Below are 57,343 nucleotides of genomic sequence, written 5' to 3' on the forward strand. Positions count from 1 at the left end.
TCGCCCCCTCAAGGAACCATCAGAAGGCAAAGCAGGAGCAGCCCAGTGCCCCCCAGAAGCCCTGGAAGTCGCTCACCGGCACGCTCGACTGCCGTGCCCGCTCGTGGCTGTGGGCGTGCACCGTGCAGGCGCCGACGCACTGGTGCACCTGGGCGGCGAGCGGCGCGGCGGGCTTCCAGTGGCCGGGGACCTTGGCCACCGGCGACCACTCCGGCAGCACCGGCAGCTGCGGCGGACCGAGCTTGTCGAACTCGCCGGCGGCGTAGACCACCTTGCCGTCGACCACGGTCAGCACCGACTCGATCCACTTGATGGCCTCGTCCTCGACGCTGAAGAAGTCCGCCGACAAGGCGGCGAGGTCGGCCAGTTGGCCCACCTTGATCTGCCCCTTCTTGCCCTGCTCGCTGGAGAACCAGGCGCTGCCGTGGGTGAAGAGTTGCAGCGCGGTGTCGCGCGACAGGCCCTGGGGATAAAGCTCCAGGCCGCCGACGGTGCGGCCGCTGACCAGCCAGTACAGCGAGGTCCAGGGGTTGTAGCTGGAGACGCGGGTGGCGTCGGTGCCGGCGCCCACCGGCACGCCTTCGGCCAACATGCGCTGGATCGGCGGAGTCTGCTCGGCCGCCTTGGCGCCGTAGCGGTCGACGAAGTACTCGCCCTGGAAGGCCATGCGGTCCTGGATGGCGATGCCGCCGCCCAAGGCACGCACTCGCTCGATGTTCTTCGGCGAGATGGTTTCGGCGTGGTCGAAGAACCACGGCAGGCCGTTGAACGGAATGTCGCGGTTGACCTTCTCAAACACATCCAGCATGCGCGAGATGGATTCGTCGTAGGTGGCGTGCAGGCGGAACGGCCAGCGCTGCTCCACCAGGTGGCGCACCACCGGCTCCAGCTCCTGCTCCATGGTCTGCGGCAGGTCCGGGCGCGGTTCGAGGAAGTCCTCGAAGTCGGCCGCGGAGAACACCAGCATCTCGCCGGCGCCGTTGTGGCGCAGGAAGTCATTGCCCTGGCCGGGCTTGACCACCTTGCTCCAGTTCTGGAAGTCGGTGAGCTCTTCCTTGGGTTTCTGGGTGAACAGGTTGTAGGCGATGCGCACGCTGAGCTGGCCCTGCCTGGCCAGTTCCTCGATCACCTGGTAGTCGTCCGGGTAGTTCTGGTAGCCGCCGCCGGCGTCGATGGCGCTGGTCAGGCCGAGGCGGTTGAGCTCGCGCATGAACTGGCGGGTGGAGTTGACCTGGTACTCCAGCGGCAACTTCGGCCCCTTGGCCAGGGTGGCGTAGAGGATGGTGGCGTTGGGCCGGGCGATCAGCATGCCGGTGGGGTTGCCGCTGCCGTCGCGCTGGATTTCGCCACCCGGCGGGTTGGGCGTGTCCTTGGTGTAGCCGACCGCCTTCAGCGCGGCGCGGTTGAGCAGCGCGCGGTCGTAGAGGTGGAGGAGGAACACCGGGGTGTCCGGCGCTGCGCGGTTGATTTCCTCCAGGGTCGGCATGCGTTTTTCGGCGAACTGGAACTCGTTCCAGCCACCGACCACGCGTACCCACTGCGGAGAGGGGGTTCGGTCGGCCTGGTCCTTGAGCATGCGCAGCGCGTCGGCCACCGAGGGCACGCCTTCCCAGCGCAGTTCCAGGTTGTAGTTGAGGCCGCCGCGGATCAGGTGCAGGTGCGAGTCGTTGAGGCCGGGGATCACCGTGCGCTGCTTGAGGTCGATGACCTGGGTGGCGTCGCCGCGATGGGCCATGGCCTCGGCATCGCTGCCGACGGCGAGAAAGCGCCCGTCCTTGATGGCCACGGCGCTGGCGGTGGGCTTTTCGCGGTCGACCGTGTGCAGGCGGCCATTGAACAGGATCAGGTCGGCGGACATGGAACCCCCTGAAGTAGCGGCATGGGCGACGCCTGCGGCGCCGGTGAAGGGTAGTGCGGACCAGAGTGCGCCAGCAGCACCGAGCACGGAGCTGGCGGCGAGGAACTGGCGGCGGCTATTGCTGGATGGGTCTTCGCTCATGGAGCCCTCCCTGGATCAGTGTTGGTTCAGCCAGCCGGAGAAGAAACGCGTTACCGGAGGCATGAAAAGATAGACAACCAGCAGCACTATGCTGGCGGTAATCACCACGTTGCTGGCCACGTAGCCGCCAAGCCAGGGCTGCAGCCTGAACAGCGGCTGCCAGAGCAGCGGCACCAGCAGGGCCAGCGGCAGGATCACCAGGAAGGTGACGCAGGCCTGTTTCCAGCGCGGCGGTTGTGGCGCGTCGGCGCTTGCCGGGGTGAACCAGAATTCGCGTTCGGGGTTGATCTCCACCTGGTCGCCATCGGCCAGCAGGTGACTGACTTCCTCTACCAGTTGGCGACGGTCGGTGGATTCGAGCCAGGCCTGGAGCTGGGTGGTATTGGCGAAGCGCAGGACGCAGGTGAACAGGTGCAGGCCATCCTTGCGATCCCGCACCACATCGATGCCGAGGTGGCCGGGATAACCCTTGGCGATGCCGATGATGCGGCGCAGCCAGTTTTCGTACTCCTGTTCCCGGCCTTCCTTGACCTGATGGCGGATCAGCAGGGTGACGATGTCGTCAGTGGTCATGGCGGGGTGCTCCGTGCAAGGCGTGGAAGAAGGCCGGGGGCGTTACCCGCCGCCGGCCTTGCGGTTTACTTCACCTGGCGCTGGGGCGCCTTGTGCACCAGGGTGTAGGCGTAGTCCACGCCCATGCCGTAGGCGCCGCTGTGCTCCTGCACGAGGCCGATGACGGCGTCGTAGGTTTCCTTCTTCGACCAGTCGCGCTGGTACTCGAGCAGGACCTGCTGCCAGGTCACCGGGATGGCGCCGGCCTGGATCATGCGTTGCACCGACATGTCATGGGCTTCCTTGGAGGTGCCGCCGGAAGCGTCGGTGACGATGTACACCTCGTAGCCGGCTTCGATGGCTTCCAGTGCGGGGAAGGTCAGGCAGACCTCGGTCCAGAGTGCGGCCATGATCAGTTTCTTGCGGCCGGTGGCTTTCACGGCTGCAACGAATTTCTCGTCTTCCCAGGAGTTCATCGAGGTGCGCTCGATGGGTTGCTGGCCCGGGAACACACCGAGCAGTTCCGGCCAGATGTAGCCGCTGAAGCTTTCGGTCTCGACGCTGGTGAGGATGGTCGGAACGTTGAAGATCTTGGCGCTCTTGGCAAGGGCCACGGTGTTGTTCTTCAGTTGCTGGCGGTCGATGGACTGCACGCCAAAGGCCATTTGCGGCTGGTGGTCGATCAGGATCAGGGCGGAGTTGGTCGGGTTCAGCAGTTCGCGGATGGACATGGCATTTCTCCTGAAGCGTGAGTTGTGTGATTTCTTCCTGGCCGGTGCCTCTGTCTGTGAGGCTGTTTGGTTCCGACTTGGGATAAATTCTGATCGCGCCCATAAAGAGAAACAATTAGGCATAATTGAACTTCATTGATTCTGAATTGGAGACATTGATGGACAGGGTCGAGTGCATGCGCGCCTTTATCGAAACCGTGCGCAGCAATGGTTTCGCGGCGGCGGCGCGGGCGCTGGACTTGCCACGCTCGACGGTGAGCAAGCAGGTGCAGGCGCTGGAGGAAGCCATCGGCGTGCAATTGCTGGTGCGCACGACGCGCAGCCTGCACCTGACGGAGGCGGGGACGGAGTACTTCGAATCAGCGCGGGACCTGCTGGCGGCCCTGGACGAGGCCGAGCAGCGGGCGCGAGATGGGGTGGGGGAGTTGCGTGGGGTGTTGCGGGTGAATGCGCCCATGTCCTTCGGGCTGCGCAAACTGGGGCCGCTGATCCCGCTGTTCCATGAGCGGAATCCGCAGATCGAACTGCAACTGGTGCTCAGCGACCAGCAGGTGGACCCGGTGCGTGGTGGCTTCGACGTGACCATCCGGATTGCCAGCCTGGCGGACTCGTCCATGGTTGCCCGCACCATCGCACCGGCGCCACGCCTGCTGGTGGCTTCACCGACCTATCTGGAAAAGGCCGGGATACCGCATTCGCCGGAAGACCTCGCCAGCCACGCCTTCCTCGGCTACGGCTACCTGCAGAGCGGTGTCAGCCTGGCCCTCAGCAATGGCGAGGAAACCCGCCGCGTGCAACTGAAGGGACCACTCCAGGCCAACAACGGCGACTTCCTCGCCCAGGTGGCCGAGGCCGGCATGGGCATTGCCCTGCTGCCGAGCTTCATCGTCGACGAAGCCCTGGCCGCCGGCCGGCTGGTGACGCTGCTCTGCGAATGGCAGGCACCCCCCATCAGCATCAACGCGGTATATCCCTCGGCCCGACGCATGCCGCAGAAGACCCGCGCCTTCATCGATTTCCTGGTGGAAGAGATGGGCAAGGTGAATGAGCGAGTGGCGTGTTGATGACCTGTCACAACCGTTGCGGCTGATTTCGCACGTCAGGGGGAGGGGCCTTCGAGCATCTCGTCGACCAGGTGCTCGGGGTCTTCTTCGAAGTCGAGGTAACCCTGTTCGGCCAGCAGGCTGAAGAAGGCGGCGGGTGAACCGTTGACCAGCGCTTCGGCGTCCAGCGGCGGCTCTTCGGTGATGGCGCGGTCGCGATTGAGCTCGGCGATCACTTCGCGTACCAGGCTGGCGGCGGTGGGGTAGCTGCTGATGGGGCGGGCGTGGGAGGCGATCAGGGTGTCGAAATCCTCGCCTTCGATCACGCTGCTGAAGTACAGGCCGAGGGCGATGGTGTCGGCGCGCGCTCCGGCGGGCATGTGGCTGAGGTTCCAGTTGGACACTTCCAGCAAGGTTTCGGCATAGAGGACAGGGCGCACCAGGATTGCTGTGGCCAGGCCGCTGACGATGCCGCCAAGGCTTTCCATGCCTTCAGCCACGGCTACGAGGCCTGCCGCCATCTGGTCGGCCAGGTCGCGCATCAACAAGGCGTAGCTGCGGACCGAGCAGTAGGCGCCACAACCCGCGGCGATGGCCACTTCGATGGCAATGGCGATGCGGCGCACCAGTTGTTCGGCAGCGATCACGCCCGCCTCGGTGGCGCCTCGAGCAATCAGGAAACGCAACAGCGCCTGCTGTGCCGCACGACCCGACGCCGTGCGGATCGGGATGAAACCAACGCGTCCATGGACGACGAAACCGAGGATGGTCTTGACCGAGTTCAGGACGGAGTAGCTCCGGAAAGCATTCTGGAAGGTACGGAATCGTGCGTTCCCCCGCGCCCGGCCGTAGCTTTCCCGGTACTCCTCCCAGACAGCGCCGAGGAACATCTCGGTGATGTCCCGCCAGATGGCCGGCGGCACGCCGAGTTCGCACAGGGCGAAGCAAAGCAGCAGGCCGGGCTCCTGGCCGACGATCTCGGGCGTGAGCTCCTCGTCGCCGGGATCGCGACGCAGGACCGCGCCAGCGGTACCGCGCTGTTGCACCACATGGGTCAGCTCATGGGCCAGCAAGTGCTGGCCTTCGCGTGATGCCGGGGCGAATTGTCCGGCATCGAAAACGATGTCCTGGCCGACCGTATAGGCATGGGCATTGACCTCTCGCGCCGAACGTTGAGCGGCCATGTCGGTATGCACGCGGACGCCGGAGAAGTCGCGCCCGAAGCGCGGCTCGAAGTAGGCGCGGGTGGTGCGGTCGAGTGGCTGCCCGGAGGCGTTCAGCACTGCATCCACGCTGGCCGGGGCCGGGAGCTCGGCCCCACCGCCCAAGGCCGACGGCTGCAGGCGCACCCTGGGGCGGTCGTCGCCCTGCGGCGCGGTGCTGACCGTGCCGCTGGGCGTTCCCATCACCTGATCGGCCATGGCGTCGGCCTCGCGCTCGGCGGCATCTTCGCGTGCGCCGATCTTCAGGCGGGACTTGGGCTGACAGCGCGGACAACCACCCCCGCAGGCGCAGGAGGACCGCCCCGGCGCGAGGGGGGACCTGGACAACACCGGTGCCGGAGCGTGGCTGCCTGTGCCCGGTTGGCGTGGCCTGGCCTGGAGAAGGCTGGCTGGGCTCCTCATCACGGTGACCGCCTAGAAGCACGATCTGCCGGTGTCGGTATCGCGCCAGATGTGCGCGGCAAAGAAGGCGTAGGCATCCGGATTATCCATGCGGCCCGCGGTGGTCTGGCCGGCCGGGGCGGCCGTGTTGCCCGTGGGGTACTGCGCGCTCCCACGGTTTGGCGGGTGCGCCCCGGCCACGCCGATACCGACATCGTGGGCGCCTTCGTGGATGAGGATGATGGCGCGGCAGGTCGGCGACAGTTCCCAGAACGGCCGGCACACATGGACCAGGTCGTCGGCCTCGATCCAGAACGCCTGTTCGCCTTCGCAGATGTTCTGGCTGTTGCAGATGTAGTTGGACACCACCAGTGTGCCGAGAATCTGCCGGTAGTTGTCTTCGATGGTGGCGCGTTGGGCGGCACTGGGTGCGATGAAATGGCGACCGAGTGCGGTCTCGTAGGTGGTGCCGGCGGCCGGGGCGGCGCCCAGGGCACGGCGGGCGGCACCGACGAATTCGCGGGCGCGCTGGCGGGCGGTTTCCAAGCGCTCGTTGGCGTCGGTGATTCCGGTGATGCGCTCGCTGCAGTCGCGATAAGCAGGAGTGGCCGCTGGTTCGGCAAGGGCTTCGGCCTGGTCGGCGACCGGTGCCTGGTCACCGTCGCGGGCCTGGCGGGGGCCGGCGGGGCGTTTTTCCTCACTGCATTTTGGGCAACTGCCGCCACAGGCGCAGTTCGAGCGCGCGAAGCGGCGTGAGCGCGCAGCGGGCGGTGCGAGGCTCGCCTGGGGTGGTGGTGGGCCTTTGCGCCCGCGCAGCGCGGCCTCTTCCTGCAAGGTATTGAACATGTCGATTGCCCTCCTTCGCGGACAGGCGGTGGGACGGTGCTTCGCTCAGGGGCACTTGGTCGAATCGCAAGGGTTGGTGTCCCAGTTGGGGTTGCCGGTCTTCTTGCGGTGGCAGCACAGGTCGGACAGTACGGAGCTGTCGTAGCTCACCGTGACGGTGGTGACACCTATCCGGGTGTGGTAGTTGAGGTCGCGCATCGAGGTGCCGTTGCCGACATGCACGCACGCGTGCGACCCGGTATTGAGCAAGCCTTCGTGGATCGCCTGGATGCCCTTGAAGAAAATCGCGTAATTCATGGTGCCGGCCCCGCTCTTCGAATAGCGGGCGCCCTTGCCGGTCTTCGCCACCGGATCGGTGAGGTTGCCGAGGCGGACGTTCTCCGAGTCGGTGTAGCCCAGGCCCTCCAGACGCTTGACCTTGGCATTCTTGACACGGTCGGTGAGACCGATGCCGAGCATGGTGGAGCCGCCGACGATGGACAGCTTCACATCCGGCAGGACCTTGCTCGACTTGCTGCTGTACTTGGCCACCAGGTTGCCACTGGGCATTCGCGGTTCCGGTTGCCCGGCTGCCTTGGCGTCGGCCTTGTGGCCGGTGTCCACCACCGCCTTGTCGAAGTGGATGCTGATGCTCTCGATCCAGGGCTGCTTCTTCGAATCGGTGAGGGTTTCGTTCGCCGCGTCGAAGGCGATGGTGTCCGGTCCCTTGCTGCGGTAGCGGGACAGGCTTCGCGCAGCGCCGGAGGAGGGTGCGCCACGTTGCTGGATGACATGGGTGAGCTCATGGGCGATCAGGTGCTGTCCGGACCAGGTATCGGGGGTGTACCGGCCTGCGCCAAAGACGATATCGCGGCCCACCGCGTAGGCATCGGCCCCCACCTCGTGGGCCGAACGCTCGGCCTGGCTTCCCCGGTGTACCCGGACATCCGCAAAGGGATGGCCGAAGCGCTGCTCCATATTGGCACGCAATCCCGGCTCAAGTGCCTGGCCCGGGCTGGCGAGGGTCTGCTCGACGCTTTCTGGCGCGGTCTGCGTCTCGCCTCCGGATGTGCCGCCATGACGCTGGATCTGCATGGGTGCTGCGCCAACGCCATTTGATGCTGTGTGTGCCATAACGGTGGCCGCGACCCGGTCAGCCTCCTGTTCGTGACTGTCCCCGGGTTCGCTGATGGTGAGCTTTCCAGCGCCACTGCAGCGCGGGCAACCACCGCCACAGGCACAGGACGAGCCTGACGGCTGCCGTGCAACGACTGGCTGCGGCGCGGCAGCGGCGACGGCTGCCGGCACGCGCTGAGGCCGGAGATTTTCGTGCTGGGTCCTGTACATGGCCGGAGTCACTTGGGTTTGCGTGGCGCAGGTTTCTTCGCCGAGGTGCTCTTGGCCGTGGCCTTCTTCACGGCGGCCGTGCGGGAGGTGGTTTCCTTGGCTGCCAGCGTACGGCCCTTGTCGGTGGGGGTATTGGCGAGCAGTGCCTTGGCTCGCTCGCGCAAGCGGCTGGCTGCCGTGCGGTCGCCGAGTACTTCGATCAATCGAGCGTTGCTGGCTTCGACGATGCCTTCGACGTCGATGATGTCGCTCTTGGCCAGTTGCTTGCGTGTCGCATCGTCCAGTTCGAGTTTGTCCAGCGGGGTACGCACGGTTGGCCGCGGCGGTTGTTCCGGTTCCGGCTTGGGTTCGGGCGAAGGCGTGGTCGGGCGGGTACCGAAAATCACGGTGCCTTCGCTGATCACCGACCTGGGCACCACCTGCACGGGCACCGCGAGGGTGCTCTGCAGTCGGGCGCCGGGATCGAAGCGCAGCTCGCTGCTGTCGCGCAGCACTTCCCTGCCGGCGGCATCGGCGACGCGGGCGACCAGCTTGCCTTCTTTGGCCAGCCTGGCGGTCTGTGTCGAGTCGAAGGTGGCGCTGAAATAGCCGTTGGCGTCGGTTACGCCCACGGTTTCCGTCGCCGTGCCGCTGCTGCGCAACAGTTCGACCCGGTAGCCGGCCAGGCCCTGGCCGCGATCGTTGACCAGTCGCCCGCTGTAGCTGGAGCCGCCTTCTGGCTGCTCGACCTCTTTGAACGCCAGGGTTTCCGCCCCCGTGGCCAGTAGGCGGCTGGCGAGTGCGCCGTTTTGTGCCCGGGCCTCCAGGGTCTCGCTGGTTGGGTTGTCGGCGCCATGCTTGGCGCGCATCCGCGCCGCTTCGAACTGGTAGGCCTTTGCGGTCGCTACCTGGGTGGTGTTGATGTGTTGCAGGGCGCTGGCGGTGCTCTGCTGTGACAGGCTGGAAGCTTCGGCCGAGGTAAAGGCGTCCGAAGATACCGTGCCTCCCAACTGACCCGCATCGGCGGCCAGCACCGTAACGAGGAACTGCCAGACGGCCGAGGGCTGGGAGAACAGCTTGCGGCACACGTCTATGTCGAGCACCTGGTTTGGCTGGTCAAGGGTGGGCAACGACGTGGTACCGGCCGGTGGCAGGGCAACGATGCAATGGTCCGCCTGGTTCATGGTGGTGAGGTTCATGCGAATGCCAATGCTCAGCAGGGACAGCGTCCTCGTGGCGTCTTCGCGCAGGCGTGACGAGGTGGCCCGCACGGTATCGGCCATCAACAGGGCGTTGGCGAAGAAGGGATTGCCCCGGTACACGGCCGACGTATTGGAGGCATAGCCCAGATCATCCACCGACAGCAGCATCTGCGAGGTGATGGAGCGGTTGGGCAGCCCCAGACGAATGTAGTTGTCGTCGAACAGCGTTTCGCCACCAGGCAGCGATTGTTCGGCGGCGACGGCGAAACGCCGATTGCCGGCACCGGTGGGCTCGAAGGCCATGTAGGCCCCCATGACCCGCGCCAGCAGGCGATGAATGCCGCCCAGGTTGAGAATCAACACAGCACCCACGGCCGTATCGAGGAAGCCGAACAGGCCGGTGAACTCACTGTTGAAATGGTTGTTGGCCACCGAGACCGGGCCGAAGGCGAAGGCGGTCAGGGCGCGTCCGGCCGGTTGGTCGACGCGGTTGTCATGCACCCGCAGAGCGGGTTTGGCGCCGCTGGAGGTGGACAGCTCGCGGGTCAAGGAACCGGCGAAACGCACATAGATCCCGCCCCGGATTCCGGCCTTGCGGGCGCGCTCGTAGTCTTCGGTACTGGCGCCGTTGACGTTCAGGGCATTGCCCGTGATGTCGAGATTGTCGCCGTAGCCGACAAACACCCCGCAGACCGGGTCGGCGGCGCGCGGGCCGTTGTCGTGGATCTGGTTGTCACTGATCCGCACGCCTTCCGCCACCGCCAGGGAGATGCCGCCGCGGCCAATGCCCTGGGCATCCGCCAGCATTGCCTCGGTGAACGGGTTGCGCAGGTTGTGGTGCAGGCGGTTGCCGAGAATCGCCAGTTCGCGCACGGGGTCGGTGCCGCGCAGCAGCGGCGTCAGCGCGAGATTGAGCAGAGCGGCGTCGAGGTAGGCGAGCAAGGCGGCTTTCGGGTCGTTGGTCGGGATGGGGCGGTCCGAACCCTTGAGATTGGCTCCCCGGCGCGCTGCGAAACCAATGCCTGAAAGGCCCATCATCGAGATGTCGTTGCCTTCGATGCTCAGTTCATGGAGGAAGCCGCGTGCGCTGCCGGAGGTGCGGGCAGCGAGGGTCACCACAGTGAGCGGGCGGCCGTTGTCGCGGGCTTCGGCAATGCGCAGTACCTGGTATCGCGGCGACACGTCCAGGCCATAGCGGCCGGGTGCGGTCTTGATGCTGGCCATGCCTTGCTCGTCGCTACGGTCGCTGGCGAGGGTGGCAGACTCCAGATAAAGGTCGACATCGGCCAGGGGCTTGCCCTGTTCGTCCTGAACCAGGGCGAGGAAGGGACCGTCGCTGGTGACATTGACGCTGGGCGCCGGGGCGGGTTCGGTTGGCTCGCCGGGGGTGGAGGACTCGTCGGGGTCGAGGTCACCGCCCAGGGTGATGCCGTTGCCGCCACCGCCGACGATCCGGTTTTCCAGGATGCGCACTCGCTCGGAGCCGGCGCGTACATGGATGCCGCCAAGGGCGCGATAGGGCTGAACCGGCAGCAGTTGCACCGGCAGGAAGGTCCACACGGCGAAGGCGTACTGCAGCACCAGTAGCGGGTACAGGTAGAGGATCTCCGGCTTGGCGCAAGGGTCGGCCGGGTCGCGGTTCGGGTCGTCGTCAGGCTCTTGCGGGTCTTCAGGCGTTCGTTCGGTAAAGGGCAGCAGCACCAGGGTGTTACGTTCCACCAGCACGTCATCGGCGGCCAGGGACAAAGTTGCGCGGCCATCGGCGGTGTCCAGCAGGTGCAGGCGGTTGTCGGCGATCACCAGGCCACTGGCATTGCCGGCGCGAATGGCGTTGTGTCGTGCGATCACCCGGTTGCCGTGTACACGTACGTCCCGGCAGCCGTCTTCGCGACTGCCATCGATGCGCAGGGCGATACCGTCGTAGGTCACCAGGTCGAGGTCGCAGATCTCCACGCCTATGCAGTCGATCAGATGCAGCAGTGGTTGGCTGCGGGTTTCCAGGCGCGGCAGGACAAGGGTGCGCCAGCGGCAACCATGGATCTTCACGTTGCGCCGGCCTTCCAGCCGCAGGTTGGTGTGGTGCACGCCGGGGAGCAGGCAGAGTTCTCCGCCGGCCGCTGGTAGGTGGATTGCCGCTTCTTCGAGTGAATTGAAGTCACCAAAACTTCTGACACCATCGCCCACCAGGAAGGTGCAGCAGATCTTCTGGTTGGTCAGAGGGCGGAAGCGCTTGCGACAGTCTTCGATGCTGCCGGAAATTTCGGTATTGCGACGACCGGTCCAGTTTATCTCCGCCAGGGGCACGCGGTGATAGACGATGCCGACGGGCGCGGCGTGATCGAGCAGCACCGGCGGATTGCCGAGTTCGCCCGCGCGCACGTTGAAGGTCCAGTAGTCACCCGGTCGGTAGTGGCCGGCGGTACCGAACGCCAGGCGAATGCCGTCGCGGAGCTCTTTCGGGTTGGCGACTTCCGGGTAGTCCTGGATTTCCCCCAGACCGTTCCACAGGCGGAAGAACACCGGCGCGGTGGTGCCTGGCAGGGTGCCGAAGGCGGCCGGGGCTTCGAGTTCCAGGTCGTGGTCGGTGTTCAGGCGCGCCATGCTGCCGTAGACCACAACCCAGGTGCCTGCCAGCTCGTCGTACTGCAGTGCCTCCAGGTAGAACTCGGTCAGGCCCGAGTTGACGATGGCCGCGCGGCCGGCATCGATGATCACCCGGTCAGGATCGCTACTGGCATCGAAGCGGCCACGCCCGGCGAGTCCGCCGTTCCATTGGCTCCACTTGAAGCGCACCGGAACCCCCTCCGGGGCATCGGCGATTTCGATGCGATACAGGCAATGCTCGAAGCCGGTGTAGCCGCCACCGCCGACCACCGGACACTCACCCACCAGGTTGAGCACAGGTGCCAGGGTGGCACTCAACCGCCCTTTGCTGGCGGGAGAATCGCGCAGGCGGGCAAGGATGCTGCTGCAGTCTTCCCCCTGGGCCAGGCGCAGCAAGCGCAGGCGGAAGTTGACGAAGGCGCGCTCGGAGGTGTCCGGCCCACCCAGCGCGGGCTCGAGCAGCCGCTGCGGATACTGGAACGCGTGCAGGGCCTCTTCCGAGACTTCGAGGATCACCGCATCGCGGATGCCGTCGGTGATCTGGCCGGTCGTTGGCATGGGCGTGGCCAGGGGCGGGCCGATGTAGGTGGCTTGGCGAGTCACCAGCGCCAGAGGATCTGGTGCGAGCCCCGGCAAGCGCGTGAGGATGCCGTCGACCCAGGCACGGCCGGGGTGCAGGCGCAGATGCACCGTGCCGTCCGTTACCGCCGCGGCTTCCACGCGGAATCCCTCAGGTTCGCTGGCCGGAACCGCACAGATGCCGGCACCGAGGATGTCGCGTCCGGCCTGGCCATTCCACGCCAGTTCCAGCAGCTCGCCTTCGGTGAAGTCGGCGTCCAGGCTCACGCGGCCTTGCTGGTGCAGCACGCCGCTGAGGTTTCGCAGCACGCCCTGGGCCGGCGGATTTACGCCGTTTTCGTGCTGGTGGGGGTCGAAGTTCAGTACCGAGAAATCGCCTTGCATGGCTCCCCCTTCGTCAGGTGACGGGTACAACCAGCGGCCTCACGCCTACCGGCATGAATTCACGCAGCCGCACGTGCAGGTTGGTCCATTTGTGTGTCTCCAGCAGGAAGCCGAAGGCACCCATCGCATCGTCGTCCGGCCCGAGTTCGCGCACGCGCCGGTCGGTTTCCCGCTGGAGCTGCGCGTAGCCCGGGTCGTTGAAGCGTTCCGAGGTGAAGTACACCCGCGCATCCGGCGCGTGTACGCAGAAATGGTTGGCTGGCAAACGGTCGGCGGCGCTGCTGAAAGCGCTCCACTTGATGCAGCCGTGCTGGTTGTCCAGTACTTCGAAGCGCTGACTGAAGATGCCGCCCAGGCCACCCACTGCGGTGACACGCACCGGGCCGAAACAGGTCAGGCCCTGGAAGTCGAGGGCGGCGCCCCATGCATTGGTCGGGTCGGTGGCGGCCGCGATGGCAAATTGGCCTGTGGGGGCGTCGTCGAAGCCAAGTCCGGCGTCTACCACGCTGTCCTGGATATCCAGTCGGTAGCGCGAGTCGATGGCGATCGAGCCGACGATGGAGCGCTGGATCAGGATGTCCGGCGTGGGCGTGAAGGCATCCTGGTCGGCTGCATCAAAACCGTAGCCATCCTCCAGGCGCAGTGCCGGTTGCATGGGCGCGCGCTGACCGTTGCGCAGGCTATGTCCGCCAGGCGCCAGGGTGCAGCCGACCAATTCCAGGCGTGCCACCGCGGCGCGGTCGATCAGGGCCTGGCCGATGGGGAAGGGGGCCGCCGGGTCGGCGGCCAGGTAAAGCCCTTCCAGGCGAACCTGGGGGGTGAACGGCGTTGCGTTGGCGGCGTCCAGCACCCGCAGTGACAAAGGCTGCGCCAGGAGCAGGAGTGGCCGATGGCCGCCGGCCGCACGGACGGTCAACGAGTGAGCCAGGCGCAGTGAGTGGGTGCCATCGACGGCCGTGCCGGTCATGGCGGCAAGGTCGAGAGGATGCACAAGGCTGTCGTGGATCTCGACGATCACCGGTCCTGTTGCGCTCTCCAGGCCATCCAGGGCTTGCTGCAGGCTGATGCCTCCGGATACCTCGCCGACGCGGCGTACTTCCGCATCCGCCGGTATGACCGGGACCTGCCGCGACAGCGGGTGCGCGCCCACCGGACCCGCGGCGCCGTAGGTGTAGCTGGCCTGCAATTGCGAGACCAGTGCGCCGTTGTCCGTCGTCACCAGCAGGTCGGCCTGAGCGGCGGTTGCCACCCCGACCAGCACCCGGCCGATGTCCGGGTCTATGACGATCTCGCCGATGGCGGTGGGGCGTCGCAAACCCTCTTCCCAGGCGCAGAGGTTGTCGCCACGGAACCGCCAGCGCCATTCGGTCTGGGGTGGCGGCGGTACCAGTAGCGGTTCCAGGGCGCGGGGCAGGAACAGGTGCAGGCCGGCATCTCCCAGGTCGAAACCGCTCGGGGGTGTCGTTGCCGGATCGTAGTAGTCCACCCGTACGTAGGCGTCGGCATGGCTGGCCAGTCGTGCATCGAGCATCGGGCCGGGTACGGCGTCGGCTTCGGTCAGGGGTGCAACTACACCGCCTGAGGTGGCTGCCCGGAGGAAACCGGGGCGGCTGGTGTTGAACAGGTGTACCGGGATGTCCAGCGGGTGCAGGTCGAAGCGCAGGACAAAGCGTGCCACTCCGGCCGGCTGGACTCCCAGGTTGATGCGGCCCTTGGCCAGAGGGCGGACACGGGGAAGCCGGTAGGCCGACAGGCGCCAGAGGAAGATCGCCAGGTTCGGCAGGTTGATGTGGCGCTGGTCGTCCACCGCGGGCTTCAGGTCGGCGCTGTAGGCGAAGGGATCGAAGGGCGTGCCGAGCAGCGCCAGGGTAGCCGGCTCACGGATCGGTGCGGTGCCGCCGCGGGGTACCTCGAAACGGGTGAGCGTTGCGGTGCCGTAAGGGGGCTGGCCGCCGGCGTCGGGGCGCTGGTGGTTGAGGTGCTGGGTCCAGCCGAGGTTTTCGCGCAACTCGACGCCACGGCAGGCCCAGCCAGTGAGGTTGACCGCAAGACGCTCGATGGCGCCCAGGGTGCCCTTGCGCCGGCGCAGCGCGATGGTGTCGGCGACGTCGGCACGCAACGTACGTGGATCGCCCTTGAGGTGCGTGGTGCCCAGCAGGTCGGCCAGGTAGGGGATGACCCAGTCGTCGCAGGTGTCGATGAACAGGTCTTCATAAAGCTGGGCGATGTTCTGGTGCAGCGCGTCAAAGGGGCCTTCGATGGCGCGAAGGTAGGCGCGCAACTGATTGGCCGGCGTGACCTCGGCATCGCGAGTGCGATAGATATCCGGCAGGCGCTCGAACAGGGGGACTCGGTTCATGGGCATTCCCCCGCGGCGGGTTCGGCGATCGGGGTCAGGGTCAGGTGCGCCGGCGCCAGTTGCAGCAGTTCATGGGGGCTGCAAGAGAGCACCTGGGCCTGGGGCCGGGGAGCAGAGGGCAAGGCGGCGTTGCTGTCGTTGCCGGGGGCGAGCAGGCCCAGGGCGCTGACCCGGCACCAGAGCACCCCCGTTACATTCTGCGCCCGGCCTTCGATGCGGCTGGCGTATTCGGGCTCGCCCAGTTGTCGCGCCTGGAGGCCGAACAGGCCGCTGCGCTCGTCGGCGACCACCCCGGTCAGGCCCAGGGAAGCGCGCAGGGCGTTCTCCACATCCTCCTGGCGATAACGCGGATCGCGGGCGTAGCTGAGGTCGACGAATACATGGCGCAGACGGGCCTGTTGCACCACCAGCGGAAAACGATCCGGCCCCCTGCAGCGCTGCGCATGGGCCAGGGTGGCCTGTATCGCGGTGAACTCGGCCTCGCGCCCTGCGGCCAGCAGCACCCGCAGGATTACCGCCGGTACACCCTCATGCAGGTCCCAGGCTGCGGCTGCGCGGACCACGCCGGGAAGGGCCAGGGTTTCGCTCTCGTAGTCACGGATGCTGACCAGCCTTCCCAGGCTCTGCACTTTGCCAGGTGCCGCCTCGCGCGCCTTGTAGCCCGGTTCAGGGTCGGCGCCACCGGAGACGATGCCGGCCAGGGAAACCTTGTCGAATCCTGCCGGTCGCTCGCCTGCGGTCGGCGTGGCGCCCGGCTTGATCGGCCCGCGTGCGCCGACGCCGCTGCGGTAGCGCGCCACCACGTTCTTCAGACCGGAGGGCAGCCGGGCGCCGGACTCACCATCGCCGAACTGTACAAAGCTGCGGTCCTCGGCGTCTTCGCGGACGATGTAGATCGGCTCCGCCGCCGCGCGACCATGGAAGCTGTCCACCCGGTTCCACAGACGCCCTTCGACCCAGATTTCCAGCTCCGGGGTGTGGGGTGGCACCGCCCCGGCGGAAAGGAAGTAGGTGAGTGGCGCCTTGGGCAACGGGAAGGTCTGCCATGGTTGGCGATGGTCGCCGTTACCCAGCACGGCCTCGTGTTCTGCCTTGCCCTGGGAGGCATCGACAAGGTTGCCATGGACCGTTACCCGTGGTTCGGCTTCATCGAAGTCGGCGCGGGTGAAGGGCGTGGGTGGACGGTCGAAGTTCAGCAACCAGGGGCGCGCCACATCCGGTGTCGGCGTGGGGAAGCTGGCGGGGCTGCTGGTACAGGTCAGCTCGACGCTGCGTCCATCGGGATGGCTGAGGTACAGCCTGCGTCCGGCCAGCGCCCGTGCGTGGTTGGCGGTGCCGTAGAAGAACAGGGCGCCGGTGCCGTTGGCATAGCCGCTGGAGGCGGGCGTGGAAACCGGCTTGAGGGCGAGGGCCGGGCTGGTGACTTCGCGGATCAGGAAGTCGCGGACATCGCTCCAGGGCGAGCCACTCATGGCATGGCGAATCAGTGGCTGGTCCAGAGTCAGCAGGCTGCTGGGGCCGTTGAGATTGCCGAAGCCGAGGGTGGCTGAACGCACCGCCAGCACTTTGCGCACCAGCGACAGCGGTACCTGGCCGGTGACGCCGCTTTTTGCCACGCGCACCTGCACCACGAGATGCATGCCAGGGCGCAGGTCGCTGACTTCGGCATCCAGCGCAAGGAGGTCGGCCGGAAGTGCGATGGATGCACTGGTGTTGGTGCAATCGTGGGGGTAGAGGTGGCGTTGGAAGCCTGTATCGGATTCAAGGGAGCCGACGATTTCGCTGCCGCTCTTGCGGCTGGTGATGGTCTTGGCCGGCGCATTGTGGCCGAAGTGACGGAAGCTGCGGCCGATCCGGAAGGCCGCCACCGGCTGGCTCCAGCTGTGTTGCAACGGAGCGTCGATTTCCACGATCACCCGGCCGAGCAGGCGGGTGACGGTCTTGACCTTGACCTGTTGCGGCGCCTGCTGCGTGGTGAGGGTTGAGCCGCTGGAGGTCCAGCCCGGCTCCGGCGGCATCAGCAGCAATGAATCGCCGGGTTTGAGCTCGAAGGCGACGAGGCTGGCGCTATCGCTGGCATTGCCGACACTGTGCAGCTCGAAACGGGTGGCGCCGGCGGCAAGGCTGGCGGCATAGGAGCGTGGGCGGTAGAGGTTGAAACGGCCCAGGTGCGGCCAGGCGAGCAGTTCGACGTCGGTCTGGAAGTCCGCTGGCGTGGCCAGGCCCTGCAATTCGGCCTTGACCGGGAATCCCGCACGCAAGGTCAGGGGCCGTTCACCGCGTACCTCGAAAGCCAGCGTGGCGCGACCGCCGATTCCCGGTGCCAGGCGATAGCCGGTCAGGCGTACCAGTTCGGCGATGCTTTCACGCCAGGCCGCGGTACGCAGGTAGGCCTCATTGGCGTAGTGCTCCTGGTAGAAGCTGAGGATGTCACCGAGGATCGCCGCACCCTGGAGCAGGGCAATGCCGGGGTCGTCAGCTTCGCGATGAGTCCAGGCGGCCAGCTCCGGCGCGGCGTCCAGGGAGCGGGTCATGGCTTCCAGGAAGTCGGCGTAGCGTCCGATGCGGTAAGCGATACGCGGCAGGCCCGGCCGATTGTCGGCGTGTCGGGGGAACACGAAGGGATCAGTGATCAGCGGATTGCAGGGCATCAGCGTCTCCCTCCCTGGATCTCGAAGCGGATCAGCCCGCGTTCGAGGTGGTCCGGGTCATTGGCCAGCAACAGGGTCTCGTCGAAGCCGATCTCCAGTACCGGCGCTCCGGGCAGACCGGGCAGTGGTGCGGAGAAGCGCTTCATGCTCAGGCTGACCAGGTGGCGGATGCCGGCGATGCGCTGCAGGCGGCCTTCGATCATGCTGCGGTGCAGGGACTGCCCGAAGGTCCATTGGTCCGGGTGGAAGAATCCGGGACGGCCGTCGGCGGTCCAGCCGTCGGAGAACTCCTGCTCCAGCTCGTAGCGCAGGTCTTCGCGCCAGTAGGCATCGCCGGCGCAGACCACCACGCGGATATCCAGCGGCACATAGCGCGGAGGCCGCAGTTCGATGTCCTCGCCTATCAGGCGCACCGCTTCCAAGTGGTCAGCCACGCGTGAGCGCAGTTCATTCCACAGAGTCTCCGAGCGCTCGTCGCCCAGAGCGGTGAAACCGGCGGGGTCCATGGCGATGCGCACGGTACGCCAGCTCCCGGTCCAGGCGTAGCGCGCCACGGCACGAGACACACCGGAAACTTCCTCGGCGCGCCTGACGTAATCGGCAAGGGTTACTGCCCGCAACTGGCGTGCGCGGAAAGCCTCCGGGGCGTTGCGGCGGATTCGTTCGACCGGTTCCGGATCGCGTCCGTCGCCGACGTCGAAGGGATTGGTGGCCGCCACTAGCGCCCCATTCAGGGCACCGGTGAGGGGCTGCAGGTTGACCAGCTGATCGGCACCGATGTTGCCGGGGTGACCGCCGCCGACCTGGTACTCGGCATGCACCACCGCACCGGCTGGCAACAATCGGCCGTTGGCTCCATTACCGAAGCGCAGCTGGCTGCGCCGGTGCTCGTCGGTCTCGACCATGAAATGGTCGCCGTTCTCCGCCGAGTCGTCGCTGTGCACCAGGCTCTCTACCTCGTCCCAGTCTTCCCGGGCGCCGCCCGGGCTTTCCACCTGCAGCCAGAGCGTCGAGCGGGCCGGTTCCTCTCCCGTTGGAGCGCCACCCCGGGGCGGCGGCAGGTAGGCCAGCGGGCCCTCGTCCGGCAGTTCGGCCAGCACCCAGTCACGGCCGTCGCCATGGCGGTCGAGACGCTGGTAGTGGCGATGACGCAGGCCGGGGATATCGCTGGGCAACAGGCTACCGGGTTCGCGGAATTGCACCCGCAGTGGCTGCCCTTCGTATACCGGCAGCAGGTTGCCACGGAACACCGAGATGTCCTCCACTGCGACGGGCGGAGGGCCGGGGCAGAACGTGGTGAAAGCGAAGTCGTGGCGCAGGGCATCTTCCTCGCGCCAGCTCACCCTCAGCATCCAGGTGCCAGTCAGCGGATCGAAGCGGCTTTCGGCGGCGCCGCCATCGAGGTCGTTGCCCGGCAGCAGGCGCAGCAGTTGCCGTTTCGCGGGGTTGCGTCCGGGTACCTGGCCGGTCAGCGGGTTCAACCGTTCCTCGATCAGCAACTCACGCCAGCGGCCCTGGCGCACCAGATCACGCAGGGCCTCGGCCTCGGCCTGGGAAGCCAGGGGCGGCTCGGGCACCAGGTCGGCGGCGGTGCTGCCGGCGGCGAGAGCAGGTTGGGCGTTGCCCCAGGTGTAGAGGCGCAGACGGTTCAGGCGTGGGTCCAGGTACTGGCGACGCGACGGCTCCAGGCGGCGCTGGCGGCTGGCGAAGAACACCGCGTCGGCGTTGGGTGGAGTATCGCCGGTCCAGGTCACCAGCTCCTGGTCGTCCAGGCTGAAGGGGGACTGGCCGGCGACCACTTCCAGGGCCAGCCAGGTACTGGCCTGGTTACCTTCGTGGAGGTGGTAATCCATAAGGCGTGCATGGCGGGCCAGGGTCACGCGCTTGCGGCTGGTAGCCAGGTAGGCCTCGGCCATCACCCGGTCCTGGAAGTCGCTGAGTTCGTCGGCGGCGGCGGCGAACAGGCCGATCAGCACCTGATCCAGGTCGGCTTCGCTGGTGCTGGCCCAGCCCGGTACACGCTCGGCCATGGCGACCATCAGGGTATGGCGGAAGGAGTCGTAGTCCTTGGCCAGATAGTCAATCGCCGGATTGGGTGCCGGCGGCCGCCCGCCCTGTGGCGGGGCGCAGTCGTTGGTGAAGCAGCCAGGACGAAAGCGGAAGCCGATGGCACTGAAGAACGGGTCGATCAATGCGGCGTCCCAGACCAGCTCCAGTCGGTACGTGGAGTAATCGCCCACGGGCGCTATGCGCAGGGACAGGCGCGTGGCATCGAGCGGTGTTACGGCGATGACCTGCACCTGGCCGCTGGCATTGCCGGCCACCACCCGACTACCGCCGCGAACGCGGAATACCTGGCGGGCGCGTGCCGGATCGCCGCCGATGTCGGCGACGATCGCGGCCAGGTGCAGGCCGTTGAAGAAGTGCAGCTCCAGGTCCGCGTGGCCAGGGGCGGGACCTGGCTGGAGGCTCACCAGCGCCAGTTTCAGACCGTCGAGACCGTGGCTCTGCAACTGGTCGGCGCGCTCGTCGACCAGGTCGGGGAACTTGATAGCGGCCATGCTGGGCTATCCCTAGCGCGAGCTGCGCTGGAACTTGATGACGCGCGAGTCCGGGCTGCCCGCGGGTCGGTACTTGAGGGTCACTTCCAGAGTGGCGGCGGCGTCATCCCAGATCACGTCGACCATTTCCACCGTCAGCCGGTGTCCCAGCCAGCGGGTCAGGCCGTTGGTGATGCGCGCCTTGACCACCCCGCGAAGTGCCTCGGAGGAAGGTTCGAATACCAGCTTGCGCACGCCGCCGCCGAATTCCGGCAGGAACAGGCGCTCGGCCGGGCTGGTCAGCAGCAGTTGCAGCAGCTCGTCATGCACATGGGCGTCGTCGTTCGCCGGGGCGACGCTGCGGCCGTCGTCTCCGATGCGGAAGGGGAAGGCCAGGTGCCGTCCATTGGAAAGTGCCATGCTCATATCCCTTTGGCTTTCTGTTGGGTCTGCACCACCAGGGCGGTGCCCTGGGGCGCCTGCGCGGCATTGAGGCAGAGGCCGGCGCTGTTCTGCAGCAGCACCGGCACATTGCGGATCGAGGTCTGGGTCGCCGCGCTCACCCAGCGAATCGAGACACAGGGTGAGTAGGCGCCGGGCGTGAAGGGGCAGCCGATGATGGGATGGATGTCGGTCTGCAACAGCATGGGCGCGCCATCCACCAGCGCCTCGGTGTTGCTGGTGATCAACTGGGCCGTTCCACCGTGGGGGCACATTACTGTGCTGCTGGTGGTGAGGATCGGGATCATGTCGGCGGCACCCCGAAACTCATGGCGCCATTGACCAGGCTGACTCCGGCCAGGCCGACCTTGATCAGGCCGTTGTTCAGCGAAATGGTCTCGTTGCTCAGGCGGATCTCGCAGGCGCCGCAGGTGATGATGATTTCGCTGGCGGTGAGTGTGATGGTCTTGGCGATCATCTCGTCGCCATGGCTGATGCGGACCTCGTTGGCCTCGTCATCCAGTACCACCTTGTGGCCCTGCTCGGAGACGATGACGCGCACACCGGCGCCCTTGGGCTCGGGGCGTTGGCCCTGGGCCCACCAGGCGCCCGACCAGATGGGGTTGTCCAGGTTGCCTGCCTCGAACTCGATCCAGACGCCCGAGCCCACCTTTGGCAGCAGCACCATGCCGTGGCCGTCTCCGGCGAATGGCGCGGCCGGCAAGGCCCAGCCGCACGGGTGTTCGCCGAGCACGGCGGGTACCGTGGCGCGGATGCGGCACTGGTCGTTGGGGTCGTCGATGTCGGTGACCGTGCCCCGATACTTGCCGAAGTAGCGGCTGCCGGCGTGCTCGACCAGGCGCTCGACCGTGTGTTCCAGCAGTTCGTCCATTCAGAAGATCCCCACGCTTGCCGAAACTGAGAGTTGCAGGCCGCCGCCGAGGCTCTCTGCCACCGCTGCCCCCGAGACTTCGGACAGTGAGTCGGCCTTGGCTTCGATCTCCTGGGTGTAGAGCGACGGCGTGATGCGATGGACCACCTTGGTGAGCAGGTAGTCGCCGCTGTAGGGGGTGGCGCCCGCGTCCAGGCGCACCTTGCGATAAGGGCTCAGCACGGCGCCGTAGCAGCCCGGTATCACCTGGCTGACCAGGTGGAAGACGTATCCGCTGCGCCGTGCGTGCGAGGTCACGGCGGCAGTCGGGTCCTCGCCCGTGGCTTCGGCCGGAGGCAGCATGCGCCGGGGAGTGAGGTCCGCAGGCAGGGCCGGCAGGCCGCGCATCAGGCCGAGGTCGGCGGCGCTGGTCTCGAAGTGGGTCACGCCCTGGTCATCCACCCGTAACACCTGGGCAATGGTGCGCTCACCACCTTCTGGGTCCTGGGTGACGCTGGCGTTGGCCAGGTTGCGGCCGTTGCCGATCATGACCAGTGGCGGCAGGTCCGCCGCGTCGGTCGGGTCGGCGAGGAAGCAGCCGATGCTGGCACCGCGTGTGTCGCCGGGCAGGACATAGGCGTGGCGATCGTTGGCCGTCGCCAATTCGCGCAGGAACTGCAGCACGGTACCGCGTCGGGTCGTGGTTTCGGGCGTTGCCTCGGTGCTGTCAATGCGCGTATCGGCAAGCTGGGTGAAGCGGCCGAACAGCTCTTGGGCAATGTCACTGGCACTGCGATGTTCGAATGGCGGTTCGGTTTCCTCGTCGCGGTTGAGGAAGGCGCTGTCGTCCCGCACCACCAGCGTTGCGGTACTGCGGCCCGGTTGCGAATCGAGCGCGGCATCGATGCTCGTCAGTGGCCCGTCGATCAGGGGCGCGAAGCGTCCATTGCCGATGTCCAGTTCGACCCGCACGCGGGAGAAGGGCTCGCTGGTTTCTCCCGGCCAGTGCAGCCAGGCGCCGTTGGCGTCCAGGCATAGGACCATGCGCAGACGGGCTTCCCAGAACGCGTCCATCTCCTGGGTGACCTCGATCTCCTCGATCCGGCGCAATTGGTCTTCGTCGGCGGCGGTGTCGCCAAACCAGACGCGGAAGCGTTGCTCGGCCATGCTCAGCTCCTGGGCACCTGCAGGGTGTCGCCGGGGTTCTCTACCAGGCTGCGGCTGTCCAGGGCGCTGTTGGCATCGGCCACGTGCCAGAACTGCGTGGCATCGCCGCCGCCAGCGTGGGCCAGCAGGTCGAGGCGATCACCGGCCTCGACCATCCGGGGCTCACCGCCGACGGGTGTCAGTCGGCGCAGTTTGAGGGCGAGTACTTTCTCGCCGGTTGATGTGCTGGTTTCCACCGTGGCGACGCGGGCGTAGCGGGAGTTGGGCAGGAACATGACGGGCTCCTTCGATACCGCGACCAGGGGGCGGCAGGCACTAGATGGGGATCAGCTCGACGATCTGTTCAGCGGTGTTGGCCAGGTTGGCGATGGCCTGGGCTTCCTTGGCAAGGGTCGAGTACTCCAGGGCGCCCTTGGCCAGCACGTCGTCCGAGCAGTCGTCGACGGCGATGACGCTGAGGGTGATATCCACCTCGGCACGGGTCGGGTTGAGCAGCGCGTCGTACTCCAGTTCGGTGATGCCCATGGAGTCGATGGTCACCGGAAGCACGCGGGTCAGGCCCCAGATGAACAGGATGCGCGGATACTTCTCGCGCGGAATCGGCTGGGCCGGGGCGTCGTCGCCACCACCGCCGAGGGCATCGCCGATGGCGTCCAGGGCGGCGCCGATCAGGCCGGCCAGCTTGGCGCTGGGCAATACCATCTTCTCCAGTGCCGCCAGTTGTGGACCGATGCCGAACAGTTCCGCCAGTACCTTGCCTTCATCGAGCATGTTGGCGGCGCTGAAGTGCGCCTTGAAGGTGATCTTCTCGAAGGTCTTCTCCCCGGCCTGGGCGGTTTCGCGCTGGGTAGCGCCGGTGGGGCGCGGTGGAATCTCCAGGGTGCGGGTGAGGGACTCGGGATTGAACTGGAAGATCACCACATTGGGGATTGGGCCGATCAGGTCGGTGCCGTATTCGATCAGTGCGCCGCGAAGAAGGCTCATGGACGCTCTCCAGTGAGGCTCTGGGCTATCTGTCTGGCGATGCCGGTAGCCAGGTCACTCGCTTGGGCCGTGGCGCTGCTGGCGAGGTGTCCGGCATCCAGCTGCCGATGATTGCCGGTGTGCAGATGGCGCCCGGCCAGGGCTTCGGCCAGGGCCGGGCCCAGCGCGTGGGCAGCCGCTTCGGCAATCTCCGGCGGGATGCCGCGCAGGTCGAGTTCGAGGGACTCTATTCGCAGCTGTCTGCTCATGGCGCTCTCCGGAGACCTAGCGACGGGTTCGGTGGGTGGCGGCCAGGGCGGCATAAGGGCCGAACTGGTCGAGGCTGTTGGCGCGGTCCAGCTTGTCGTACTCGCGCTGCAGCGCACGTACGACGGCGGGCATGTCCAGACGCCTGGGCGCCCCCTCGGCGGCGCTTTGCAGGCAGGCGTTGAACACCACGCCGCGAATGTGGCCGCCGGCCAGGGCGAAGCGCTGGGCGAGGAAGTCGAAGTCCAGGCTGCTGGCGTCGACGCTCGCTGGAATGACGCTGCGCCAGATGCGCAAGCGTTCTTCGACGCCGGGGAGGGGGAACTCGATCACGATGCGAAGGCGGCGAAGGAAGGCTTCGTCCAGGTCCTTGCGCCGGTTGGTGGCGAGTATCGCCAGACCCTTGAAGCGTTCCATGCGCTCCAGCAGGTAGCTGATCTCCAGGTTGGCGTAGCGGTCATGGGCGTCCTTGACCTCGGTGCGCTTGCCGAACAGTGCGTCGGCCTCGTCGAAGAACAGGATCAGGTCGGCCGAGTCAGCGGCATCGAACAGCCGGCGCAGGTTTTTCTCGGTCTCGCCGATGTACTTGTTGACCACCTGGGACAGGTCGATGCGATACAGCGGCAAGCTCAGTTCGGCGGCAATGGCTTCCGCTGCCATGGTCTTGCCGGTGCCCGGTGGTCCGGCGAAAAGGGCGCTGAGGCCTCCTTCGTTCCAGGCGCGTGCGGTACCCCAGTCGAAATGCACACGGGTCAGGTTGTGCATGGCCGTGACCAGTTCATCGACCTGCGCCGCCTGGGCGGCCGGGAGCATCAGTTCGTCCCGGCTGAAGCGCGGCACGACCGGCTGGGCCAGAGCGCCGAGGTCGAGGTCGGCCCGTGCGGCGGTGAAGAGCTCGCTGGCGCTGGGGAGGCGGCCAAGGCTGGCAAGCTCGCCGGCGACCCGCTCGATGGCGGTGCGCTCGTAGCGGAAGCGCCGCGCGAGCTCGGGCAGCAACGGCGCCAACCCGGTATCCGGAAACAGTCCACGCCAGTAGTCGAGCCGCTGCCCATAGTCCGCTGGCGGCACCTCCAGCGCCGGTAGCGTTTCACCGAGGCCGTGCAGGGCACTGCGCTCATGGGCACCGATGAATACCAGCAGTGGCAGGCCGGGCAGCGGCGGCGGTTCAAGGCCACCATCGTGGGCCGTCGGGTCGACCAGCAGTTTCGCCGGCAGATACAGCGCACTTCCGCGCAGCCACGCGCAGCTCATTGCCGAGGCCAGGTGCTCGCGGGGCAGGCAGGTGCTGGGGTGAAGGGTTTCAACACCCGCCAGGGCCGTGCAGGCGGCGGCGGTTTCCGCCAGCGGTGCTCCGGCGGCGCCAAGTAGCGGCAGTAACTGCACGCCGCGGTTGGCGGTGAGCGCGGCGCGGACGCGGGCGGCAGCTGGCTCCATGGCTGCCGCCAGACGCACGGCGGCTACCGGTTGCAGTGACGCCGGTGGGGCACTGGCGGGGAACAGCAGTTCGCGGGCCACCAGCGCCGGCACGAACAGGGGACTGTTCCAGTCGTGGGGTTGTGCCGTGGCCAGCAGGCCATGGCGCAGCAACGGGTGCGATGGGTCGAAGCAGCGCAACAGCTCATCCGGCTCGTCCCACAGACGTTGAGCCAGGGCGAGATTGGGGCTGGTGCGCGAGAGGTCATTGAGGCAGCTGGCGATCACCGGGCCGGCGGCGCTATCGACGCCCGGGAGCAGGGCGAGGGCGAGCACGAAGCGCTCCACCGGGGCCAGTTCCAGTTGCTGTGCAACCCAGCCGAAGGAGCCGCGCGGCGGGGCGGTTTCATCCGCTGGGGCCAGCGTGGCGATGCGCTCGTCGAGGTACCGAGCGGTGACGTCCTCGGCGAAGAACCTGCGCTTGTCGTGCTCGTAGCGCAACAGGTCGAGGGCTGCCAGCGCGGCGTCCACCGGGGCTGGCAGAACACCTTCGGCAGCACCCTGCTGGGCGCGCTCGCGCCACAGCCAGCAGACTTCCCGGCGCAGGCGCAGAGTGACCTGGGACAGCCAGTGGCGGGCCTGGATGTCCGTGCCATGGACGCCAGGAAGGAAGGCCACCGGCTCGGCCAGTGTCCGGGCGGTGAAAGGATTGTTCATGGCACCACCACCCTGGGGCTGGCCTTGGCCTGCTGGTTGTTCACCCGCAGGATCACCCGGTAGCTGCCGGTCGGGACAGCGGCAGCGGCGCCGGCAATCACCAGGCTTTGCTGGTCGACGGCGGTGGTGACCTCGTCGAACAGGTGCACGGTCACGCCGTCGCTCTCGCGGTAGAAGAGGACCATCAGGTCATCACTGTCGGTACCCAGCAGGGTGCCTTGCAGGTGCAGGTCGCCGGCCACCAGCGCGGCGCTGTCCAGTGTTGGCAACAGGCGTGCCGCGAGCAGGTTGCTGGAACGGGCGCGGGTAGGTGACAGGCGCCGGCGTACGATCAGCGGCATTTCCCCAGCCGACAGGGTGGTACCCGAGGCGATGGGCGTGCCCGGGCTGCCTTCGGCGCTCACCAGCAGCCGCTGCGGTTCGCGTTCAAGCACGTTGAGCTGGACGTCGCCCAGCAGCACTTCGAGATTGCTCGGGTTGAGGTCTTCACCGTACAGGGTGAGGGTGGCGCCGGCTTCGAAGCGCGCGGGTTCGACCCGGTCCAGGCGTGCGCCCAGGGATGGCATCACGGCCACTTGTACGCCTTCGAGTCCGATCAGCGTCTCGGGCGTGGTGCTGTAGTCCACGCCCACCAGGAGGGCCGCGCGCGGCAGACTGGCGGGCACGATCATCACCGGCCGCACCTGGAACGCGACGGAAAGGCGGTAGCGCTCTTCGGCACCTTGCATGGTCTTGGCCAGCAGGTCGGCACCGGATTCGTCGAAGCTCAACTTGAGTGGTTCCGGGTTATGTTCCAGTGCCTGGCGAACGTCCAGCGCTACAAGCGAATCAAGGGGCAGGAACGCGAGTTCGTGCAGGGCCGCCATACCGCGTCCGAGCAGGTCATGGGCAGCGGCGGTATCGCTGCTTTCACCAATGTCGAACGCAGTGAGCAGGAACTTCAGCACCAACCACAGCGGCGGTGGTTCGCCATCGCGCAGGGACAGGTTGCGCAGCTGTGGGTCGAAGGCGGTTTCGTAGAGGAAGAGATTGAGCTTCTCGTTGGAATCGTTTTTCGCCGCGTCTTCGGGCTTGCCGATGGACACGTCGAATCCGCGCCGGATCAGGTGATCCTGCAGCAGGCGCGTGACGGCGCCGATGGCTTTGCCGGAGTCCGCGAGGGCCATGGTCAGAGTCTCCGCAGGGCGCGGCGCGACAGGCCACTTCGGCCGGGGGCCGCGGGTGTGACCGATGGCTGGTTACGCACAGGCTGCGTGGCAGGGCGCGCCACGGTCTGCGGGGCTGGTGCCTCGACTCGCAAGTGAATCGCGCCGATAGAAATTTCCACGGACTCTTCCATGGAGCGTCCGGGCGCCTCGGGCTGGATTTCTGGTATCGCCGGTTCGGCTGCGGAGATGGGGGCGCCAAAGGCGCTGGACGAGGGGACTATCGTGGCGGCATTGGCCACCGGCGCGGGCATGGAGCCCGGCTGGGCCCGTGTGGTGGCGTGTTCCGGATGCGGGGGCGAAGGTTGGCCCTCCGATTTCTGCGGCGGCCGGGCACCGTGTCGGGAAGGCTGCTCCAGGGGCGCGGCCAATTGCGGATCGGCCGCTATCCAGCGCAGGGCGGCCTGCACCGGGTCATTGACAGAAGACGGGCGCCCCTGATGTTCGTGCTCTTCGATGTTCTGTGGCAGGGGCGATTCGGGCGTGTGCTGGCGCAGTGCAAGGTCGTGAAGCTGCGCCGTGTTGCCCGGCCGGGGTGTTTCATCCGGTCGACCAGGCTCACGGGCAAGGTCTACCCGCATGGGCTGTGACGCCGGGGCCTCGGGGGTGGGTACCCGTGTGTCCGGGATCGCTGTGCGCAAAGCCTGCGAGGTGAAGGGCCGGGAGACCGGTGTGCTCGGCGCAGCCGGCACCGTCGCGTCTGCACCCAGCTCCAGAGGTGCTTCGAAAGTGGGTGTGCCCGCCGGGGAGAACAGGCCGCTGGCGCGCATCAGGGCGGCGAAGTAATCGCTCATCTCGAAGCCTCGATCAGGGCCAGGTACTGGGCACGGCGCGCCGGGGTCAGCGCCAGGACCTGGGCTTCGCTCCAGCCGTAACGGGAAGCGAGGTCATGCACGTCGCGCAGCAGGGCCCGTTGGCGTGCGTTGAGACGGGCCAGGGCGGCGTCATCGAGGTCGATGGGCACTTCGCTGTCCGCACCGCATGCCGGGCAGTTGCAACCCACGGCCAGGGCCACCAGCGGGTCTGCCTCGGCAATGGCCGCGGATAGTTGCGCTTCGTCCTCAGGGCGCACCTGTCCTGCCAGCAACAGGCTGTCGAGCATCAGCCGTCGCGCCACGTCCGGCGTGCCGGGTCGCGCTTGCCGCCAGTTGCGCAGGTCTTCGCCTGTGGGACGACGCAAGGTGACCTGGCTGTTCGGGCCCAGGCTCACCTGGATCGGCCCTTCGGCCTCGGCAGTGCCCAGCAATGGCGCCAGCTGGAGTTCGAACTCGAACACCTCGTTGCAGGCCGGGCACCGGGCGCTGAAGGGCAGGCTATGCACGCCGTCGGTGGCGGCCACCAGGCGCAGCAGCGCGGCGCTGCGCCGGCTTACCGGCTGCGCCCACCAGAACCCGATGTCGGTTCCACTGGCGCACTGGGTCAGCAGCGCTGTGACCAGACCTGGACGGTCGCGGTCGGCGAAATCGAGGTCCAGGTCCGCGAGTTCGCCGAAGGGCCGCATCGAGATGCGCGAGGGGAGTTGATGCATGGCTCAGGTCACCCCGCCAGGACAGGTTCCGTAGGTTCGGAGACCTCAGGGTCACGCTCCCAACCTTCGTTCTCCAGCTTCAGGGTCTGGATCGCGATGGCGTTGGCGTTGGCGTCGAGGTCAGGCAGCGCCTGGAACTCCGAAACCCAGCAGCGATAGATCTTGTAGGCCAGCACTACCTGCCCGGCTTCGTTGTAGACCTCCAGGATCAGGTCCTTGCGAAAGTCTTTCAGGCTGACCTCTGCGCCGAGCCCGGTGCCGACGTGCCAGACCTTGTTGGCCCATGCCTCGAACTCCAGGTCATGGGTGACGCCGCGCTCCAGGGTGATGGCTTCGTACTTGGTTCGCCCCGGGGATTTGCGCGAGGTGGACGGGTCACCGCCTTCACGGTGCTCGACCACTTCGGTGGTGCGCTTGAGCGCACCGACCTTGCTGACGCCCGCGACGTATCGGCCATCCCATTTGATGCGGAATTTGAAGTTCTTGTAGGGATCGAAACGATGGGTGTTGACGGCGAACTGGGCCATGATCCGACTCCCTTTATTGCAGATCGCCGGCGATCTGCTGGATGGTGAGGACGACGAACTCCGCCGGTTTCAGAGGGGCGAAGCCGACCTGGATGTTGACGATGCCGAGGTTGCGGTCGGCCTGGGTGGTGGTTTCCTTGTCGCATTTGACGAAGAAGGCTTCCTGGGGCGTCTTGCCCTGGAAGGCGCCCTGGCGGAACAGACCGTTCATGAAGGCGCCCAGGTTCAGGCGGATCTGCGCCCACAGCGGTTCGTCGTTCGGTTCGAAGACTACCCACTGGGTACCGCGATAAAGGCTTTCTTCGAGGAACAGGGCGAGGCGGCGAATGGGGATGTACTTGTATTCGTCCGCCTGGGCGTCGGCGCCCTTCATGGTGCGTGCTCCCCAGGAAACCCGTCCGTAGGCGGGGAAGCTGCGCAGCACATTGACCCCGAGCGGGTTGATCTGGCCGTTCTCCAGGTCGTTGACCGGCAGGGCCAGGTCGAGCACGCCATTGAGTACGGCATCGGTGCCGGCGGGAGCTTTCCAGACGCCACGGGTGGCATCGGTACGCGCATAGACTCCGGCCAGGGTGCCGGAGGGGGCCATCGCTCGTGGCCGCAGGCCGTCCAGTGGGTCGACAAGGCGCACGGCGGGGAAGTAGGTGGCGGCGTTGCGCGACTGCGAAGCGGCGTTGGTCCAGGTGCCGATGTTGGCCAGCGTGCGATTGGACGGTGCGTCGACGATGTAGAAGGCGCGCCGCGCTTCGCACAGGGCGGTGGCCGCAGGTATTACCCCGGCCTCCTGGCCAGCTGTCATGTCGAAGGTTTCCGGGATGGCCAGGATGTTGAAGAGGTCCACGTCCAACAGGGCATAGATCCCGGTCTTGGCCGACTCGTTGCCCACAAGCTCGAGTGCTCCGCCGCGAGCGCCATCGGTCCCGGTTGCGGCGGGCGCGAGGTTGCTGACCACGGCCGGACGATGCTCGGCGGCGCCGGTGAACTCACGGCCGAGGTTGGCGAGCCCCAGGTGGAGGGTCGCGGTAAGGCCTCCGAAGGCACCTCCCGCAATGGTCACACTGGAGGATTCGCCGGCGGTCAGGGACTCCAGGCTCAGGTGGTCGTTGCCGGTTTCGCCGTCTGCGCCGGTCTCGGACGCCTGGAGCTCGGCGGCCAGGCCAGCGGCAACGATGGCGTCATTGGTGGAAGTCACCAGGTCGCCGATGTTGGCCCAGGGTGCATCTTGCAGGGTCAGCAGGAAGGGAGTGGTGCCATTGAGCGTTCCGCCGATGGTGGAATTCGCCGGATCGAGAGGGAAGGTGGTGAGTTCGGCGCTGACCGCGCGACCGGCTTCGGCGAAGGTCAGGCCGCCCGTACGGGCGACGCGGATCAGTGCGGACGCGTTGTTGATTACCGAAATGGCGTATTGCGCGGAGTTGGAGTCGAGACTGAGGTTGCGATGGGTCTCTACCGGCACCAGGGTGGCGCCGTCCGCCTGCAACTGCGAGACCACCAGATTGAAGTCGCTGTCCGGGTTGCGCACGCCGGTGTGCACCACGCTGAGCCGCAGGCCGTTGCCCCAGGCACCGGGGCTGGCGGCGCTGACTTCCAGAACAGGGTCGCCGGCGCTGTTCTCCAGTACCCAGGAACTGGTGGCGTGACCGACCGCCACACGCACGATCAAGGCCTGGGTGCCTCCGTTGAGGAAGAATTGGCGGACGCCGTAGGACAGTGGGCTATCGCGGTCGAGGCCGCCATAGCCGCGCTCGAAATCGGCGAAGCTGGTGATAGCCACGGCCTTGTCGGGCACGCCCTTGCGCGTATAGCCGACGAAGGCGGCGATGGAGGTCGCAACACCCGTGATGGTGCGTACCCCGCTGGCCTTTTCGACGATGTAGACACCGGGATAGCTGACTTGGACCATGACGCCGACTCCTTTTGCGCTGTGCAGGGGACCCAGCCAGGGAGGCGCCTGGCGGCGTCCCTGGTGGACTCTTGGGTGACTCGGTTCGACTGCGCGGGGCAGGGGGTGATGCTGCCGTTGGCAGGGCTGCTGGGCAGCGAAGCACGGAAGGGCAAAGGGAGGGGGCCGCTACCTGTTCGAGCGTGCTCGATAATCCAGGCACAAGGCTACCGCCACTCGCCTTCAACAAGTTGGGCGAAAGTTTGTGTGTTGGAACTTGTGTACTAACTTGGGATCACAATTCCATGTGCATTAATTGATGGCAGAGTGCCTTCAATGAGTGCTGTCCAATGACAGGAAGTCAGGATAGTTCGCCGTCTAACGCGCACAATCTCTGCGCGCGTCCAGCTAATACTTTCCGACAAGCGGAGAGGGCGGCGGCATGACCATTAGTCGGCCGGCGGTTTTGTCTTGCGGCAGGAATTTGCGCGTGGAACTAGCGTCATGGTGAGGTTCATTCACGCCAGGGACAGCCATGAGCAAGGACGCACTTCTCCCCGAAATTGCCTGGTATCTCCTGCAGTGCAAATCGCGTCAGGATGAGCGTGCGCGGGAGCATCTGTTACGTCAGGGATTCGACTGCTTCTGCCCGGTCCTCGAGGTGGAAAGTCTCAAGGGTGGCAGGCTGCGGCGGCTCACCCAACCGATGTTTCCCGGTTATCTGTTCGTCCATCTCCGTGCCCAGGACAATTGGGTCGCACTGCGCTGTACGCGAGGAGTGGCACGGGTCGTGAGCTTTTCAAGCAGCCCTGCGCGGGTGCCTGACAGCATCATCGAACACCTCCGGCAACGCTGCGCCAACGCGGGAGGAATTACGGCCCTGCATGCTGGCGACAGCGTCCAGGTTCGGGTCGGGCCCTACGCGGAGATGGATGCGATATTCCTGGCCATGGATGGGGATAAACGCGTGAGGCTCTTGTTGAACATCCTGAATCGCAAGCAACAAGTCAGTATTCCGATATCCCATCTCGTGGCTTGATAAATACATTTGTATTCATGTTTTTTAATGTTGTTGGTCTGGTTCTTTGAAGGTTCTTTAAATGTTTATGAATTTTTAAAGTTTCGATTTACAAGTTTTTCCGAATGCTGGTGATGTTCGTAACATGTTGTGGGTTCTGGCGGAATTCTCAATTCTTCACAGAACTTGATGGGGTGTTGAGGTTCTGCTTCGGAATCGGTGTGTGAAAGTCCAGCCGAACAAGTCCATTTGGTTCGCTAGCGTTATTCCTGCCGTTGTTCTTCGTCACCGATGTATTGAAACAGAGCCTGGATATCCTGTTCGCCCAATTGCAGGTTGGGCATGGCGACCTGGTTGTATTGGCGGAAGAGTTCGACCGCCAGCGGGTCCTTTTCGGCGAGCATGCGGTCTGGCTCCTTGAGCCAGCGGGCCAGCCATTGAGCGTCGCGCTGGTGAGTCACGCCGAGCAGGTCCGGGCCGACGCTGCGCAAGGCACCCAGTTCGCCGTCCTGCGGGCCGAGGTGTGACAGGCGCTGCATCGGGTGCGGAACAGTTGCTCGCCGTTGGAGGGTCAAGGAGTTGGATGAGGCCGACAGGAAGGCCGACCAGGGATAGGGCCCGTGCAGGAGTGAATTGATTCGCGAAGTCGTTTGTAGCGGCACTCGACCTGGTCCGAAAGCCGGTGCGCGTGGCGTACCCCAGGGTTAGAAGGCCTTTGGGCTGCTTCGCGAGTGAATTCGCTTACAGGCTTCGCAGCTCCATGCGCTTCAGTGCGCCCCGTCACCTTTGAGCAGGTCGCTTTCGTTCCACTCGGTGTAGACGCAAGCATTCGCCGCGGCCCAGCGCAGCAGCACCGGCGCGCCGGGTTGCAGCGCAGCGGTGGCGCCGGAAAGCTCACAACGCCCCGTTCTGCCTCGCAGGATGGGGCGTTTCGCTTGTGGACCAGCAAGATGCCAGAGCTCAGCTAGCTTTTACTGATCGGGTCCCACAACAGCGGAGCAGGTCATGGCGAAGGGCAAGAAAAAGGCGGCCGCCAACGCGGCGGAGCAGGACAGTCTGGGGCGCAAGGAGTACGACAAGGAGCTCAAGCGCCTGCACGTGGAACTGGTGAAACTCCAGCAATGGGTGGTGGACCAGGGGTTGAAGGTCTGCATCGTCTTCGAAGGGCGCGACGGCGCAGGCAAGGGCGGGACCATCAAGGCCATTACCGAGCGGGTCAGCCCTCGAGTGTTCCGTGTAGTAGCGCTACCGGCACCCACCGAGCGGGAAAAGTCCCAGATGTACATACAGCGCTATCTGGCGCATATGCCGGCGGCCGGTGAAATCGTGATATTCGACCGCAGCTGGTACAACCGCGCCGGTGTCGAGCGAGTCATGGGCTTCTGTTCCGAGGAGCAATCTCACAAGTTCCTCACGGTCACGCCACTGTTCGAGAAGATGATGGTCGAGTCCGGGATCGTCCTGGTCAAATACTGGCTCGAGGTAAGTGCCGAGGAGCAGACCCGCCGGCTCAAGGACCGTATCGACGACGGGCGCAAGATCTGGAAGCTGTCGCCCATGGACCTCAAGTCATACGCTCGCTGGGATGACTACACCCGCGCCCGCGACGAAATGTTCGCTGCCACCGACTCTTCCTGGGCGCCTTGGTACATGGCCAATTCGGAAGACAAGCGTCGCGTGCGACTGAACATCATCAGCCACCTGCTCAAGCAGATTCCCTACAAGGACCTGACCCGCGATCAGAAGGTCGAGCTGCCCAAGCGCGGCAAGCTGGGCAAGTACAAGGCGGCGCCTTATCCATTCCGGTTGGTCGACGAGGTGTTCTGATTCCGTCGCCTTGGGCGGCGAAGGCGGTGTCTCATGAGGAGGAGTTGAAGCGCTTCGCCGCGCTGGTCGGCATTTTCGAGAAGCACGCCGGGACCTACGACTTCGACTACCTGATGCTGATGGCCTAGGGGTACCAGGAGTCCCAGCTCAACCAGAGTGCTCGCAGCCATCGCGGTGCGGTTGGTGTGATGCAGTTGCTGCCCAGCACCGCAGCCGACCCCAGCGTGGGCATCGCTGATATCGACAAGGACGTTGACCGCAATATCGAGGCGGGCAGCAAGTACATGCGGCTGCTGGCCGACAAGTACCTGAACGACCCCGAACTGACGCCGGTGAACCGCACCCTGATGGCCTTCGCCGCCGACAACGCCGGGCCGGGAAACCTGCGCAAGTTCCGCCGGCTGGCAGAGAAGTCGGGGTTGGACAAGAACGTCTGGTTCGGCAACGTCGAGCACGCCGCCGCGCGCCTGGTGGGGCGCGAGACGGTGGATTACGTCGGCAATATCTACAAGTACTACGTGGCCTACAAGCTCGCCCGAGACAAGCAGATGGCGAAGGCCCGGAAGTCCTGACTCAGATGGTCACGGCAGTGCCGCTGATGCTCACCATCAGCATGCTGCCGTTCTGTCCGACTACCTCGTAGTCGATATCGATGCCGACCACCGCGTTGGCTCCGAGCTTTTCGGCGCGCTCGGACAATTCCTCGAAGGCGATTTCACGGGCCTTGGCCAGTTCCTTTTCATAGGCGCCGGAGCGGCCGCCGATGATGTCGCGGATGCCGGCGAACAGGTCGCGGAACACGTTGGCGCCGAGAATGGCTTCACCGACCACGATGCCCTTGTATTCGCGGATGGTTCGGCCTTCGAGGGTGGGGGTGGTGGAGAGGATCATGTTGCACTCCTTGGCGGTGGGGATAGAGGGCAATTGTAGGGGCGATTTCGATCGTCAAGGGCTGCGTAGCAGACCTCTGGGCATTGAACGGCAGACCTTCGACCTGCTTGGCGAATGAATGCGCCCCTGCAGTCGAGGTTCTCTGCGGCTTCCTTGCGGGAGCCAAATTGAAATCGCTCCCACACAAAAAAGAACGGGCACCCCTCTCGGGATGCCCGCCCTTGTTCCTTGTGCGACTCAGACCAGGGTCAGGGTCACGTCGATATTGCCGCGAGTGGCGTTGGAGTAAGGGCACACGATGTGCGCCTTGTCCACGATGGCGCGAGCTTCCTCGCGGTCCAGGCCGGGGATGTCGATACGCAACTCCACCTCGATGCCGAAGCCGGTGGGAATGGCGCCGATGCCCACGATGCCTTCGATGGAGGTATCAGCCGGCAGCTTGTGCTTGTCGCGGGCTGCGACGAACTTGAGTGCGCCCAGGAAGCAGGCCGAGTAGCCGGCTGCGAACAACTGCTCGGGGTTGGTGCCTTCGCCGCCGGCGCCGCCCAGCTCACGCGGGGTGGTCAGGCTGACGTCGAGTACGCCGTCGGAGGAGATGGCGCGGCCTTCACGGCCGCCGGTGGCTTCAGCGTAGGCGCGGTAGAGAACGTTTTCGATGCTCATGATGGTTTCCTTTTCAGTCAGGTTTGGATTGCGTGGTGTGCGTGAGTGGTCGGGGTTGTCTGGATCAGCCGTCGTGGTTGATCAGCCATTCCGGGTACTGGGCTCCGCTGCCGTTGCCGCTGCTTTTCTGCTCGCTGCTCCCGGTATCGGCGAAGCTGGCGGAGGAAAGCGCGAGGATGGCGGTGAAGGTGATCAAGGCTTTCATGGTGATTCTCCGATGTAGTTTGTTCGTTAATATTTTGGGCGTTAAGTAATTCGGTGAGGTGAAAATTACTGCTGAGTTATTTTGCGCACAAGATATTTTTTAGAGCATTTCGCTCTAGCGCCCACTCAGAAAAGACATAAGCCTCTGGAATGCGCCATGAGCGGAATAGGTGGCGGAGCGGGGCGGGCGTTATGCTGCGCGACCCGCCCGAGTCGGTGGTCTATATGAATGAGAGTGAGTCTTTCTGGTTTTGTTGTTTTAATAACAAAATATTTTGAATTTACTAGTGAATTTCCAATCGTATTGGCAGTATTGTAGTTTGTATAAAAACAAATCTACCCGCTACCTGGAGTCGAATCCATGCATCCCCGCGTACTTGAGGTAACCGAACGCCTGGTGGAGCGCAGCCGCGCAACCCGCGAGCGCTACCTGGCGATGATTCACAAGGCGGTCAGCGATGGGCCGCAGCGCGGCAAGCTGCAATGTGCCAACTTCGCCCATGGAGTGGCCGGTTGCGGTAGTGGCGACAAGCAGCGCCTGCGCCTGATGGATTCGGCCAACGTGGCCATCGTCACCGCTTACAACGACATGCTCTCGGCGCACCAACCTTACGAGGTCTACCCGGAAAAAATCCGCCAGGCACTGCGCGACATCGGTTCGGTGGGCCAGGTCGCCGGCGGTGTGCCGGCCATGTGCGACGGCGTCACCCAGGGGGAGCCGGGTATGGAGCTGGGTATCGCCAGCCGCGAAGTGATCGCCATGTCCACCGCGGTGGCGCTGTCGCACAACATGTTCGATGCCGCGCTCTTCCTCGGTATCTGCGACAAGATTGTCCCCGGGTTGATGATGGGCGCCCTGCGCTTCGGCCACCTGCCCTCGATCTTCGTGCCCGCCGGACCCATGCCGTCGGGTCTGTCGAACAAGGAAAAGGCCGAAGTGCGCCAGCGTTACGCCGAAGGCAAGGCCAGCCGCGATGAGCTGTTGGAGTCGGAAATGAAGGCTTACCACAGCCCCGGCACCTGCACCTTCTACGGCACCGCCAACACCAATCAGATGCTCATGGAGATCATGGGCTTGCACTTGCCAGGCGCCTCCTTCGTCAACCCGAATACCCCGCTACGCGAGGCGCTGACCGTGGAGACAGCGCGCCAGGTAACGCGCCTGACGAAGCAGTCCGGGCAGTTCCTGCCGCTCGGCGAACTCGTCGATGAACGCGTGCTGGTCAACTCCATCGTCGCCCTGCACGCCACCGGTGGCTCCACCAACCACACTCTGCACATGCCTGCCATTGCCCAGGCGGCGGGCATCCAGCTCACCTGGCAGGACATGGCGGACCTCTCCGAGGTGGTGCCGACCCTGGCTCACGTCTATCCCAACGGCAAGGCCGACATCAACCACTTCCACGCCGCTGGCGGTGTGGCCTTCCTGGTACGCGAGCTGCTCGATGCCGGCCTGCTCCATGAAGACGTCAACACTGTCATGGGGCGCGGCCTGCGCCAGTACACCCAGGAGCCGTTCCTGGAAGACGGCAAGCTGGTGTGGCGCGAAGGTTCGAGCAAGAGTCTGGACGAATCCATCCTGCGCCCGGTTTCGATGCCCTTCTCGCCGGAGGGTGGTCTGCGTGTGATGGTGGGCAATCTTGGCCGTGGCGTGATGAAGGTGTCCGCCGTGGCACCGGAGCACCAGGTGGTCGAGGCCCCGGTGCGGGTCTTCCACGACCAGCAGGCGCTGGCCGATGCCTTCAAGGCCGGTGAACTGGACCGTGACCTGGTGGCGGTGATGCGCTTCCAGGGCCCGCGCAGCAATGGCATGCCCGAACTGCACAAGATGACCCCCTTCCTCGGTGTGCTGCAGGACCGTGGCTTCAAGGTGGCCCTGGTCACCGACGGGCGTATGTCCGGCGCTTCGGGCAAGATTCCCGCCGCCATCCATGTCTGCCCGGAAGCCTTCGACGGCGGGCCGCTGGCCCGGCTGCGCGACGGCGATAGGGTACGTGTGGACGGCAACACCGGCACCCTGGAGGTTCTGGTGGATGCCGCCGAGTTCGCCGCCCGCGCGCCGGCACCCTGGGACCTCGAAGCGAACGTGGGAACGGGGCGCGAACTCTTTGCCTTCATGCGCGAATCCTTCAGCAGTGCCGAGCAGGGCGCCAGTGCCTTCACCCGCAACCTGGAGAGCCTGAAGTGACGTTGGCGCTGGTCGGAGACATTGGCGGTACCAATGCGCGATTCGCCCTCTGGCGAGACGAGGAACTGGAGTCGGTGCGCGTGCTGGCCACCGCCGACTTTGCCGGGCCGGAACAGGCCATCAGTCACTACCTCGCCGGCCTCGGCCTGGCGCTGGGTAGCCTGGGTGCCGTCTGCCTGGCCGTGGCCGGGCCCGTGAGTGGCGAGCACTTCCGCTTCACCAACAATCACTGGCGCCTGAGCCGCTCGGCCTTCTGCCGCACCTTGCAGGTGGAGGAGTTGCTGCTGATCAACGACTTCTCCGCAATGGCCTTGGGCATGACCCGTCTGCGCGAGCACGAAAAGCTGCAGATCTGTCCCGGCGTTGCCGACCCGGACAGTCCGGCGGTGGTGATCGGCCCTGGCACCGGCCTTGGCGTCGGCACCCTGTTGCCGCTGGGCGAAGGGCGCTGGAAGGCGTTGCCGGGGGAGGGCGGACATGTCGACCTGCCGGTGGGCAACCTGCGCGAGGCAACCCTCTGGCAGCAACTGCACGGCCAGCTTGGTCATGTCAGCGCCGAGAACGTGCTCAGCGGCAATGGGTTGCTACAGCTCTATCGCGCGGCCTGTGCCGTGGACGGTCATGCACCGCGCCTGGCTTCACCTGCGGAAGTGAGTGCGGCGGCGCTGGCGGGCGACCCGCTGGCCGAGGACGTGCTGGACCTGTTCTGCGGCTGGCTTGGGCGAGTGGCCGGCAACAATGTGCTGACCCTTGGCGGCCGTGGCGGTGTGTATATAGTCGGCGGCGTGGTGCCGCGCTTCGCTGCCTTCTTCCAGAAGAGCGGCTTCGCCCGCGCCTTCGCCAGCAAGGGCTGCATGAGCGGTTATTTCGAAGGCATCCCCGTGTGGCTGGTGACAGCTGAATACCCCGGCCTGGAAGGCGCCGGAGTCGCCCTGCAGCAGGCGCTATTCCGTAGGATGGGTTGAGCGTAGCGGAACGCCGCCCGGCTCATCCTACCGGCACCTCGTATCACCAGTGTTTGATCAGAACAACAAAGGACGGCCACTGTGAGCCAATCCGGAAAATCCATTCTCCTGGTGGATGACGACCAGGAGATTCGCGAACTGCTGGAAACCTACCTGAGCCGCGCCGGCTTCCAGGTGCGCAGCGTGGCCGATGGCGACGGCTTCCGTCGTGCCATGGGTGAAGAGGCGGCGGACCTGGTGATACTCGACGTGATGCTGCCCGACGAAGACGGCTTCAGCCTGTGTCGTTGGGTACGCGCCCATCAGCGCCTCGCGCAGGTGCCGATCATCATGCTCACTGCCAGCTCCGACGAAGCCGACCGCGTGATCGGCCTTGAGCTGGGCGCCGACGACTACCTGGGCAAGCCCTTCAGCCCACGTGAGCTGCTGGCGCGGATCAAGGCCCTGTTGCGTCGCGTCGGTTTCGGTCAGGAGCGAGCGGTGGTCGAGGTGCTGGCCTTCGATGAATGGCGCCTGGATATGATCAGCCATCGCCTGTTTCACCTGGACGGCGAGGAGGTGATCCTTTCCGGTGCCGACTTTGCCCTGCTGAAGCTCTTCCTCGACCACCCGCAGCAGATCCTCGATCGCGACACCATCGCCAACGCCACCCGTGGCCGTGAGGTGATGCCCCTGGAGCGCATCGTCGACATGGCAGTCAGCCGCCTGCGCCAACGCCTGCGTGACACGGGCAAGGCACCACGGCTGATCCGCACCGTGCGCGGCGCGGGCTACCTGCTGGCGGCGCAGGTGACGCCGCACCACCATGCTTAGGCTGATGCCGCGCTCGCTGCTCGGGCGCATGCTGTTTCTCACCCTGCTGGTGGTGCTGCTGGCGCAGGCGTTATCCAGCGTCATCTGGGTCTCGCAGCTGCGCGCCAGCCAGATGGAGGGCCTGCTGACCAGCGCCCGCAGCTTGGCGCAATCCATGGTCGCCAGCGTCAGCTACATCCGCTCGCTGCCCATCGGCTACCGCCCCATGGTGCTGGATCAGTTGCGCTCAATGGGCGGCACGCGCTTCTTCGTGTCCCTCAACGACAAGCCGCTGGAGATGCGCGTGCTGCCGGAAACCCCGCGCAAGCGCGCGGTGCTCGACGAGGTGGAAACGGTGCTGCGTGAACGGCTGGGCAAGCAGGTGGACCTGTCCCTGCACTTCGTCAATCCGGATGATCTGCGCATCTTCAACAGTGGCTTGAAACTCGACGAACTGCCGCGCTCCTGGGCTCACTACGCGCTGACCCTGGAACCGGTGAATCCGCCCATCCTGGTCACCCAGATCCAGATCGGGCCCAGCGAATGGCTGTACCTCGCATCTTTGATGCCCGAGCCGTACGCCACACTGGAAGACCAGGGCCTGCCCACCCAGCAGCTCTGGTTCATCATCCTCACCAGCTCGTTCCTACTGTTGTTCATCGGCCTGCTGGTTCACTGGCAGAGCCGCCCGCTGAAGCGTCTGGCCAGGGCCGCGCGGGAAATGTCCCTGGGGGCGGAAGTGGAACCCCTGCAGGAAGCCGGTGGCAGCGAAGTGGCCGACGTGAGCCGCGCCTTCAACAGCATGCGCGAACGCATCAGTCGCTACCTCAGCGAACGCAGCCAGTTGTTCAGTGCCATCTCCCACGACCTGCGTACCCCCATCACCCGACTGCGCCTGCGGGTGGAGTTGCTGGAGGACGAGACACTGCAGGCCAAGTTCAGCCGTGACCTGGATGAACTGGAACTGCTGGTGAAGGGCGCGCTGCAGTGCGTGAAGGACACCGACATCCACGAGAACATCGAGCCGGTGGATCTCAATCACCTGCTGCATGGGCTGATCGAGCCCTACCTCGGCTCCGGCCAGGTGACGCTCGAAGGGGAGGCGAGTGCGTCCTATCCCGGCAAGCCCCTGGCCCTGCGTCGCTGCATCGGCAACCTGGTGGACAACGCCTTGAAATACGGTGAGCGCGCGCACCTGCAGATCGAAGACAGCGATGACGCCTTCGTGCTGCATGTCGACGACGAAGGCCCCGGCGTGCCGGAGCAGAAGTTGGAACAGGTGTTCGAGCCGCACTTTCGCCTGGCCGGCCATACGCAGGGCTACGGGCTGGGGCTGGGCATCGCGCGGAATCTGGCGCACAGCCATGGCGGAGAACTGAGCCTGCGCAATCTGCGTGAAGGCGGCTTGCGGGTGACGCTGTGGTTGCCCAGGCAGGCCTGATTTTCTCCCTCTCCCAGAGGGAGAGGGAGTCAGCCCGAGTTTTGTAACCACCCCGTGACCATCCACTATCCCTTTGTTACCCGCGGGCTTGAAGGCCGTGGTTAGACTGCAGGCAAGCGCAAGCACCGACTTGCACAGTCATAAAAACAAGAAGGTATCCCCGTCCATGAATGCCATCTCCCGCCTGGCCGCTGTCGTTTCCCTCGCCTCCCTGTTCCCCCTGTCCGCCCTCGCCGGCGAAGTGGAAGTCCTGCATTGGTGGACGTCCGGTGGCGAGAAGCGTGCCGCCGATACCCTGCAGAAACTCGTCGAAGAGAAAGGCCACACCTGGAAGGATTTCGCCGTTGCCGGTGGTGGTGGCGAGGCTGCCATGACCGTGCTGAAGACCCGCGCCGTCTCCGGCAACCCACCGTCTGCCGCGCAGATCAAGGGGCCGGATATCCAGGAGTGGGGCGAGCTGGGTCTGCTGGCCGAACTGGATGAGGTCTCCAGCGAAGGCAAGTGGGATTCCCTGCTGCCCAAGCAGGTGGCGGACATCATGAAGTACGACGGCCATTACGTGGCCGTGCCGGTCAACGTGCACCGGGTCAACTGGCTGTGGATAAACCCCGAGGTCTTCCAGAAGGCCGGCGCGACGCCGCCCACTACGCTCGACGAATTCTTCGTGGCCGCCGACAAGCTCAAGGCTGCCGGCTTCATCCCGCTCGCCCACGGTGGCCAGCCCTGGCAGGACGGCACGGTGTTCGAGGATCTGGTGTTCAGCATTCTCGGCCCGCAGGGCTACCACAAGGCCTTCGTCCTGCAGGACAAGGCGACCCTCACCAGCGACAAGATGGTGGAAGTCTTCGCCGCCCTGAAGAAGCTGCGCGGCTACGTCGACCCCGACGCCGCCGGTCGTGACTGGAACAGCGCCACCGGCCTGGTCATCAACGGCAAGGCCGGCATGCAGATCATGGGCGACTGGGCCAAGAGCGAGTGGAGCGCCGCCGGCAAGGTGGCGGGCAAGGACTACCAGTGCCTGCCATTCCCCGGCACCCAGGGCAGCTTCGCCTACAACATCGACTCCCTGGCCATGTTCAAGCTCAAGGATGAAGCGAACATCCAGGCGCAGAACGACCTGGCGCGCACGGTGCTCGAGTCGCAGTTCCAGCAGTTCTTCAACCAGAACAAGGGTTCCATCCCTGTTCGCCTCGATCAGGACATGTCGAGCTTCGACGCCTGCGCCCAGCAGTCCATGAAGGACTTCAAGGAAGCGGCGGCCGGCGATGGCTTGCAGCCCAGCCTGGCGCACGGCATGGCCGCCTCCAGCTACGTGCAGGGCGCGGTGTTCGACGTGGTGACCAACTTCTTCAACGACCCCGCCGCCGACCCGAAGAAGGCCGCGCAACAACTGGCCGCCGCGATCGAAGCGGTGCAGTAAGCGCGCACCCGGGCGGGTCTTGCCCCGCCGGATTCCAAGTCTGAATTCAGGCACATGCCCAGGTGTGTGCCTCGGGATCGGTCGCGCCTGAACTACCTGTAGGAGCCAGCTTGCTGGCGATGCGGAGTTGGTCGGCAACCTCAATGCCGGTCGGCTGCCTCTGTTCGCCAGCAAGCTGGCTCCTACGAGGTCCGTGCCACCGCTCTTTCCTTGCGAGGAGTTATCCATGTCTTCAACCGCAGTCTTCGCCAAGGCCTCACCGCTGGACGCGCTGCAACGCTGGCTACCCAGGCTGGTGCTGGCGCCCAGTGTGCTGATCGTGCTGGTCGGGTTCTACGGCTACATCCTCTGGACCTTCCTGCTGTCCTTCACCAACTCGCGCTTCATGCCCAGCTACACGTTCGTCGGGCTGCAGCAGTACGAGCGCCTGCTGGGCAACGACCGCTGGTGGGTAGCGAGCCAGAACCTGCTGGTCTACGGCGGGATGTTCATCGGCATCAGCCTGGTGATCGGCGTGTTCCTGGCGGTACTGCTGGACCAGCGCATCCGCCGCGAGGGCTTCATCCGCACCGTCTACCTCTACCCCATGGCACTGTCGATGATCGTTACGGGCACCGCCTGGAAGTGGTTGCTCAACCCCGGCCTCGGCCTGGACAAGCTGCTGCGCGACTGGGGCTGGGAGGGCTTGCGCCTGGACTGGCTGGTGGACCCTGATCGCGTCGTCTATTGCCTGGTGATCGCTGCCGTGTGGCAGTCCTCGGGCTTCGTCATGGCGCTGTTCCTCGCCGGCCTGCGCGGGGTGGATCAGTCGATCATCCGCGCCGCCCAGGTGGATGGGGCGAGCCTGCCGACCATCTATCTGCGCATCGTCCTGCCGAGCCTGCGTCCGGTGTTCTTCAGCGCGCTGATGATCCTCGCTCACATCGCCATCAAGAGCTTCGACCTGGTGGCGGCGATGACCGCCGGCGGCCCCGGCTATGCGTCCGACCTGCCGGCGATGTTCATGTACGCCCACACCTTCACCCGCGGCCAGATGGGCCTCGGCGCCGCCAGCGCGATGCTCATGCTCGGCGCGGTGCTGGCGATCCTGGTGCCCTACCTGTACTCCGAACTGAGGAACAAGCGCCATGACTAGCCTGGCCGGAAAACCCGCCTTCAGTTTCAGCCGCCTGGCCATCCACGCCACGCTGTTCGTTGCCTGCGCCGTCTACCTGGTGCCGCTGGTGGTGATGCTGCTCACCAGCTTCAAGACGCCGGACGACATCCGCATCGGCAACCTGCTGTCGCTGCCCGACGTCTTCACCCTGGTGGGCTGGGCCAAGGCCTGGGCCAGCGTCGGTGGCTACTTCTGGAACTCGGTGAAGATCACCGTGCCGGCGGTGATCATCTCGACCCTGCTCGGCGCGCTGAACGGCTACGTGCTGTCCATGTGGCGCTTCCGCGGATCGCAGCTGTTCTTCGGGCTGCTGCTGTTCGGCTGCTTCCTGCCGTTCCAGGTGGTGCTGCTGCCGGCGTCGTTCACCCTCGGCCAATTCGGCCTGGCCAACACCACCGGTGGCCTGGTGCTGGTGCATGTGGTCTACGGCCTGGCCTTCACCACGCTGTTCTTCCGCAACTTCTACGTGAGCATCCCGAACGCCCTGGTGAGCGCGGCGCGGCTCGACGGGGCGGGCTTCTTCACCATCTTCGGGCGCATCCTGCTGCCCATGTCGGTGCCGACCATCATGGTCTGCCTGATCTGGCAGTTCACCCAGATCTGGAACGACTTCCTCTTCGGCGTGGTGTTCGCCAGCGGCGACACCCAGCCCATCACCGTGGCCCTGAACAACCTGGTGAATACCAGCACCGGAGCCAAGGAATACAACGTCGACATGGCCGCCGCGATGATCGCCGGCCTGCCCACCCTGCTGGTCTACGTGCTGGCCGGCAAATACTTCCTGCGCGGGCTCACTGCCGGCGCTGTAAAAGGCTAGGAGTCGCACCCATGGCAACCCTCGAACTGCGCAACGTCAACAAGTCCTACGGCAGCGGTCTGGCGGACACCCTGAAGAACATCGAGCTGTCCATCGACTCCGGCGAGTTCCTGATCCTCGTCGGCCCCTCGGGCTGCGGCAAATCCACCCTGATGAACTGCATCGCCGGGCTGGAGAGCATCAGCGGTGGCGCGATCATGGTCGACGGCCAGGACATCAGCGGCATGAGCCCCAAGGATCGGGACATCGCCATGGTGTTCCAGTCCTACGCCCTGTACCCGACCATGAACGTGCGCGAGAACATCGCCTTCGGCCTGAAGATCCGCAAGATGCCGGCGGCCGATATCGACGCCGAGGTAGCGCGCGTGGCCAAGCTGCTGCAGATCGAGCACCTGTTGCAGCGCAAGCCGGGTCAGCTCTCCGGTGGCCAGCAACAGCGCGTGGCCATGGGCCGGGCGCTGGCGCGGCGGCCGAAGATCTATCTGTTCGACGAGCCGCTGTCGAACCTCGACGCCAAGCTGCGGGTGGAGATGCGCACCGAGATCAAGCTGATGCACCAGCGGCTCAATACCACCACCGTCTATGTCACCCATGACCAGATCGAGGCCATGACCCTGGGCGACAAGGTGGCGGTGATGAAGGACGGCATCATCCAGCAGTTCGGCACCCCGCAGCAGATCTACAACGACCCGGCCAACCTCTTCGTCGCCGGCTTCATGGGCTCGCCGCCGATGAACTTCATCCCCCTGCGCCTGCAGCGCCGTGACGGCCGCCTGGTGGGCCTGCTGGACAGCGCCGACGGCCACTGCGAGCTGCCCCTGGGCGACGCCGATGGCGATCTGGAAGGGCGTGAACTGATCCTCGGCGTTCGGCCTGAGCAGATCCTGGTCGGCGCCAGCGACCTGCCCGCCATTCGTGCCGAAGTGCAGGTCCTGGAGCCAACCGGCCCGGACACGCTGGCCTTCGTAGAGATCAACCAGACCAAGGTCTGCTGCCGCCTGGCCCCCGATGCCCCGGTGCGCGTGGGCGACACCCTCGACCTGCAGTTCGCGCCCGACAAGGTGCTGCTGTTCGACGCGCAAAGCGGCGAGCGGCTGCGTGCACCGGGAAAGGCGGCATGCCCTGAGCGCGCCAAGGTGGCACGCCTGAAGGGCATGTAGGAGCGAGCTTGCTCGCGAGGGGCTGGCACGGAGCCGGGTTGTTCGCGAGCAAGCTCGCTCCTACCAGCGCACCGCGTAATCGATCCATCGCAACACAACAATAAAAATCTGGAGTGGACATGAGCACGACGATCAAAGGTTTGTGGGTACTGCCCTGCGCGCTTTTCGCGGTTTCCGGTATGGCGCAGGCGGTGGAGTTCACCGGCTACATGCGCAGCGGCGCCGGCGGTTCCAGCGAGGGCGGCACACAATCCTGCTTCCAGTTGCCGGGGGCGCAATCGAAGTACCGTCTGGGGAACGAATGCGAGCAGTACATCGAACTGGACCTGCGCCAGGACCTGCTCAAACTCGATGACGGTTCGGTGGTCAGCGTCGAAGGCATGGCGCAGCTCTACAACGAATACGGCCATACGCCCGAGTTCACCGGTGATCATGGCTTCGCGCGGATGAACCAGATGTACGCCGAGTGGAGCAACATGCCGGCGCTGGGCGGCGGCTCCTTCTGGGCGGGGCGCCGCTTCTACAAGCGGAACGACATCCACATCTCCGACTTCTACTACTGGAACCAGAGCGCCACCGGCTTCGGCTTCGACGAAGTGGCCATCGGCGACCTCAGGTACAGCTACGTATTCTCGCGCAAGGACAACTACGACCAGGACCCTTACATCAATCGTCATGATTTCAACGTCGCGGGCTTCCAGACCAACCCCGGCGGCGAAGTGGAGCTGGGTGTCAGCTACCTCTCCAAGCCCGACAGCACGGACGCCCACAGTGGCTGGTCGGTGGCGGCCCAGCACAAGCAGAAGGAATTCCTCGGCGGGGTGAACACCTTCGCCCTGCAATACGGGCGTGGTCCGGGCACTGCGCTGGGCTACACCGGCGATCCGACCCTGGACAACGCCAACCAGAGCTGGCGCGTGGTGGAGTTCTTCGACTGGCAGGTGACCCCGCGCTTCGGTGGCCAGTTCGAGGTGATCTACCAGAAGGACAAGCGCCCGGATGGCGGCGACCAGAACTGGCTGTCCGTCGGCGTGCGTCCGAGCTATGCGATCACCGAGCAGTTCAAGCTGGTCACCGAGCTGGGCCGCGACCAGGTTGAAGCCCCGGGCGGCACCCGCAAGCTGACCAAGTTCACGGTCGCGCCCACCTGGTCGCCGGCCGGTCCTGGTTTCTGGGAGCGTCCGGAAATCCGCCTCTACTACACCTATGCCAGTTGGAACGAAGCCGCCCAGCGCGCGGCCAGCGAACTGGCAGCGGGCTCGGCGCTGTCGGATACCGGCGCCTTCGGTGATGCCCTGCACGGTTCCAATTTCGGTGTGCAACTGGAGTACTGGTGGAAATGACCGGGAACGACGATGGCCGCCGGTGAAATCCGCCGTCGCGGGCCGTGCCTGGTGAAGGCGGGAGAGGGTGCTGACCATCCCCTTGCCGGCCTGTTGCGTCCGGCGAATGGGCAACCCTTTCGCTGGACCGAGCACCAGGGGCGCGAGCTGCTGCTCGTTGAGCACCCGCGCTGTTCGGCGGTGTTCAGCCGCCAGGGCGGCCAGTTGCTGCACTTCCAGCCATCCGGCGAACGTCCGTTGCTCTGGTGTGCAGCGCGTTGGCCGCGCATCGGTGCCATTCGTGGCGGCGTGCCGGTCTGCTGGCCTTGGTTCGGTCGTCACCCCATGGAAGGTGGCTGGCCGCACCACGGTTGGGCGAGGCTGTCGGATTGGCGACTTATCCACAAAGAAGCCGACACCGACGGCGTGCGCCTGAACTGGCGTCTCGACCTGCACGACTGGCAGGTGGAGCTGGTGGTCGAGCTGGGCGAGCGTATGAGTCTGCAATTGGTCACCCGTCACCGTGACAGCGAGCCTTGCGTGCTCAGCCACGCGTTGCATGCCTATTGGCGAGTCAGCGATGTGGCGCGGGTCGGGTTGCTGGGGCTGGACGGCGCCGAAGGTCGCGACCTGCTGAGCCGCGAGGCGTGCCGGCAGGAGGGTGAACTACGGGTGATCGACGGCTGCCACACGGTGTTCCAGCGCGGCGGCCGGGTGCGGATTCAGGACGCCGGGTGGCAGCGGCGGTTGTGCATCGAGGGTGGGAGTAATCCTGGCACCGTGGTCTGGCATCCCGGCAGCCGGCCCTTGGCGGAAGTCAGCTGGTCGGAAGGGCTTGGCTTTCTCTCGGTACAGGGAGTGGCCTGTGGTGAGGACAGTGTGGAACTGGCGGCGGGGGAGGAGGCGCGGCTGAGTTTGAAGGCGTGGGTGGGGTGATCGGGGGCGGGCCTGGCCGCTAGAGGTGTAGGGGCGAATTCATTCGTCAAGCAGGCCAAAGGTCTGCCCCCGGCTTCCCTCGGGGCCGCTGCGCGACCCTTGGCGAATGAATTCGCCCCTACAAGGAGGAGTCGGGACGCTTCAATCAATCAGCTCGGCTCCTCATCCGCTGGATAGCGGCTGGCGTTGAGGCTTTCCTTGATCTTGCGCAGGTGTGGCTGGAAGTCGACGCCGCGGCGCAGGGTCATGCCGGTGGCGAGCACGTCCAGCACGGTGAGCTGGATGATGCGCGAGGTCATTGGCATGTAGATGTCGGTGTCTTCCGGCAGGGGAATGTCCAGGCTCAGGGTGCTGGCCTTGGCCAGCGGCGAGTTGGCTGCCGTGAGACCGAGTACCGATGCGCCATTCTGCCGTGCCAGGCGTGCCGCCTCCACCAGCTCACGGGTGCGGCCGGTGTAGGAAATGATCACGAAGAGGTCGCCGGTATGCGCCACCGACGCCAGCATCCGTTGCATCAACACGTCGGAGTGGGCCGACACCGCGAGGTTGAAGCGGAAGAACTTGTGCTGGGCGTCCAAGGCCACCGAGGCCGAGGCGCCCAGGCCGAAGAAGTGGATCTGCCGGGCCTGGATCATCAGGTCCACCGCGCGGCTGATCAGTTGTGGGTCGAGGCTCTGCAGGGCGCTGTCCAGGGAGGCAATGGCACTGCCGAAGATCTTCCGCGTGTAGGCCTCGGGGCCATCGTCGGCGGACACCGCCTGGCTCACGTAAGCGGCACCGCTGGCCAGGCTCTGGGCCAGTTGCATCTTGAGTTCGGGGTAGCCGTTGACGCCGAAGGAGCGGCAGAAGCGGTTCACCGTCGGTTCGCTGACCTGCGCGGCCTGGGCCAGTGCGGCAATGCTGTAGCGGGTGGCCTGCTGCGGGTCGCGCAGGATGACTTCGGCGACCTTGCGCTCGGCCTTGTTGAGTTCGTCGAGGCGGTTCTGGATCTGCTCCAGCAGGTTGTGCACGCGGTCCATTGGGATTCCTGGGAAGGGGCCTGCAATCGGTGGCCTATCGTACTGAGCGCATCCAGGCTGAGCCACCGCAATCTCGCATGTTGAGAAATGTAGTTTTATTACAACATTTTGTCTTGCTGTAACGCTTAACTGGGTGTATTCATAAGCTTATGTTTGATAGAAGAACAAATATTATGACCTCGCAACCTGTCGAACCCTGCACCCTGGCCCTCTTCGGCGGCCTGGGTGATCTGGCACTGCGCAAACTGTTTCCTGCGCTCTATCAACTGGACCGCGCCGGCCTGCTGCCGGCCGATACGCGCATCCTCGCCCTGGGGCGCGAGAACGGCGAACCCGCCTCGCATATCGCCGCCATTGGCGATCACCTGCGCCGCTACGTGCCGGCTATCGAAGTGGAGGAGGGCGCGGTACAGCGCTTCCTGGCGCGACTCGATTACCTGACCATGGACTTCCTCGACGCCAGCGCCTATCCGGCCCTGGCCGACAAGCTGGGGCCGGTTGCCCGGCTGATCGCCTACTTCGCCACGCCGGCCGCCGTGTACGGCGCCATCTGCGCGGGCCTTGCCGTCACGGGACTGGCCGAGCGCACCCGCGTCGTGCTGGAGAAGCCCATCGGCCACGACCTGGAATCCTCCCGTGCGGTGAATGACGCCGTGGCGGCGCACTTCCCGGAGAACCGCACCTACCGGATCGACCATTACCTGGGCAAGGAGACGGTGCAGAACCTGATTGCCCTGCGTTTTGCCAATAGCCTGTTCGAGACCCAGTGGAACCAGCACCACATCTCCCATGTGGAAATCACCGTGGCCGAGCAAGTGGGCATCGAAGGTCGCTGGGGCTACTTCGACCAGGCCGGCCAGCTGCGCGACATGATCCAGAACCACCTGCTGCAACTGCTCTGCCTGATCGCCATGGACCCGCCCAGCGACCTCTCCGCAGACAGCATCCGCGACGAGAAGGTGAAAGTGCTGAAAGCCCTGGCGCCCATCGCCCAGCAGCAGCTTGGCCAGCAAGTGGTACGCGGCCAGTACGTGACCGGCAACATCCTCGGCAAGACGGTGCCCGGCTACCTCGAAGAGGAGAACGCCAACACCCACAGCGACACCGAGACCTTCGTTGCCCTGCGTGCCGAAATCCGCAACTGGCGCTGGTCCGGCGTGCCCTTCTACCTGCGTACCGGCAAGCGCATGCCGCAGAAGCTTTCGCAGATCGTCATACACTTCAAGGAACCGCCGCACTACATCTTCGCCCCCGAGCAGCGGCCGCTGATCAGCAACCGTCTGATCATCCGCCTGCAGCCGGACGAAGGCATTTCCCTGCAGGTGATGACCAAGGACCAGGGCCTGGACAAGGGCATGCAGCTGCGCAGCGACCCGTTGCAGCTGAGTTTCTCCAACACCTACCGCAGCGCGCGGATTCCAGATGCCTACGAGCGGTTGCTGCTGGAAGTGATGAAGGGCAACCAGAACCTCTTCGTGCGCAAGGATGAAATCGAGTACGCCTGGAAGTGGTGCGACCAGCTGATCGCCGGATGGCGCCAGCAGGGCGACGCACCCAAGCCCTACGCGGCGGGAACCTGGGGGCCGGTGGCCTCCATCGCATTGATCACCCGTGATGGCAGGAGCTGGTATGGCGATCTGTAATCTCGACCTGCCGACGCAGGTCACCGGGCTCAGCCTCGGCAGCCCTGAACAACTGGCCGGTGAACTGGCCATCACCGTGGCCAATGCCCTGCGCGTGGCCATCGAATCCCGCAATGCGGCCGTGCTGGTGGTATCCGGTGGACGCAGCCCGGTGGCCTTCTTCGAGCGGCTCTGCGCGCAGACGCTGGACTGGTCGAAGGTGACCGTCAGCCTGGCCGACGAGCGTTTCGTGCCAGTCAGCCACCCCGACAGCAACGAAGGCTTGGTGCGCCGCCATTTGCTGCAGGGCGCGGCCTCCAACGCACGCTTCGTCGGTCTCTACCACAGTTCGCAGGGTCTGGAAGAGTCAGCCCGCCTGGCCGATGCGGCCTTGGCCCGGCTGGGCGTCATCGACGTGCTGGTGCTGGGCATGGGCGAGGACGGCCACACCGCGTCGCTGTTCCCGTCCAGCCCGAATCTGGAGCAGGCGCTGAATGCCGACTGCGCGCAACGCTGCCTGCCGATGCAGGCGCCCAGCGTACCGCGCCAGCGCCTGACCCTGACGCTGCCGTTGCTGGCCAGCGCACACCTGACCCTCCTGGCCGTACAAGGCCAGGCCAAGCTGGCCACCCTGGCCGACGCGCTGGCGGGTGATGACGTGGCGGCCATGCCGATCCGCGCTTTCCTCCGCCGTCCCCTGGAAATCCACTGGTGCCCCTGAGCCCGAAGGAACGCCCATGACCAGTCTCCCCACCCATCGGGCCACCAGTCGCGAAGCCGTGCCGAGCATGGCCGACAAGGCGGCCCTGATCGATATCCTCTGCGGTGCGGCGCGCATCCTCCCGGTGATCACCATCGAACGCGAGCAGGACGTCCTGCCCCTGGCCGATGCCCTGGCCGCTGGAGGCCTGCGCACCCTGGAAGTGACCCTGCGCTCCGAGCACGGCCTCTCCGCCATCCGCACCCTGCGCGAACAGCGCCCGGAGCTCTGCGTCGGTGCTGGCACCGTGCTGGATGAATGGATGCTGGCCGAAGCCGAGGCCGCCGGCTCGCAGTTCATCGTCACCCCCGGCTGCACCGCCGAGCTGCTGCGTGCGGGCGTCTACAGCCCGTTGCCGCTGCTGCCCGGTATCAGCAGTGCGTCGGAAATCATGCTCGGCTACGCCTTGGGTTATCGCCGCTTCAAGCTGTTCCCGGCGGAAATCTGCGGTGGCGTGAAGGCCCTGAAAGCCTTTGGTGGCCCCTTCCCCGGCATCCGCTTCTGCCCCACTGGCGGGGTCAACCCCGACAACCTGCACGACTACATGGCCCTGCCCAATGTGATGTGCGTGGGTGGCACCTGGATGATGGACAAGGACTGGATACGCAACGGCGACTGGCGACGCATCCAGGAAGCCACCGCCCAGGCGCTGGAACTGCTGGGCTGAAACCCACCCAGTCAGCGTTCCTGCTTCACCTGTAGGAGCGAATTCATTCGCGAAAGGGCACCCAGTGCCCTCGGGTAGCCGCTCAGGACAGGCCAGCGGCCTGCTTCGCGAATGAATTCGCTCCTACACGTTTCACCCCGACACCGTAGTTCCCGGACTTCAATCTCCTGCGAGAACGGATTCCGCCAAACGGTTTGCTGAAACGATTTACCAAATCAAGAAACCGCGTTAAAACCGACTTCCAGTGGTTCCGATCCAGAGGAAAGTGCAATGACCCACAACAACAAGCTCGAAGCCCTGTTCCCCACTGCCGACCAGATTCCCGAGCGCTACCGCCCCGGTGCGCCGATCGAACAGCGCGAGTACCTCGTCAACGGCGAGCTGATCTGTTGGGATGGCCCATTGGCTGCCGTGCGCAGCCCGATCTTCCTGGCCACCGACAAGGGTGATGAGCAGGTGGTGCTGGGCAGCACGCCGCTGCTGGACGCCGACGCCGCGCTGGCAGCCCTGGAGGCCGCCGTGAACGCCTATGACCATGGTCAGGGGCTGTGGCCGACGATGCGCGTGGCCGAGCGAATCCAGCACGTGGAGAAGTTCCTCGCCCGCATGCGTGAGCAGCGCGACGCGGTCGTCAAGTTGCTGATGTGGGAGATCGGCAAGAACCTCAAGGATTCCGAGAAGGAGTTCGACCGCACCTGCGACTACATCGTCGACACCATCGAGGCGCTCAAGGAACTCGACCGCCGCTCCAGCCGCTTCGAGCTGGAGCAGGGCACCCTCGGCCAGATACGCCGCGTACCGTTGGGCGTGGCCCTGTGCATGGGCCCCTACAACTACCCGCTGAACGAGACCTTCACCACGCTGATCCCGGCACTGATCATGGGCAACACCGTGGTGTTCAAGCCGGCCAAGTTCGGCGTGCTGCTGATCCGTCCGCTGCTGGAGGCCTTCCGCGACAGCTTCCCGGCCGGCGTCATCAACATCATCTACGGCCGTGGCCGGGAAACCGTCAGCGCCATCATGGCCAGTGGCAAGGTGGACGTGTTCGCCTTCATCGGCACCCACTCCGGCGCCGCCGACCTGAAGAAGCTGCACCCGCGCCCGCACCGCCTGCGCGCGGCGCTGGGCCTGGACGCGAAGAATCCCGGCATCGTGTTACCCAAGGTGGACCTGGACAACGCCGTCAGCGAGGCCATCACCGGCGCGCTGTCCTTCAATGGCCAACGCTGCACGGCGCTGAAAATCCTCTTCGTCCACGAGGATGTGCTCGAATCCTTCCTCGACAAGTTCTGCGCCAAGCTGGCCGCGCTCAAGCCGGGCATGCCCTGGGAAGACGGCGTTGCCCTGACCCCGTTGCCTGAACCGGGCAAGGTCGATTACCTCAACACTCTGCTGGCGGATGCCGTGACCAAGGGCGCCAAAGTGGTCAACCCGAGTGGCGGCAGCCACCGGCAGAGCTTTTTCTATCCCGCCGTGCTGAGCCCGGTGAGCCCAGAGATGCGCCTCTACAACGAAGAACAGTTCGGCCCGCTGATCCCGGTGGTGCCGTATCGGGAAGTGGAGGAAGTGATCGACTACGTGCTGCATTCGGACTACGGCCAGCAGCTAAGTCTGTTTGGCAACGACCCCGCCCAGGTTGGCCGGCTGGTGGATGCCTTCGCCAACCAGGTGGGCCGCATCAACATCAACGCCCAGTGCCAGCGGGGCCCGGACACCTTCCCCTTCAACGGGCGGAAGAACTCGGCCGAGGGCACGTTGTCGGTACATGACGCCCTGCGGGTGTTCTCCATCCGTACCCTGGTGGCAACCAAGTTCCAGGCGGACAACAAAGAATTGGTGAGCGAGATCATCCGCAACCGCGAATCGAACTTCCTGACCACGGATTACATTTTCTGAGGCGGATGTGATTGCTGCTTTTTTGTGGGAGCGAATTCATTCGCGACAGGGTGGTTCCCGGTCAGGCCTTCGGCCTGATTCGCGAATGAATTCGCGACTACAAGGTTTGATTCCCCGCCGCAAAAACGGAGACTCCAATGCCCCGCACCATCAGCCGCGACACCCGGCTCTGCATGTCGCTGTCCGGCCGGCCCGGCAACTTCGGCACGCGTTTTCACAACTATCTGTACGAGGCCCTGGATCTGGACTTCGTCTACAAGGCCTTCACCACCACCGACCTGCCGGCGGCCATTGGTGGCATCCGCGCCCTGGGTATTCGTGGTTGCGCCGTTTCCATGCCGTTCAAGGAAGCCTGCATCCCATTGCTGGATGAACTGGACCCTTCTGCCTTGGCCATCGATTCGGTCAACACCATCGTCGCCGACAACGGCTGGCTGAAGGGCTACAACACCGACTACAGCGCCGTGGCCAGCCTGCTGGCGAGCCACGCGGTGCCGAGCGACATTCGCTTCGCCGTGCGTGGCAGCGGTGGCATGGCCAAGGCGGTGGCCAGCGCCTTGCGCGACAGTGGTTTCCGACACGGCACGATAGTCGCCCGCAACCCGGAGGCCGGCCCGGCGCTGTCTGAGGGCTGTGGATATGCATGGCTGGCCGAGCTGGGTGACGAGCATCCGCAGATGCTGGTCAATGTCACTCCCATCGGCATGCAGGGCGGCCCGGAAGCGGACTCCCTGGCCTTCACCCGTGAGCAGGTGGAAGCGGCCGAGTGGGTCTTCGATGTGGTGGCCCTGCCGGTGGAAACTCCGCTGATCCGCCTCGCCCGCGAGCTGGGCAAGCCGGTGATCACCGGTGCGGAAGTCATCGTGCTGCAGGCGGTGGAGCAGTTCGTGCTCTACACCGGCGTACGGCCGGAGGCAGGGTTGATCGAGCAGGCTGCGGAGTTTGCGCGAGGGTGAGGGAAACCTTGTAGGGGCGATTTCAATCGCCAAGCAGGACGGAGGTCTGCCCTTCAAGGCCCCATGGGGACACTGCGTGTCCCTTGGCGAATGAATTCGCCCCTACAGGAACTGCACCACCGGAGGAATCAATCCTCCGGCAGGTTCGCGTAGATCTTTTCCAGCGTGCCGTTGAGCTTGGCGATCTGGGCTTCGGTGAGGCCCTGGAAGCTGTTGGTGAAGATGTGCGCGGTATTGACCTGGATTTCTTCCACCATGTGCCGGCCCTTGTCGGTGATGGTCACCTGGGTGACGCGGCCGTCGTTGCTGCAGGGGGCGGTGTCTACCAGGCCGTCGTCCTTCATGCGGTAGACGATCTTGGTGACGGTGGAGAGTTTGGCGATGGCATGCTCGGACAGCTCCGAGATGCTCGACTGGCCGTTCTCCTTGAGGATGAAGAGGATGCGCCAGCGAGGGACGTCGAGGTCGATCTTCTTCAGGGTCTTCTCCATGGCCATGTTGTAGCGGCCATAGACTCTGGCGATCCAGTAGAAGGGAAACTCCTCCTTCTTGAAATCGTCGCTTGCGGGGTTGTAACGGTTGAGGCGCTTTTTCGGGGTGCTCATGCGAGGGGGGCAAGGTTCGAACTGACAGGGGGAGAGTTATAGGGGGTTGCGCGTGGGCTGTCGACAGCCATCTGCAGCGGGCTTGACCTCGGTCAGCAGGGCGGGCCGCTGCGGAGAGCGGCCAACCCCCGTCAGCCGTGCAGGAAACGCTGGGCCAGGTCGAGCTGGGAGTTGGCCAGTTGGTGCAGTTCCTGGCCGATCTGGGTGCTGCGCTGGGCCTGGCCGGCGCTCTGTCCGGCAAGCCCGGCCGGTCGACGATCGGCCGGGCTGTTTACCTAGCTGGCGAGCATCTCCTGGTGCTTGCTGGCCAGGCCCAGGTAGGCCTCGATCACACGCGGGTCATCGGCCAGTTGGGCGGCCGGGCCCTGCATGGCGATCTGGCCGGTTTCCAGCACATAGGCGTAGTCGGCCACACGCAGCGCGGCGCGGGCGTTCTGCTCCACCAGCAGGATGGAAACCCCCTGCTGACGCAGGGTGGTGATGATGCGGAAGATCTCGCGGGTGATCAGCGGTGCGAGGCCCAGACTGGGTTCGTCGAGCATCAGCAGCTTGGGCTTGGCCATCAGCGCACGACCTACGGCGAGCATCTGCCGCTCGCCGCCGGAGAGGGTGGCGGCCAGTTGGTCGCGGCGTTCCCACAGGCGCGGGAACAGGTCGTAGACCTCCTTCAGCGTGATCGCGTGGTCGCGCTTGCCGCTGCGGTGACGCTGGAAAGCGCCGAGCAGCAGGTTGTCGGCCACCGTCATGCTGCCGAACAGTTCGCGCTTCTCCGGTACCAGGCCGAGGCCGCGCGCGACCATCACTTCCACTTCCGGCACCGCCTCCAGGCTGCCGTCGAAGGCGACCCGGCCGCGGGAGCCGAGCACGCCCATGATGGCGGACAGCAGGGTGGTCTTGCCGGCGCCGTTGGGGCCGATCACGGTGACGATCTGCCCCTGGCCAACCCGCAGGCTGGCGTTGGACAGGGCTTCCACCTTGCCGTAGGCGACGCTCAGGTCGCTGACTTCCAGCACCGGATTGGCGGCGAGGTTTTCCGGCTGCTTCAGGTCTTGAATCGGCATGTTCATCACTCAGCACCTCCGAGATAGGCTTCCAGCACTGCCGGGTCTTTCTGTACGTCAGCTGGCAGGCCGTAGGCGATGCGCTGGCCGAACTCCATCACCACGACCCGGTCCACCAGGCCCATGACGAAGTCCATGTCGTGCTCCACCAGGAGAATCGCCATGCCCTCGCTGCGCAGGCGGCTGAGGAGCACGCCAAGGGCTTCCTTCTCCTTGTGGCGCAGGCCGGCGGCCGGCTCGTCGAGCAGCAGGAGGCAAGGGTTGGCGCAGAGTGCGCGGGCGATCTCCAGGATGCGCTGCTGACCCAGGGCCAGGCTGCCGGCTTCCACGTGCAGGTAGTCGCCCAGGCCGACGCGTTCCAGCTGGCGGCGGGCTTCGCCCAGCAGTTCGGCTTCCTCGGTGCGGTCCAGGCGCAGCGCGGCGGAAAGAACGCCCTTGTTGCCGCGCATGTGGGCGCCGATCGCGACGTTCTCCAGCACGCTCATTTCCGGCAGCAGCTTCACATGCTGGAAGGTGCGGCTCATGCCCATGCGGGCGATCTCGCGGGAGGGGATGCCGTTGATGCGCTGGCCACGGA

48 protein-coding genes and 2 pseudogenes (1 of these 50 cut by a window edge) are annotated in these 57,343 nt (G+C 65.5%); 19 read left to right on the top strand and 31 right to left on the bottom strand.

All coding sequences use genetic code 11. The features are described 5' to 3' along the window. Positions 1-19 precede the first annotated feature (19 nt). From E8E75_RS06540 to E8E75_RS06550, 3 genes are all read right to left on the bottom strand, one after another. Positions 20-1,858, bottom strand: coding sequence for an amidohydrolase (locus E8E75_RS06540; RefSeq protein ID WP_280358365.1), 1,839 nt, complete (start codon positions 1,856-1,858; stop codon positions 20-22). A gap of 156 nt (positions 1,859-2,014) precedes the next feature. Beyond that, a complete protein-coding gene (locus E8E75_RS06545) occupies positions 2,015-2,572 on the bottom strand; it encodes an antibiotic biosynthesis monooxygenase (RefSeq protein ID WP_120655059.1) in 558 nt (185 codons plus the stop codon). A gap of 65 nt (positions 2,573-2,637) precedes the next feature. After that, on the bottom strand, positions 2,638-3,282 hold the full coding sequence (locus tag E8E75_RS06550) for a hydrolase (RefSeq protein WP_120655060.1): 645 nt from the start codon (positions 3,280-3,282) through the stop codon (positions 2,638-2,640). Positions 3,283-3,440: 158 nt separating this feature from the next. Between E8E75_RS06550 and E8E75_RS06555 the strand changes: the two genes are divergently transcribed. Next, on the top strand, positions 3,441-4,346 hold the full coding sequence (locus E8E75_RS06555) for a LysR family transcriptional regulator (RefSeq protein ID WP_153918297.1): 906 nt from the start codon (positions 3,441-3,443) through the stop codon (positions 4,344-4,346). A 35-nt stretch (positions 4,347-4,381) separates the two neighbouring features. On the opposite strand, the gene E8E75_RS06560 is transcribed toward E8E75_RS06555, so the two are convergent. From E8E75_RS06560 to E8E75_RS06655, 20 genes are all read right to left on the bottom strand, one after another. After that, on the bottom strand, positions 4,382-5,875 hold the full coding sequence (locus E8E75_RS06560) for a DUF4157 domain-containing protein (RefSeq protein WP_218584158.1): 1,494 nt from the start codon (positions 5,873-5,875) through the stop codon (positions 4,382-4,384). Between the two features lie 87 nt (positions 5,876-5,962). Beyond that, a complete protein-coding gene (locus E8E75_RS06565; RefSeq protein ID WP_153918299.1) occupies positions 5,963-6,775 on the bottom strand; it encodes a hypothetical protein in 813 nt (270 codons plus the stop codon). Between the two features lie 45 nt (positions 6,776-6,820). After that, positions 6,821-7,849 carry a DUF4157 domain-containing protein gene (locus E8E75_RS06570; protein WP_178123461.1) on the bottom strand — a complete coding sequence of 343 codons (1,029 nt, stop codon included), beginning with the start codon at positions 7,847-7,849 and terminating at the stop codon, positions 6,821-6,823. Between the two features lie 260 nt (positions 7,850-8,109). Beyond that, positions 8,110-12,849 (bottom strand): DUF6519 domain-containing protein, encoded by a 4,740-nt coding sequence (locus E8E75_RS06575; RefSeq protein WP_153918303.1) that lies wholly within the window; start codon positions 12,847-12,849, stop codon positions 8,110-8,112. A 13-nt stretch (positions 12,850-12,862) separates the two neighbouring features. Continuing rightward, a complete protein-coding gene (locus E8E75_RS06580) occupies positions 12,863-15,208 on the bottom strand; it encodes a phage tail protein (protein ID WP_218569230.1) in 2,346 nt (781 codons plus the stop codon). After that, positions 15,205-17,859, bottom strand: coding sequence for a hypothetical protein (locus E8E75_RS06585; protein ID WP_153918307.1), 2,655 nt, complete (start codon positions 17,857-17,859; stop codon positions 15,205-15,207). Before E8E75_RS06585 ends, E8E75_RS06580 begins: the two co-directional genes overlap by 4 nt. Continuing rightward, on the bottom strand, positions 17,859-20,420 hold the full coding sequence (locus E8E75_RS06590; RefSeq protein WP_153918309.1) for a baseplate J/gp47 family protein: 2,562 nt from the start codon (positions 20,418-20,420) through the stop codon (positions 17,859-17,861). Before E8E75_RS06590 ends, E8E75_RS06585 begins: the two co-directional genes overlap by 1 nt. A 12-nt stretch (positions 20,421-20,432) precedes the next feature. Next, the gene (locus E8E75_RS06595) at positions 20,433-20,819 is read right to left on the bottom strand and encodes a GPW/gp25 family protein (RefSeq protein ID WP_120655069.1); all 387 of its coding nucleotides are present in this window, start codon (positions 20,817-20,819) and stop codon (positions 20,433-20,435) included. 2 nt (positions 20,820-20,821) lie between these two features. Continuing rightward, positions 20,822-21,148 (bottom strand): hypothetical protein, encoded by a 327-nt coding sequence (locus tag E8E75_RS06600; protein WP_153918311.1) that lies wholly within the window; start codon positions 21,146-21,148, stop codon positions 20,822-20,824. Continuing rightward, on the bottom strand, positions 21,145-21,732 hold the full coding sequence (locus E8E75_RS06605) for a phage baseplate assembly protein V (protein ID WP_153918313.1): 588 nt from the start codon (positions 21,730-21,732) through the stop codon (positions 21,145-21,147). Before E8E75_RS06605 ends, E8E75_RS06600 begins: the two co-directional genes overlap by 4 nt. Beyond that, complete coding sequence (locus E8E75_RS06610) at positions 21,733-22,878, bottom strand: hypothetical protein (protein ID WP_153918315.1); 1,146 nt, start codon at positions 22,876-22,878, stop codon at positions 21,733-21,735. It abuts the gene before it with no gap. Between the two features lie 2 nt (positions 22,879-22,880). Further along, complete coding sequence (locus tag E8E75_RS06615; protein WP_153918316.1) at positions 22,881-23,153, bottom strand: hypothetical protein; 273 nt, start codon at positions 23,151-23,153, stop codon at positions 22,881-22,883. A gap of 40 nt (positions 23,154-23,193) precedes the next feature. Beyond that, the gene (locus E8E75_RS06620) at positions 23,194-23,862 is read right to left on the bottom strand and encodes a hypothetical protein (protein ID WP_120655074.1); all 669 of its coding nucleotides are present in this window, start codon (positions 23,860-23,862) and stop codon (positions 23,194-23,196) included. Next, a complete protein-coding gene (locus tag E8E75_RS06625) occupies positions 23,859-24,110 on the bottom strand; it encodes a hypothetical protein (protein ID WP_120655075.1) in 252 nt (83 codons plus the stop codon). The genes E8E75_RS06620 and E8E75_RS06625 overlap by 4 nt, the downstream gene beginning before the upstream one ends. Positions 24,111-24,126: 16 nt before the next feature. Continuing rightward, positions 24,127-26,238 carry an ATP-binding protein gene (locus tag E8E75_RS06630; RefSeq protein WP_153918318.1) on the bottom strand — a complete coding sequence of 704 codons (2,112 nt, stop codon included), beginning with the start codon at positions 26,236-26,238 and terminating at the stop codon, positions 24,127-24,129. Further along, positions 26,235-27,404: a Pvc16 family protein gene (locus E8E75_RS06635; protein ID WP_153918320.1), complete on the bottom strand. Its 1,170-nt coding sequence runs from the start codon at positions 27,402-27,404 to the stop codon at positions 26,235-26,237. The genes E8E75_RS06630 and E8E75_RS06635 overlap by 4 nt, the downstream gene beginning before the upstream one ends. Before the next feature lie 2 nt (positions 27,405-27,406). Continuing rightward, positions 27,407-28,237 carry a hypothetical protein gene (locus E8E75_RS06640; RefSeq protein WP_153918322.1) on the bottom strand — a complete coding sequence of 277 codons (831 nt, stop codon included), beginning with the start codon at positions 28,235-28,237 and terminating at the stop codon, positions 27,407-27,409. Further along, the gene (locus tag E8E75_RS06645) at positions 28,234-28,971 is read right to left on the bottom strand and encodes a hypothetical protein (protein WP_153918324.1); all 738 of its coding nucleotides are present in this window, start codon (positions 28,969-28,971) and stop codon (positions 28,234-28,236) included. Before E8E75_RS06645 ends, E8E75_RS06640 begins: the two co-directional genes overlap by 4 nt. An 8-nt stretch (positions 28,972-28,979) precedes the next feature. Next, positions 28,980-29,498 carry a phage tail protein gene (locus E8E75_RS06650; protein WP_120655080.1) on the bottom strand — a complete coding sequence of 173 codons (519 nt, stop codon included), beginning with the start codon at positions 29,496-29,498 and terminating at the stop codon, positions 28,980-28,982. 13 nt (positions 29,499-29,511) lie between these two features. Next, on the bottom strand, positions 29,512-31,401 hold the full coding sequence (locus E8E75_RS06655) for a phage tail sheath C-terminal domain-containing protein (RefSeq protein ID WP_120655081.1): 1,890 nt from the start codon (positions 31,399-31,401) through the stop codon (positions 29,512-29,514). Between the two features lie 514 nt (positions 31,402-31,915). On the opposite strand from E8E75_RS06655, the gene rfaH reads away from it, so the two are divergent. Further along, complete coding sequence (gene rfaH / locus E8E75_RS06660; RefSeq protein WP_153918326.1) at positions 31,916-32,419, top strand: transcription/translation regulatory transformer protein RfaH; 504 nt, start codon at positions 31,916-31,918, stop codon at positions 32,417-32,419. Between the two features lie 242 nt (positions 32,420-32,661). Here the strand turns inward: rfaH and E8E75_RS06665 are convergent. Beyond that, a pseudogene (locus tag E8E75_RS06665) lies at positions 32,662-32,969 on the bottom strand (cytochrome c); the annotation flags it as partial. A gap of 434 nt (positions 32,970-33,403) precedes the next feature. Between E8E75_RS06665 and ppk2 the strand changes: the two are divergent. Both ppk2 and E8E75_RS06675 read left to right on the top strand, forming a co-directional pair. Then, a complete protein-coding gene (gene ppk2, locus E8E75_RS06670; RefSeq protein ID WP_120655083.1) occupies positions 33,404-34,225 on the top strand; it encodes a polyphosphate kinase 2 in 822 nt (273 codons plus the stop codon). Between the two features lie 29 nt (positions 34,226-34,254). Beyond that, positions 34,255-34,797, top strand: a pseudogene (locus tag E8E75_RS06675) (transglycosylase SLT domain-containing protein); the annotation flags it as partial. Position 34,798: 1 nt separating this feature from the next. Here the strand turns inward: E8E75_RS06675 and E8E75_RS06680 are convergent. From E8E75_RS06680 to E8E75_RS06690, 3 genes are all read right to left on the bottom strand, one after another. Then, positions 34,799-35,116 carry a heavy metal-binding domain-containing protein gene (locus E8E75_RS06680; RefSeq protein WP_120655084.1) on the bottom strand — a complete coding sequence of 106 codons (318 nt, stop codon included), beginning with the start codon at positions 35,114-35,116 and terminating at the stop codon, positions 34,799-34,801. A 237-nt stretch (positions 35,117-35,353) separates the two neighbouring features. Further along, on the bottom strand, positions 35,354-35,779 hold the full coding sequence (locus E8E75_RS06685) for an organic hydroperoxide resistance protein (RefSeq protein ID WP_028630338.1): 426 nt from the start codon (positions 35,777-35,779) through the stop codon (positions 35,354-35,356). A 64-nt stretch (positions 35,780-35,843) separates the two neighbouring features. Beyond that, entirely contained in the window at positions 35,844-35,984 is a 141-nt protein-coding gene (locus E8E75_RS06690; protein ID WP_162945880.1) for a hypothetical protein, read from the bottom strand. A gap of 360 nt (positions 35,985-36,344) precedes the next feature. Between E8E75_RS06690 and edd the strand changes: the two genes are divergently transcribed. From edd to E8E75_RS06740, 10 genes are all read left to right on the top strand, one after another. Beyond that, complete coding sequence (gene edd / locus E8E75_RS06695) at positions 36,345-38,171, top strand: phosphogluconate dehydratase (RefSeq protein WP_153918328.1); 1,827 nt, start codon at positions 36,345-36,347, stop codon at positions 38,169-38,171. Next, on the top strand, positions 38,168-39,136 hold the full coding sequence (locus E8E75_RS06700; RefSeq protein WP_280358350.1) for a glucokinase: 969 nt from the start codon (positions 38,168-38,170) through the stop codon (positions 39,134-39,136). Before edd ends, E8E75_RS06700 begins: the two co-directional genes overlap by 4 nt. 81 nt (positions 39,137-39,217) lie before the next feature. Continuing rightward, positions 39,218-39,949 carry a response regulator gene (locus tag E8E75_RS06705; protein WP_028630341.1) on the top strand — a complete coding sequence of 244 codons (732 nt, stop codon included), beginning with the start codon at positions 39,218-39,220 and terminating at the stop codon, positions 39,947-39,949. 4 nt (positions 39,950-39,953) lie between these two features. Beyond that, on the top strand, positions 39,954-41,369 hold the full coding sequence (locus E8E75_RS06710) for an ATP-binding protein (RefSeq protein WP_120655087.1): 1,416 nt from the start codon (positions 39,954-39,956) through the stop codon (positions 41,367-41,369). Between the two features lie 166 nt (positions 41,370-41,535). Further along, positions 41,536-42,789, top strand: coding sequence for an ABC transporter substrate-binding protein (locus E8E75_RS06715; RefSeq protein ID WP_153918331.1), 1,254 nt, complete (start codon positions 41,536-41,538; stop codon positions 42,787-42,789). Between the two features lie 226 nt (positions 42,790-43,015). Continuing rightward, positions 43,016-43,924 (top strand): sugar ABC transporter permease, encoded by a 909-nt coding sequence (locus tag E8E75_RS06720; protein ID WP_120655089.1) that lies wholly within the window; start codon positions 43,016-43,018, stop codon positions 43,922-43,924. Then, complete coding sequence (locus E8E75_RS06725) at positions 43,917-44,762, top strand: carbohydrate ABC transporter permease (RefSeq protein ID WP_153918333.1); 846 nt, start codon at positions 43,917-43,919, stop codon at positions 44,760-44,762. The genes E8E75_RS06720 and E8E75_RS06725 overlap by 8 nt, the downstream gene beginning before the upstream one ends. 11 nt (positions 44,763-44,773) lie before the next feature. Further along, complete coding sequence (gene ugpC / locus E8E75_RS06730; RefSeq protein WP_120655090.1) at positions 44,774-45,922, top strand: sn-glycerol-3-phosphate ABC transporter ATP-binding protein UgpC; 1,149 nt, start codon at positions 44,774-44,776, stop codon at positions 45,920-45,922. A 179-nt stretch (positions 45,923-46,101) separates the two neighbouring features. Further along, entirely contained in the window at positions 46,102-47,265 is a 1,164-nt protein-coding gene (locus tag E8E75_RS06735; protein ID WP_120655379.1) for a carbohydrate porin, read from the top strand. 12 nt (positions 47,266-47,277) lie between these two features. Beyond that, on the top strand, positions 47,278-48,180 hold the full coding sequence (locus E8E75_RS06740) for a D-hexose-6-phosphate mutarotase (protein ID WP_153918335.1): 903 nt from the start codon (positions 47,278-47,280) through the stop codon (positions 48,178-48,180). Between the two features lie 149 nt (positions 48,181-48,329). Here E8E75_RS06740 and E8E75_RS06745 read toward each other — a convergent pair whose 3' ends face one another. After that, a complete protein-coding gene (locus E8E75_RS06745) occupies positions 48,330-49,190 on the bottom strand; it encodes a MurR/RpiR family transcriptional regulator (protein WP_171016547.1) in 861 nt (286 codons plus the stop codon). Positions 49,191-49,372: 182 nt separating this feature from the next. Between E8E75_RS06745 and zwf the strand changes: the two genes are divergently transcribed. From zwf to E8E75_RS06770, 5 genes are all read left to right on the top strand, one after another. Then, complete coding sequence (zwf, locus tag E8E75_RS06750; RefSeq protein WP_120655092.1) at positions 49,373-50,842, top strand: glucose-6-phosphate dehydrogenase; 1,470 nt, start codon at positions 49,373-49,375, stop codon at positions 50,840-50,842. Next, complete coding sequence (gene pgl / locus E8E75_RS06755; RefSeq protein WP_153918337.1) at positions 50,829-51,542, top strand: 6-phosphogluconolactonase; 714 nt, start codon at positions 50,829-50,831, stop codon at positions 51,540-51,542. The genes zwf and pgl overlap by 14 nt, the downstream gene beginning before the upstream one ends. 16 nt (positions 51,543-51,558) lie before the next feature. Continuing rightward, positions 51,559-52,248 (top strand): bifunctional 4-hydroxy-2-oxoglutarate aldolase/2-dehydro-3-deoxy-phosphogluconate aldolase, encoded by a 690-nt coding sequence (locus E8E75_RS06760; protein WP_171016546.1) that lies wholly within the window; start codon positions 51,559-51,561, stop codon positions 52,246-52,248. 270 nt (positions 52,249-52,518) lie between these two features. After that, positions 52,519-54,144: an NADP-dependent glyceraldehyde-3-phosphate dehydrogenase gene (locus tag E8E75_RS06765; RefSeq protein ID WP_153918339.1), complete on the top strand. Its 1,626-nt coding sequence runs from the start codon at positions 52,519-52,521 to the stop codon at positions 54,142-54,144. A 137-nt stretch (positions 54,145-54,281) separates the two neighbouring features. Further along, positions 54,282-55,100, top strand: a complete 819-nt coding sequence (locus E8E75_RS06770) for a shikimate 5-dehydrogenase (RefSeq protein WP_153918341.1) — start codon at positions 54,282-54,284, stop codon at positions 55,098-55,100. Between the two features lie 128 nt (positions 55,101-55,228). Here the strand turns inward: E8E75_RS06770 and E8E75_RS06775 are convergent, their stop codons facing one another. The 3 genes from E8E75_RS06775 to E8E75_RS06785 all read right to left on the bottom strand — a co-directional run. Continuing rightward, positions 55,229-55,705: a MarR family transcriptional regulator gene (locus tag E8E75_RS06775; protein WP_120655096.1), complete on the bottom strand. Its 477-nt coding sequence runs from the start codon at positions 55,703-55,705 to the stop codon at positions 55,229-55,231. 275 nt (positions 55,706-55,980) lie between these two features. Next, on the bottom strand, positions 55,981-56,772 hold the full coding sequence (locus tag E8E75_RS06780) for an ABC transporter ATP-binding protein (RefSeq protein WP_120655097.1): 792 nt from the start codon (positions 56,770-56,772) through the stop codon (positions 55,981-55,983). Further along, positions 56,772-57,343: the 3' end of a branched-chain amino acid ABC transporter ATP-binding protein/permease gene (locus E8E75_RS06785; protein WP_120655098.1), read on the bottom strand. It continues 1,228 nt past the right edge of the window; only the last 572 of its 1,800 coding nucleotides appear in the window; its start codon lies off the right edge, out of view; its stop codon occupies positions 56,772-56,774. Before E8E75_RS06785 ends, E8E75_RS06780 begins: the two co-directional genes overlap by 1 nt.

The organism is Pseudomonas sp. BN606, from assembly GCF_029873115.1.
Classification (GTDB): Bacteria; Pseudomonadota; Gammaproteobacteria; order Pseudomonadales; family Pseudomonadaceae; genus Metapseudomonas.

Excerpts from the sequence above, each read along its gene's own strand:
- E8E75_RS06600 (WP_153918311.1), bottom strand. The coding sequence starts at position 21,148 with ATGATCCCGATCCTCACCACCAGCAGCACAGTAATGTGCCCCCACGGT.
- E8E75_RS06770 (WP_153918341.1), top strand. The coding sequence starts at position 54,282 with ATGCCCCGCACCATCAGCCGCGACACCCGGCTCTGCATGTCGCTGTCC.
- E8E75_RS06585 (WP_153918307.1), bottom strand. The coding sequence starts at position 17,859 with ATGCCCTGCAATCCGCTGATCACTGATCCCTTCGTGTTCCCCCGACAC.
- E8E75_RS06765 (WP_153918339.1), top strand. The coding sequence starts at position 52,519 with ATGACCCACAACAACAAGCTCGAAGCCCTGTTCCCCACTGCCGACCAG.
- E8E75_RS06630 (WP_153918318.1), bottom strand. The coding sequence starts at position 26,238 with ATGAACAATCCTTTCACCGCCCGGACACTGGCCGAGCCGGTGGCCTTC.
- E8E75_RS06555 (WP_153918297.1), top strand. The coding sequence starts at position 3,441 with ATGGACAGGGTCGAGTGCATGCGCGCCTTTATCGAAACCGTGCGCAGC.
- E8E75_RS06715 (WP_153918331.1), top strand. The coding sequence starts at position 41,536 with ATGAATGCCATCTCCCGCCTGGCCGCTGTCGTTTCCCTCGCCTCCCTG.
- zwf (WP_120655092.1), top strand. The coding sequence starts at position 49,373 with ATGACCTCGCAACCTGTCGAACCCTGCACCCTGGCCCTCTTCGGCGGC.
- E8E75_RS06615 (WP_153918316.1), bottom strand. The coding sequence starts at position 23,153 with ATGTTCCTGCCCAACTCCCGCTACGCCCGCGTCGCCACGGTGGAAACC.
- E8E75_RS06580 (WP_218569230.1), bottom strand. The coding sequence starts at position 15,208 with ATGAACCGAGTCCCCCTGTTCGAGCGCCTGCCGGATATCTATCGCACT.
- E8E75_RS06575 (WP_153918303.1), bottom strand. The coding sequence starts at position 12,849 with ATGCAAGGCGATTTCTCGGTACTGAACTTCGACCCCCACCAGCACGAA.
- pgl (WP_153918337.1), top strand. The coding sequence starts at position 50,829 with ATGGCGATCTGTAATCTCGACCTGCCGACGCAGGTCACCGGGCTCAGC.
- E8E75_RS06550 (WP_120655060.1), bottom strand. The coding sequence starts at position 3,282 with ATGTCCATCCGCGAACTGCTGAACCCGACCAACTCCGCCCTGATCCTG.
- E8E75_RS06635 (WP_153918320.1), bottom strand. The coding sequence starts at position 27,404 with ATGGCCCTCGCGGACTCCGGCAAAGCCATCGGCGCCGTCACGCGCCTG.
- ugpC (WP_120655090.1), top strand. The coding sequence starts at position 44,774 with ATGGCAACCCTCGAACTGCGCAACGTCAACAAGTCCTACGGCAGCGGT.
- E8E75_RS06610 (WP_153918315.1), bottom strand. The coding sequence starts at position 22,878 with ATGGCCGAGCAACGCTTCCGCGTCTGGTTTGGCGACACCGCCGCCGAC.
- E8E75_RS06735 (WP_120655379.1), top strand. The coding sequence starts at position 46,102 with ATGGCGCAGGCGGTGGAGTTCACCGGCTACATGCGCAGCGGCGCCGGC.
- E8E75_RS06625 (WP_120655075.1), bottom strand. The coding sequence starts at position 24,110 with ATGAGCAGACAGCTGCGAATAGAGTCCCTCGAACTCGACCTGCGCGGC.
- E8E75_RS06710 (WP_120655087.1), top strand. The coding sequence starts at position 39,954 with ATGCCGCGCTCGCTGCTCGGGCGCATGCTGTTTCTCACCCTGCTGGTG.
- E8E75_RS06680 (WP_120655084.1), bottom strand. The coding sequence starts at position 35,116 with ATGATCCTCTCCACCACCCCCACCCTCGAAGGCCGAACCATCCGCGAA.
- E8E75_RS06590 (WP_153918309.1), bottom strand. The coding sequence starts at position 20,420 with ATGGCCGCTATCAAGTTCCCCGACCTGGTCGACGAGCGCGCCGACCAG.
- edd (WP_153918328.1), top strand. The coding sequence starts at position 36,345 with ATGCATCCCCGCGTACTTGAGGTAACCGAACGCCTGGTGGAGCGCAGC.
- E8E75_RS06645 (WP_153918324.1), bottom strand. The coding sequence starts at position 28,971 with ATGCATCAACTCCCCTCGCGCATCTCGATGCGGCCCTTCGGCGAACTC.
- E8E75_RS06780 (WP_120655097.1), bottom strand. The coding sequence starts at position 56,772 with ATGAACATGCCGATTCAAGACCTGAAGCAGCCGGAAAACCTCGCCGCC.
- rfaH (WP_153918326.1), top strand. The coding sequence starts at position 31,916 with ATGAGCAAGGACGCACTTCTCCCCGAAATTGCCTGGTATCTCCTGCAG.
- E8E75_RS06740 (WP_153918335.1), top strand. The coding sequence starts at position 47,278 with ATGGCCGCCGGTGAAATCCGCCGTCGCGGGCCGTGCCTGGTGAAGGCG.
- E8E75_RS06760 (WP_171016546.1), top strand. The coding sequence starts at position 51,559 with ATGACCAGTCTCCCCACCCATCGGGCCACCAGTCGCGAAGCCGTGCCG.
- E8E75_RS06620 (WP_120655074.1), bottom strand. The coding sequence starts at position 23,862 with ATGAGCCTTCTTCGCGGCGCACTGATCGAATACGGCACCGACCTGATC.
- E8E75_RS06570 (WP_178123461.1), bottom strand. The coding sequence starts at position 7,849 with ATGCAGATCCAGCGTCATGGCGGCACATCCGGAGGCGAGACGCAGACC.
- E8E75_RS06605 (WP_153918313.1), bottom strand. The coding sequence starts at position 21,732 with ATGGACGAACTGCTGGAACACACGGTCGAGCGCCTGGTCGAGCACGCC.
- ppk2 (WP_120655083.1), top strand. The coding sequence starts at position 33,404 with ATGGCGAAGGGCAAGAAAAAGGCGGCCGCCAACGCGGCGGAGCAGGAC.
- E8E75_RS06720 (WP_120655089.1), top strand. The coding sequence starts at position 43,016 with ATGTCTTCAACCGCAGTCTTCGCCAAGGCCTCACCGCTGGACGCGCTG.
- E8E75_RS06545 (WP_120655059.1), bottom strand. The coding sequence starts at position 2,572 with ATGACCACTGACGACATCGTCACCCTGCTGATCCGCCATCAGGTCAAG.
- E8E75_RS06725 (WP_153918333.1), top strand. The coding sequence starts at position 43,917 with ATGACTAGCCTGGCCGGAAAACCCGCCTTCAGTTTCAGCCGCCTGGCC.
- E8E75_RS06650 (WP_120655080.1), bottom strand. The coding sequence starts at position 29,498 with ATGGCCCAGTTCGCCGTCAACACCCATCGTTTCGATCCCTACAAGAAC.
- E8E75_RS06640 (WP_153918322.1), bottom strand. The coding sequence starts at position 28,237 with ATGAGCGATTACTTCGCCGCCCTGATGCGCGCCAGCGGCCTGTTCTCC.
- E8E75_RS06540 (WP_280358365.1), bottom strand. The coding sequence starts at position 1,858 with ATGTCCGCCGACCTGATCCTGTTCAATGGCCGCCTGCACACGGTCGAC.
- E8E75_RS06595 (WP_120655069.1), bottom strand. The coding sequence starts at position 20,819 with ATGGCACTTTCCAATGGACGGCACCTGGCCTTCCCCTTCCGCATCGGA.
- E8E75_RS06775 (WP_120655096.1), bottom strand. The coding sequence starts at position 55,705 with ATGAGCACCCCGAAAAAGCGCCTCAACCGTTACAACCCCGCAAGCGAC.
- E8E75_RS06690 (WP_162945880.1), bottom strand. The coding sequence starts at position 35,984 with ATGAAAGCCTTGATCACCTTCACCGCCATCCTCGCGCTTTCCTCCGCC.
- E8E75_RS06565 (WP_153918299.1), bottom strand. The coding sequence starts at position 6,775 with ATGTTCAATACCTTGCAGGAAGAGGCCGCGCTGCGCGGGCGCAAAGGC.
- E8E75_RS06685 (WP_028630338.1), bottom strand. The coding sequence starts at position 35,779 with ATGAGCATCGAAAACGTTCTCTACCGCGCCTACGCTGAAGCCACCGGC.
- E8E75_RS06655 (WP_120655081.1), bottom strand. The coding sequence starts at position 31,401 with ATGGTCCAAGTCAGCTATCCCGGTGTCTACATCGTCGAAAAGGCCAGC.